The organism is Longivirga aurantiaca, assembly GCF_042660085.1.
GTDB classification, from domain to species: domain Bacteria; phylum Actinomycetota; class Actinomycetes; order S36-B12; family CAIYMF01; genus Longivirga; species Longivirga aurantiaca.
Window position 1 is genome coordinate 561,256 of the sequence record NZ_JBHSTI010000002.1, and the last position, 55,445, is coordinate 616,700.

Genomic DNA, 55,445 nt, shown 5'->3' on the forward strand with positions numbered 1-55,445 from the left:
GTTGGCGCTCGTCCCTGGGGGACCCCCAGGCGCATGCCATCCCGGCGCACATCACCCTGCTGCCCCCGGCCTCGGTCGACACCGCCGACCTCGCCGAGGTCGAACGGCATCTGACGGCGGCGGCCGGAGCGGTCGAGCCCTTCGAGGTCCACCTGCGCGGCACGGGCACCTTCCGGCCCGTCTCGCCGGTGGTGTTCGTGGCCCTCGCGACGGGGATCGCCGGGTGCGAACGGCTCGAGAGCGGCGTCCGGTCCGGGGTGCTCGCGCGTCCGGCCGACTTCCCGTACCACCCGCACGTGACCGTGGCGCACGACCTGCCGGACGACGTGCTCGACCGGGCCTACGACGCGCTCGGTGCGTTCTCCGCGCGGTTCCTGGTGGAGGAGTTCTGCCTCTACGTGCACGGGGACGACGGCGTCTGGCACGTGCGGAGGAGCTTCCCGCTGGCCTGACGCGGCGCGCCGCTACTCCGGCGGGGGAGTCGGGCGCGCGGGCGGTCGCACGACGCGCACGTGGCCGCCGGAGGCCGGGGCGGCGGGTGCCGGCGTCGAGCGTGCCGGGGCGGGCTCGGGCTCGGGCTCGGGCTCGGGGAGGTCCACCGCGGGCTCGACGGCTGCAGGCTCGCGGACCTCGGGTGCGACGCGTCGGGGTGGGACGGGGCTGCTGAGATCGGGCACGGCGCCGCCGCCCGCGTCGCGACGTCGTCGCCGCGTCAGCCACCAGGCGATGGCCGCGCCCAGGGCGACGGCCGCGACGAGGGCCACCAGCCACGGCGATGCGCTGCTCCCGGCCGCCACCGGGGCGCCTGCGGCACCGCCCGCGACCGTGGTCTCCCCGGGGGCGGGCACGGCTCCGGACGGGGTCGGGGTGGCTTCCTCGCCACCCTCGGGGCGCGGGCCGACGAGCGTGCCCACGGGCGTGACCTGGGTGCGGTTGGCGAAGCCCCAGCTGAGCAGGCTCTTGGCGGCGGTCTCGGTGCGGTCGCGCACCTGCAGCAGCGTGACGGCGAGGACGTGGCCGTCGCGCTCCGCCGCGCCCCAGAACGTGCGACCGGCGAGCGAGGTGTAGCCGGTCTTCCCGCCGACCGCGCCGTCGAAGCCGTGCAGCAGCAGACGGTTCTGCGTGTAGATCTTGTACGTCGGGCGCTTCTTGCCCTTCCCGGCCGGCCGGCCGGGGAAGTCGTAGCTCACCGCGGCGGTGACGGTGCGGAAGTCCTCGAGCTGCATCGCGGCGCGGGCGATGAGGGCGAGGTCGTACGCGCTGGTCAGCTGGCCGTCGGCGTCGAGGCCGCTGGGGTTGCGCACCACGGTGTCGTCGGCCTGCAGCGAGTAGGCGACGGCCTGCATGTCGGCGACCGTCTTCTTCATCCCCCCGTGCGACCCGGCGAGGGCGGCGGCCGCGTCGTTCCCGCTGGGGAGCAGCAGCCCGTGGAAGAGGTCCCAGTTGGTGTACGTGGCGTCGGGCACGATGCCCACGCGGCCGCCGTCGGCGGACGCCTCCTTCCACGTCACGGTGTGCTCGGCGTCCTTGTCGAGCACCGGCATGAGCGTGAGGGCGGTCAAGGTCTTGAGCGTGCTCGCGGGCCGGCCCTGCCGGTGAGCGCCCTTGGCGGCGAGGATCTCGCCCGTGGTCAGGTCGGCCAGCACCCAGGACTTCGCCGAGATCGGGGGCAGCGGGCTTGCCTCAGGCCCGAGGTTGACGCGGATGCCGTACCCGGCCAGCTGGTCCCCACCGAGGATCTCCGCCGGTGCCGGTGCCGGTGCCGGGGCCGCCGCCGACGCCGCGCCCGGGAGCGCCACGAGCAGGGCACCGGTCAGCGCGAGCCCGAGGGCGTGGGGGCGGACCTGACGCAGCACCGCACGAGGGTAACCCGGCGCCGGTGGTGCCCTGCCCGATTCGTCCAGGTGCAGCGCCGCCACGAGCGGGCGGCTGTGCGAGCACTCACACCGGGCTCCCCGGGCCTCCCCGCGGGGGAGGACGGCACTAGCGTGGTCCGCGGTCGAGCGAAAGGGCCTGCCATGGCACGTCACACCGAGTCCGGACTCCCGTTCGAGCCCGTCTACGGGCCGGACGCCCTCGACGGCTGGGACCCCGCCGAGCGCCTCGGCGTCCCAGGGCAGTACCCGTTCACGCGCGGCGTCTACCCCTCGATGTACACCGGCAAGCCGTGGACGATGCGCCAGTACGCCGGCTTCGGCACGGCGGCCGAGTCCAACGAGCGCTACCAGCAGCTCATCGCAGCCGGCACCAACGGGCTCTCGGTGGCGTTCGACCTGCCCACGCAGATGGGGTACGACTCCGACCACCCGCTCGCCCACGGCGAGGTCGGCAAGGTGGGCGTGGCCATCGACTCGATCGACGACATGCGGATCCTGTTCGGCGGCATCCCGCTCGGCGAGGTCTCGACGTCGATGACCATCAACGCGCCCGCCGCCGTCCTGCTGCTGCTCTACCAGCTCGTCGCGGAGGAGCAGGGCGTGCCGTCGTCCGCGCTCACCGGCACGATCCAGAACGACGTGCTCAAGGAGTACATCGCCCGCGGCACCTACATCTACCCGCCGGCGGCGTCGCTGCGCCTGATCACCGACATCTTCGGCTACTGCCGTGCCGAGATCCCGAAGTGGAACACCATCTCGATCTCCGGCTACCACATGGCCGAGGCGGGGGCGACGCCCGCGCAGGAGATCGCCTTCACGCTCGCCGACGGGATCGAGTACGTGCGCGCGGCCGTGGCGTCGGGCATGGACGTGGACGAGTTCGCGCCGCGCCTCGCCTTCTTCTTCGTCGCCCGCACCACCCTGCTCGAGGAGGTCGCGAAGTTCCGCGCGGCGCGTCGGATCTGGGCGCGCGTCATGCGGGAGGAGTTCGGCGCGAAGAACCCCAAGAGCCAGATGCTGCGCTTCCACACCCAGACGGCGGGCGTGCAGCTCACGGCGCAGCAGCCGGAGGTCAACCTCGTCCGGGTGGCCATCCAGGGCCTGGGCGCGGTGCTCGGCGGCACGCAGTCGCTGCACACCAACTCCTTCGACGAGGCGATCGCGCTGCCGACCGCCAAGGCGGCCCGCCTCGCGCTGCGCACCCAGCAGGTGCTCGCCTACGAGACGGACGTGACCGCCACCGTCGACCCGTTCGCCGGGTCGTACGTCGTCGAGTCGCTGACCGACGAGGTCGAGGCCGCGGCCCTGGATCTCATGCGCCAGGTCGAGGACATGGGCGGCGCGGTCGCGGCGATCGAGCGCGGCTTCCAGAAGGGCGAGATCGAGCGGTCGGCGTACGCCGTGTCGCAGCAGATCGACTCCGGGGAGCGCGTGGTGGTCGGCGTCAACCGGTACACGGTCGACGAGGAGGAGCACTACGAGCCTCTCCGGGTCAACCCGGCGATCGAGGGCGAGCAGGTGGCGAGGCTCGAGAAGCTGCGGGCCGAGCGCGACCAGGCCGCCGTGGACGAGGCCCTTGCCCGGGTGCGCGACGCCGCCCGGGGCGACGCCAACGTGCTGTACCCCCTGCGGGACGCGCTCCGGGCCCGAGCCACCGTGGGCGAGGCCTCGGACGCCCTCCGCGAGGTGTGGGGGCTCTACACCCCGGCCGACGTCTTCTAGCCCCGCTCTGGTCTAGACCGTTTCCGGTCGTCCCGCTCCGCGGGAGAGCCGGAGACGGTCGTCATCGGGCCCGGGGCGGCCCGTCCTGGTGTCGCCCGCGTGACGGTCCGTTCACCTGGGTCACGGATCGGTTTCGGAAGCCCGGGGAAGCAGGGTGAGCAGTCTCTTCCTGGCGCCTCCCCCCACTAGGGTCGTGTCTGAATCGCTCGGGCAAGGCCGCCCGGCGTCAGGAAGAAGGAGACCCCCTTGTACAAGGGCCTGAAGATTGCCGCTCTGCTCGCGGCCAGCACGCTCGCTCTTGCGGCGTGCGGCAGCAGCAGCAGCGGCGGTACGACCACCTCCGCGGCACCGGCTGAGTCGTCCTCGTCGGCTGCGCCGACGTCCGACGTGAAGGTCGGTCTCGCCTACGACATCGGCGGCCGTGGCGACCAGTCGTTCAACGACTCCGCCGCCGCCGGCCTGGACAAGGCCGCCGCCGAGTTCGGTGTTGAGATCAAGGAGCTCGACGCGACGGCCGGCGAGACGGACGCGCAGAAGGAGGAGCGCCTCACGACGCTCGCCGAGGCGGGCTACAACCCGATCATCGCCGTGGGCTTCGCGTACGCCGTCGCCGTCGGCAAGGTCGCGCCGGAGTTCCCGGAGATCCAGTTCGCGATCGTCGACGACTCCTCGCTGTCCGAGGCCAACAAGAACGTCACCAGCCTGGTGTTCGCCGAGAACGAGGGCTCCTTCCTCGTCGGCGCGATCGCTGCTCAGGCGTCCAAGACCGGCAACATCGGCTTCGTCGGCGGCGTCAACGTGCCGCTGATCGTGAAGTTCGAGAAGGGCTTCGAGGCCGGCGCCAAGGCGGTCAACCCGAGCATCAAGATCCAGACGAAGTACCTCACCGAGCCGCCGGACTTCTCCGGCTTCGGTGACCCGGCCAAGGGCAAGGTCGCGGCCGAGGGCATGTTCGACGGTGGCGCGGATGTCGTCTACCACGCAGCCGGCGGTTCCGGTGGCGGCGTGTTCGAGGCTGCCAAGGCCGCGGGCGGGCTCGCGATCGGTGTCGACTCCGACCAGTACCTCACCGCCGACGCCAGCGTGAAGGACGTCATCCTCACCTCGATGCTCAAGCGCGTCGACGTCGCCGTCTACGAGATGATCAAGTCTGCTGTGGGCGGCACCCCGCTCACCGGCGTCCAGACCTTCGACCTGAAGGCTGACGGCGTGGGCTTCTCCGAGTCCAACGCAGCGGTGGCCGAGTACGTGGCCAAGGCCAACGAGCTGAAGGACCAGATCATCGCCGGGACCATCACGGTTCCGTCCTCGTAGTAGCACGTCACGGCCGATCGTGGGGCGCGTCCTAGGACGCGCCCCACGATCGCCGGACCGGGCCCGATCCATGCGTGTAGCGTGCGGATCGGGCCCGGCGTCGTTCCCACGGTCGGCCGGCAGTGCCCGCTGACCCTTGCAAGGAGTGAGCAGCCATCAGCACCCAGCCTGACACCGCCTCGACGACCGAAGCGCTCGCGGTCGAGCTCCGGGACATCACCAAGACCTTCCCCGGTGTCGTGGCCAACAAGGACATCAACCTCCGCGTCCGGCGCGGCACGGTCCACGCGATCGTGGGGGAGAACGGGGCCGGCAAGTCCACGCTCATGAAGACGCTGTACGGCATGCACCACGCCGACAGCGGCACGATCGCGCTCGACGGCGAGACCGTGGTGCTCACGAGCCCCAGCGAGGCGATCGCCCGCGGGGTGGGCATGGTGCACCAGCACTTCCAGCTGGCGGACAACCTCTCGGTGCTCGAGAACGTCGTCCTCGGCAGCGAGCCCAAGCGCGGGATGCGCCTCGACTACGACCTCGCCCGCGCCCGGATCCTCGAGATCTCCGACCGCTACGGCCTCGACGTGCGGCCCGACGAGCTGGTCGAGGACCTCGGGGTCGGCGAGCGTCAGCGCGTCGAGATCCTCAAGGTTCTCTACCGCGGCGCCCGCACCCTCATCCTCGACGAGCCCACGGCGGTCCTCGTGCCCCAGGAGGTCGACGAGCTCTTCGACGCGCTGCGCGAGCTGAAGTCCGAGGGGCTCGCCATCCTGTTCATCTCGCACAAGCTCGACGAGGTGCTCAAGGTCGCGGACGAGATCACCGTGATCCGGCGCGGCACCACGGTGGCCTCGGTGCTGCCGGCCGACGTGACCGCGCGCAAGCTCGCGGAGCTCATGGTGGGCAGCGAGCTGCCGACGCCGGAGACGCGCGAGTCGACGGTGACCGACGTCGAGGAGATCGTGGTCCAGGGGCTCACGCTCGTGGACCGCTCCGGACGCGCGCTGCTGTCGGACGTCTCGTTCACGATCCACCGCGGCGAGGTGCTCGGCATCGCGGGCGTCGAGGGCAACGGCCAGGCCGAGCTCGTCGAGACGATCATGGGGATGCGCAAGGCATCGTCAGGATCGGTGTCCCTCGCAGGCGAGGACATCTCCGCCTGGTCCACCCGGCGACGTCGGGAGAACGGGATCGCCTACATCGCCGAGGACCGCATCCGGCACGGGCTGCTGCTCGAGTCGCCGCTCTGGGAGAACCGGATGCTCGGCCACCAGACGCAGCCACCCAACAGCAAGGGGCCGCTCCTCGACGTCCGGGGCGCCAAGAAGGACACCCAGCGCATCGTGGACGAGTACGACGTCCGCACGCCGTCCATCGAGGTGCTCGCGTCGGCCCTGTCCGGGGGCAACCAGCAGAAGCTCATCGTGGGTCGTGAGATGAGCAGCAACCCCTCGGTGCTCATCGCCTCGCACCCGACCCGCGGCGTGGACGTGGGTGCTCAGGCGGCCATCTGGGACCTGCTGCGCGAGGCCCGCGCGAAGGGACTGGCGGTGCTCCTCATCTCGGCCGACCTCGACGAGCTCATCGGCCTGTCCGACTCGATCAAGGTGATGCTGCGCGGCAAGCTCGTCGCCGACGCCGACCCGGCCACCGTCACGCCCGAGCAGCTCGGCTCGGCGATGACCGGCGCGGAGGGTGCAGCCTGATGCCCGGTCGCCTCAGCCTCAACCGCATCGCCCTCGCCGTCGCGGCGCCGGTGCTTGCCATCGCGTTCTCGCTGCTGGTCACGTCCGTGGTCCTGGTGGTGTCGGGCAACAACCCGATCGTGGCGTTCACGACGATGCTCGAGCAGCTCACCAAGCCGCGCATCCAGGTCAACATCCTGAACTCCGCGACCACCTACTACCTGTCGGCGGTCGCGGTCGCGATCGGCTTCAAGATGAACCTGTTCAACATCGGCGTCGACGGCCAGTACCGGCTCGCGGCGATGCTCGCCGCCGCCGTGGGCGGCGCCGTCGTCCTTCCGGCGCCCCTGCACATCGGGCTGATCATCGCCGTGGCGATGTTCGTCGGCGCCATGTGGGCCGGCATCGCCGGACTGCTCAAGGTGACCCGCGGTGTCAGCGAGGTCATCTCGACCATCATGCTGAACTTCATCGCCACCGGCATCGTGGCCTACCTGCTCGCGCCGGGTCGCCTGGCGGTGGAGACCCAGGGGTCGAACAACATCGGCACCAAGCCCATCCCCGAGTCGGGCCAGGTGCCCGGCCTGCCGATCATCCCCGGCACCAAGAACGAGGTCTACGGCCTCATCGTCGTGGCGATCCTCGTCGGGATCGGCTACTGGTTCCTGCTCACCCGAACGCGGTTCGGCTTCGACCTGCGCGCCACCGGCTCGTCCGAGCCGGCGGCGGTCGCGAGCGGCGTCAACGTCAAGAAGATGGTCGTCTACGCGATGCTCCTCTCGGGTGCCGTCGCCGGCCTCGTGGGCATGCCGCAGCTGCTCGGCTCGTCTTACTCCTACGGGCTCGACTTCCCGACGGGGCTCGGCTTCACGGGCATCGCCATCGCGCTGCTCGGCCGCAACTCGCCGATCGGCATCGCCTTCGCCGCCCTGCTGTGGGCGTTCCTCGACAACAGCTCGAACAGCCTCGAGTTCGAGGGTGTCCCGAAGCAGGCCGTCCTGATCATGCAGGGAGTGATCGTGCTGTCCGTGGTCATCGCCTACGAGCTCGTCCGTAGGTACCGGATCAGGTCGGTCGCGCGAGACGTCGGGCGTCAGCTGGCGGCCACGGCGCCCGAGAAGGAGGCCGTCGCATGAGCACCGACACGCTGACCCCCGAGACCGCACCGAGCAGGCCGGTGCGCCGGCTCGGCTCGTCGAAGACGTGGCGGCTGCTCTACATCGCCTCGCTGATCCTGCTCCTGCTGTCGGTGGTGCGGGTCCTCACCGGCGTCACCAACCTGACCTCCGCGGGCACGGTCGCGGCCGCGCTCGGGCTCTCGGTGCCGATCGCGATGGCCGGTCTGGGCGGCCTCTGGGCCGAGCGCGCGGGCGTGGTCAACATCGGGCTCGAGGGCATGATGATCCTCGGAACCTTCGGGGCGGGCTGGGCCGGCTACCAGTGGGGCCCGTGGGTCGGTCTGCTCGTGGCCGTGGCTGCCGGCGCCCTCGGAGGCCTGCTGCACGCGCTCGCCACGGTGACGTTCGCCGTCGACCAGATCGTGAGCGGCGTCGCGATCAACATCCTCGCGGTCGGGCTCACCCAGTTCCTCGCAGCCGAGCTGTTCACCGGCGTCCCCGGCGGTGGCGGCACGCAGTCGCCGCGCATCGACACCATGGGCAGCATCACCCTCCCGGGCATCTCGACCGCTGCCGAGTCGATCGCCGAGCAGGGCTGGTTCCTCGTCTCCGACCTGGCCGGTGTCATCGCCGGCCTCACGACCAACGTGTCCTACGTGACGATCATGGCGATCCTCGCGCTCGTCGGTTCCTTCTTCATCCTCTGGCGCACGGCGTTCGGCCTGCGGCTGCGCTCCTGCGGCGAGGCGCCGTACGCCGCGGCGACGCTCGGCGTGAACGTCATGAAGTACAAGTACATCGCGGTGGTCATGTCGGGCGCCCTGGCCGGTCTCGGCGGCGCCTACCTGACCATCGTGGCCGCGCAGATCTACCGCGAGGGCCAGACGGCTGGACGCGGCTACATCGGTCTCGCCGCGATGATCTTCGGCAACTGGCGTCCGGGCGGGCTCGCCGCCGGTGCGGGTCTCTTCGGCTACACCGACGCCCTGCAGCTGCGCGGCGGCGGTGCGGTCCACGCGCTCCTGCTGCTGACCGCCATCCTCCTCGTGGGCTACGCGATCTGGCTGTTCTACAAGCGCAAGCTGGTCAGCGGCATCATCGCGGTCGTGATCGGCCTCGGCGTGTACGCCTGGTACGCCACCACGGACGACGTGCCCCCGCAGGTCGCGTTCGTGACGCCGTACGTCGCCACGCTGCTCGTGCTGTCGATGGCCTCGCAACGGCTGCGCATGCCGGCCGCGGACGGGAAGCCGTACCTCAAGGGCGAGGAGCACTAGCCGGTGGCCGAGGTCGACTGGGACGGCCTCCGAGCGGCCGCCGTCGAAGTGATGCAGAGGGCGTACGCCCCCTACAGCAGGTTCCGCGTGGGCGTCGCCGGGCTCGTGGACGACGGCAGGGTCGTCGTGGGGTGCAACGTCGAGAACGCGGCGTACGGCGTCGCCCTGTGCGCGGAGTGCGGCATGGTGTCGCAGCTGCACGCCACCGGCGGAGGTCGGCTCGTGGCGGTCGCGTGCGTCGACGCCAACGGCGACCCCCTGATGCCGTGCGGCCGGTGCCGTCAGCTCCTGTGGGAGAACGGCGGGCCCGAGTGCCTCGTCGCGACCCCGCTCGGCGTCCTCCCGATGTCCGACGTCCTGCCGCAGGCGTTCGGCGTCTCCGACCTCTCGCACGTGACAGGTGAGTCCTATGGCTGAGAAGTTCGCCGCGGTCGATGTGATCGTCGCCAAGCGCGACAAGCGCGAGCTGACCGACGAGCAGATCGACTGGGTCGTCGACGCCTACACGCGCGGCGTGGTGGCCGACGAGCAGATGAGCGCGCTGGCGATGGCGATCCTGCTCAACGACATGACCCCGCGGGAGATCGCGCGCTGGACCGGAGCGATGATCGCGAGCGGCGAGCGGATGGACTTCAGCACCGTCGGGCGCCCGACCGTCGACAAGCACTCCACCGGCGGCGTCGGCGACAAGATCACGTTGCCGCTCGCGCCCGTCGTCGCGGCCTGCGGTGCCGCGGTGCCCCAGCTCTCCGGCCGCGGCCTCGGCTACACCGGCGGCACGCTCGACAAGCTCGAGTCGATCCCCGGGTGGCGGGCGTCACTGTCCAACGAGGAGATGCTCGCCGTCCTGCGCGACGTCGGCGCGGTCATCTGCGCGGCCGGCGACGGGCTCGCGCCGGCCGACAAGAAGCTGTACGCGCTGCGCGACGTCACCGGCACGGTCGAGGCGATCCCGCTCATCGCGAGCAGCATCATGAGCAAGAAGATCGCCGAGGGCACCGGCGCGCTCGTGCTCGACGTCAAGGTGGGCTCCGGGGCCTTCATGAAGGACGAGGCGCGGGCCCGTGCCCTGGCCGAGCGGATGGTGGCCCTCGGCGAGGACGCCGGGGTGCGCACCCGCGCCCTGCTCACCGCCATGGACACCCCGCTCGGGCTCACCGCCGGCAACGCGCTCGAGGTGCGCGAGTCGGTCGAGGTGCTCGCCGGCGGCGGCCCTGCGGACGTCGTCGAGCTGACGCTCGTCCTCGCGCGGAACATGCTCGAGCTCGCCGGCGTCCACGGGCCGGACCCCGAGGAGGTCCTGCGCGACGGCCGGGCCATGGACGCCTGGCGCCGGATGATCGCGGCCCAGGGCGGCGACCCCGATGCGCCGCTCCCGGTGGCCCCCGAGCAGCACGTCGTCACCGCCGAGCGTTCGGGAGTGCTCACCCGGCTCGACGCGCTGGCGGTCGGCGTGGCCGCATGGCGCCTCGGCGCCGGTCGGGCCCGCAAGGAGGACCCGGTCAGCGCGGGTGCCGGCATCGAGATGCACGCGAAGCCCGGCGACGCCGTCACCGCCCGTCAGCCGCTTCTCACCCTGCACGCCGACGACGCCGGGCGCTTCGCGGCGTCGTTGCGCGACCTCGAGGGCGGCGTGGCGATCGGCGACCCCGGCACTCCGATCGACCTCCTGCCGCTCGTCATCGACCAGATCGGATCCTGACATGCCGCGCGTCATCGAGGCGCCCACCCGCATCCCCGTCCCGGGCGGCAAGACGATCGACGAGTACGTCGGTCGCGTGACTACCGGCACAACGTCCGTGTCGGTGGCGCACATGGTGGCGCCCGCAGGGTGGGAGGAGCCGGCGCAGACCCCGGAGTTCGACGAGATCACCGTCGTGCTGCGCGGCACGGTGGTCGTGGAGCACGAGGGCGGGCAGCTCGAGGTGCACGCGGGTCAGGCCGTGATCACCCACGCCGGTGAGCGGATCCGCTACTCGACGTCGGGCGAGGGCGCGGAGTACGTCGCCGTCTGCCTTCCCGCGTTCGGCCCGGACCTCGTCAACCGCGAGGACTGAGCCGGAGCCGCGGGCTACTGGCCGGCGACGCGGGCCTTGAACGGGTCCGTGCGCGGCGTGTTGCTGACCTCTGCGCGCGGGCAACCGGCGAGCGTCAGACCGGCGACCTTGAGCGCGTCGTTGCAGAGCAGCTCGACGGTGAGGCCGAACTCCTGCCCGGCGGGCGTGATCGTGACGCGGTAGATGGTGACCTCATGGCGCACCGGGGTGTCGTACATGACGGCGACGGTGCCGAGGAGCACCGAGGTGCCCCGCGTGCCGCCCACGCCGTTCCAGGGCGAGTCGTACCGCTGCCAGACCGACGCCGAGGCGTTCCACACGCCGCCGAGTGAGACGTCCTGGTCGCGCAGGTGGTTCAGCACCTGGGTGGCGACACGGCTCTCGAGCACGGCGGCGGGCCGGATGATCTCGACCTGCTCCTGCAGCCGCGATGCGGACGTCTGCTCCATATGGGTGTCTTCGGCACCTGGGGGCGGAGGTTGAGCGACTTGACCGGGGTTTCCGCTCCGACACCCCGAGTTCGTGCTCTCGACGCCCGCGCGGACGCCTCCGAGGCGGTCGGGGCGCTAGCGTGCGGGAATGAGCGTCGAGACCGGTCCTGTCCATCCCGCATCCGCCCCGCGCGACCCTGCTGCGGGATCCCGCGCCGTGCTGCCCGCCGACGTCGTGCGCCGGGCCCCGAAGGCCCTGCTGCACGACCACCTCGACGGGGGCCTGCGTCCGCAGACCATCGTGGAGCTCGCGGCCGAGACGGGGTACGGCAAGCTGCCGACGACCGACGCCGAGGAGCTCGGCCGCTGGTTCGTCGAGGCGGCGGACTCGGGGTCGCTCGTGCGCTACCTCGAGACCTTCGCGCACACCGTCGGCGTGATGCAGACCCCCGAGGCCCTCGCCCGGGTCGCGTCCGAGTGCGCGCAGGACCTCGCCGCCGACGGCGTGGTGTACGCCGAGGTGCGTTTCGCGCCCGAGCTGCACGTCGAGCGCGGCCTCGCCCTCACCGAGGTGGTCGAGGCGGTGCTCGCGGGCTTCCGCGAGGGCGAGGCGGCGGCTGCCGCGGCAGGCAACAGCATCCGCGTCGGCACGCTGCTGACGGCGATGCGCACCGCCGCCCGGTCCCGCGAGATCGCCGAGCTCGTCGTCGTCTACCGCGACCGGGGCGTCGTCGGCTTCGACATCGCCGGCGCCGAGGCGGGCTTCCCGCCGTCGCGCCACCAGGACGCCTTCGACTACCTGCGCGGCGAGTCGTGCCACATCACCATCCACGCGGGCGAGGCGTTCGGCCTTCCGTCGATCCACGAGGCCGTGGCCTTCTGCGGCTGCGACCGGCTCGGGCACGGCGTGCGCATCGTCGACGACATCACGATCGAGCCCGACGGCTCGGCCACGCTCGGCCGCCTCGCGCGCTACGTCCGCGACCAGCGCATCCCGCTGGAGATGTGCCCGACGTCGAACATCCAGACCGGTGCGGCCCCGTCGTACGCCGAGCACCCGATCGGTCTGCTCACGCGGCTGCGCTTCCGGGTCACGGTGAACACCGACAACCGCCTGATGTCTGGCACCTCGATGTCGCGGGAGTTCCTCGCGCTGTCCGAGGCGTTCGGCTGGGGCCTCGACGACATGCGCTGGGTCACGATCAACGCCCTGAAGTCGGCGTTCATCCCCTTCGACGAGCGCCTCGCCCTGATCGAGCAGGTCGTGAAGCCCCGCTACGCCGCCCTGGCCGCCGAGACCCTCTGACCTCCTGTGTTTCGCGAGTTACTGCCCACATGGCTGCTGGACGGCCTCCTTCAGCGACCATTCGGGCAGTAACTCGGGCATCCCTGTGGATGGGCTCTGCGCTCTTGTGCCGAGGACTCGCACAGTCGGTGCATGCGCCAGAGCCAGCTCTCGATCGAGCAGGTCGATGCGCTTGTCCGGTCGGCCGGACCCGGACCGTGGACGCGCGGAGTGCTACAACGCCAGGGCTGGACCCATTCCGCCATTCGAGCTGCAGTGCGGGCAGGGCGGATCCATCGGCTCCAGCACGGGGTGTACGCCGTGGATCAGGCAGACCTGTCGACCACGATCCGGGCCGCGCTGGCGAAGGCCGGCGCAGGCGCTGCGGTCAGCCATGAGACCGCGGCCATCGTGCGCACCCTGTGGCTGCCTCGCCGGCCGTCGTCCCTCATCCATCTCACGCGCGGCGGCGCCATCGAACGCACGCACCAGGGTGTCCGTCTGCACGGGTCGCGGCTGCCGGAGGAGTTCGTCGAGGACCTCGACGGCATGCCGGTCACGACGGTGGCGCGGACGGCGGTGGACGTGGCCCGAGGTCTGACCCTGCCCGACGCGATGACCGTGATCGACTCTGCTGCTCGGCTGCTGATCCAGCAGGCGTCCGGGGAGGATCTACGGGTTCTCAGATCCGTGTCGCGTCGCGCCGAGCTCCTGCCCCTGGCGCTGGCGCCCTTGAACGAGGCGTTCGCCTCGGTCTGGACCTGGCCGGGCACCGTGGTCGTGCGAGGCGCGATCGAGCTGGTCGATCCGGCATCGGAGTCGCCGCACGAGAGCCGCAGCAGGGGCTGGATGTACGAGGCGAAGCTGCCGATGCCGCGCACGGCGTACGAGGTCCAGGGAGCATCGGGAGCCTGGTACGCGTCGGAGTTCGGCTGGGAGAAGGAACGAGTGCTCGGGGAGGTCGACGGCATCGAGAAGTACGGCCGAACCGGAGATGAGGTGACTGCCGCCGTGAGAGCCGAGCGCCTTCGTCAGGCCGACCTGCAGGACGCCGGCTGGGCCCTCGCGCGCTGGACGCCGTCCGAGCGCCGCGCCGTCGTCATCCGGCGCATCGCCCGCACCCTCGGGCTCTGACGCGAGTTACTGCCCACATGAACGCTGAGACATGCCCTTCAACGAACATGTGGGCAGTAACTCGGAGAACTAGCCGGCGAGCAGGGCGGGGGCGAACTGGACGACGAGGACGACGCCGGTGAGCAGCAGCAGGGCGCCGGCCGCCTGGTGGGCGATACGCAGGCCACGCTCGTCGAGGTGGCGGCGTCCACCGGCCACGACTGCGGCGAGCACCACCTTGCTGCCGATGAGCAGCAGGTAGAACGCGGCCAGGAAGCCCGCTGCCGCGGCCGGCGACGACGACCAGGCCGACACCAGCAGCGGCCCGCCGACCGCGAGCCAGAAGACCCACGGGTGCGGCGACAGCAGGTTCATCAGCGCACCGCGCAGGAGCGGGTCGCGCCCGGCACGCGGCGGTGCCTCGACCGCGGTGACCACCTGCTCGCGCAGCGCCTCGATGCCGAGCCACACGACGTACAGGCCGCCGGCGACACCGAGGGCGCCGGTCGCACGGTCGGGCAGAGCACCGACCACGAGGACGCTGATCGTGATGACGACGACGTCGGTCACCAGCGGGCTGAAGGCGACGCGGACGCCGGACCGGAATCCGGCAGCGAGGGTCGTCGTGATGACGAGCGCCATGAGCGGGCCCGGCGCGAGACCGGCGCCGAGTCCGAGGGCGAGGCCGGCGAGCACGAACTGCACGCGCCGACCCTAGGGGGTGTAGCGCTGGGCCTCGGTCACCAGCATCGCGTTGCGCACCTCGATGAGGTGGCGCAGGCGACGTCGGAGCACGGCCGACTCCGCGACGTCGCCGAGCGGTCCGAGCGGGGCGTCGAACGCGACGTGGTCGGTCATGCGCGTGCCTCCCTCGACCGGCTCGAAGAGGTGCTCGTGGCGGAACGACGCGAAGGGGCCGCGCACCTGCTCGTCGACGAACCGCCGTGGGCGCTCGAGCTCGGCGATGCGGCTGGTCATCGTGAACCGGAGGCCGAAGTGCCGGGCCTTCCACGTGACGACGTCGCCGAGCCCGAGCGGGGACGTCGGCATCCCCACGACGCGCTCGCGCCAGGCGGCCATCGAGCGCAGGTGGAGGTCGACGTCCAGGGACAGGTCGAACAGGGTCTCCGGAGCGCAGCGGACGAGGTTCGCGAGGGTGAACCGGACGGTCATGATGTGCCGCGTCGCGACGAGGTCTCGCTGGCCTTGAGCCCGTGCAGGAGGGCGGTGAGCTCCCCGGCGCTGACGCGGCGGCAGCCGTGCGAGCAGGCGTCGGCGATGATCCCGGGCTCTGCCGCCATGAGGAGCCGGCCGCGCTGCCACAGCGTGAGCGGCGGCTTGCGGCGCTCCTTCAGATCGCGCGCGAACCGGCGGACGAAGTTCTTCCAGGGTGTGCGGTGCAGCACGACCGCGTCCGCGAGCAGGTCGCGCCCGCGCAGCCGCTCGATGATCACCGCGGCGAACACTCCCTCGGCCACCACCGCCGGGGCCCCGCGCAGCTCGACCACCGCGGTGCCGGTGGCGCGGTTCTGGGGGATGTCGTACGTCGGCACCTCGACCCGGCCGGTGCGGCACAGCGCCTCGAGCGCGGCCACGGCGTCGTCGGCCTTCCAGGACCGCGGGTCGTCCCAGTCGACGATGCCGAGCTCCTCGGAGCGCGGCATCGCCGGGTCGTCGCCGTCCCGGTAGAAGTCGTCGAGCCGGAAGACGGGGAGCCCGCTGCGCGCGGCGATGTGGCTCTTGCCCGAGCCCGACGGCCCGCACAGCAGCACCACGCAGGCCGGCGTCCCTTCCATGCCACGGAACCCTATCCGCCGCGCAGCCCCGGCCCGAGATGGTTGACGACGTGACCAGTGTCTCCGGTGACGTGGGCCGGACGACCTGCGACGTGCGGGTGGCCGGGCGCAGACTGCGAGGCATGGGAGAGCCTCCGGTACGTGGATCCGACACCGTCGACCTGACCGCGCCGCCCGGGCCGCGTGTGCGCTGCCTCGACGGCAACGAGGCTGCGGCGATCGTCGCCCACCGCCTCTCCGACGTCTGCGCCATCTACCCGATCACCCCCGCCTCGACCATGGGCGAGCTCGCCGATGCGTGGAGCGCCGGCGGGCGCACCAACCTCTGGGGCGCGGTGCCCGAGGTGGTCGAGATGCAGTCCGAGGGCGGCGCCGCGGCCGCCCTGCACGGCGCCGTGCAGAAGGGGGCGCTCGCGACGTCGTTCACCGCGAGCCAGGGCCTCCTGCTCATGATCCCGACGATGTTCAAGGTTGCCGGCGAGCTGACGCCCACCGTGCTGCACGTGGCTGCCCGCGCGGTGGCGACGCACGCGCTGTCGATCTTCGGCGACCACTCCGACGTCATGGCAGTCCGGTCCACGGGCTGGGCGATGCTCAGCGCGTCCGACGTCCAGGAGGCCCACGACTTCGCGCTGGTCGCGCACGCCGCCACCCTGCGCTCCCGCGTGCCGTTCCTGCACTTCTTCGACGGCTTCCGCACGTCGCACGAGGTCGCGACGATCCGCATGCTCCACGACGACGACCTCCGCGCCCTCATCCGCGAGCAGGACGTCCTCGCGCACCGCGCGTACGGGCTCACCCCCGAGGCGCCGGTCATGCGCGGCTCCGCGCAGAACCCCGACGTCTTCTTCCAGTCGCGCGAGGCGTCCAACACGCACTACGACGCCGTGCCCGGTGTCGTGGCCGAGGTCATGGCCGAGCTCGGCGAGCGCGTGGGCCGCCGCTACAACCTCGTCGACTACCACGGCCACCCGGAGGCCGAGCGCGTCGTCGTCGCGATGGGGTCGGTCACCGGCACCCTGCGCGAGGCCGTCGACGACCTCGTCCGGCACGGCGAGAAGGTCGGCGTCGCCGTAGTACGCCTCTACCGACCGTTCCCGTCCGACGCGCTCCGGGCCGCGCTGCCCGCCTCCGTCACGCGGATTGCAGTGCTCGACCGCACCAAGGAGCCGGGTGCGCCGGCAGAGCCGCTGCACCTCGACGTGATGGCCTCGTTCTCCGAGGAGGCCGGCACCATCATCTGCGGCGGCCGGTACGGCCTGGGCTCCAAGGAGTTCACGCCCGCCGACGCCCTCGCGGTGTACGCCGAGCTCGCGAAGCCCACGCCGCGGCACCGGTTCACGGTCGGCATCGTCGACGACGTCACCCACCTCTCGCTCGACGTCGACCCGTCGTTCCGGCTTCCCACGCGGGCGGTGCAGGCGATGTTCTTCGGCCTCGGCAGCGATGGCACCGTCGGCGCGAACAAGAACAGCATCAAGCTCATCGGCGAGCACACCGACATGCACGCGCAGGGCTACTTCGTGTACGACTCGAAGAAGTCCGGCTCGATGACGGTGTCGCACCTGCGCTTCGGCCCCGACCCGATCCGCTCGGCGTACCTCATCGACGATGCCGACTTCGTGGCGTGCCACCAGTTCGGCCTGCTCGCCCGGGTCGACGTGCTCGCGCACGCCCGAGCCGGGGCCACGGTCCTGCTCAACAGCCCCTACGACGCAGCCTCCCTCTGGGGGCACCTGCCCGCCGACGCACGCGCCCACATCGTCCACAAGCACCTCGCCGTGCACGTGGTCGACGCCACGACCATCGCGCGCGACGCCGGCCTCGGCCCGCGCATCAACACGGTCATGCAGCCGTGCTTCTTCGCGCTCGCCGACGTGCTGCCGGTCGAGGAAGCCATCGAGCTCGTGAAGGCCGGCGTCGTCAAGGCGTACGGCCACCGCGGGCCGGAGGTGGTCGAGCGCAACATGATCGCGATCGACGCCGCGCTCGCGGGTCTCCAGCGGGTCGAGGTGCCGGCAGACGCGCTCGACGACATGGCGGCCGTGCCGGACAGCGACCTCTCGGTGGTGCAGACCCTCATCGCCGGCCTCGGCGACTCCCTGCCGGTGAGCGCGATGAGCGTGGACGGCACCTACGAGACGGGCACCTCGGTGCTCGAGAAGCGGCAGCTCGCCGAGGAGATCCCGATCTGGGACCCGTCCCTCTGCATCGACTGCGGCAAGTGCACGATCGTGTGCCCGCACGCCGCGATCCGGATGAAGGCCTACTCGCCGGACGCCCTCGACGGCGCGCCGGAGGGCTTCCTGTCCAAGCCGTACAGCGGCAAGGAGCTCGGCGAGGGCCGGCTGCTCACGATCCAGGTCGCTCCGGACGACTGCACCGGCTGCGGCATCTGCGTGGCCGTGTGCCCCGTGCGCGACAAGCAGAACCCCGACCACAAGGCCATCGACATGGCGCCCGCGGACGAGCACCGCGACGTCGAGCGCCCGCGCTACGAGCACTTCCTCGAGATCCCGGACGTCGACCGCACCCTCGTGCGCCGCGAGACCGTGAAGGGGTCGCAGCTGCTGCGCCCGCTGTTCGAGTTCTCCGGCGCCTGCGCAGGATGCGGCGAGACGCCGTACCTCAAGCTGGTCACCCAGCTCCTCGGCGACCGCATGGTCGTCGCCAACGCCACCGGCTGCTCGTCGATCTACGGCGGCAACCTCCCGACGACGCCGTGGACCAAGGACCGCGACGGACGCGGACCCGCCTGGGTCAACTCGCTGTTCGAGGACAACGCCGAGTTCGGCCTCGGCATCCGGCTCGGCGTCGAGCGCCAGACCAGCGAGGCGCACCGTCTGCTGCGGGCGCTCGCCGAGGACCTGCCGTCCGACGTCGTCGCCCCGCTCGTCGAGGAGGAGCCGAGCGTCGAGGACGAGGCCGGCATCATCGCCCGGCGCCAGCAGGTCGAGCGGCTCCGCGACTCGCTGGCCGACGTCGACGACCCGCGCGCCCGCTCGCTCGCCTCGATCGCCGACGCGCTCGTCCCGACGTCGGTCTGGATCGTCGGTGGTGACGGCTGGGCCTACGACATCGACTTCGGCGGGCTCGACCACGTGCTCGCCAGCGGTCGCAACGTCAACATCCTGGTGCTCGACACCGAGGTGTACTCCAACACCGGCGGGCAGGCGTCCAAGTCGACGCCGCGCGGCGCCGCGGCGAAGTTCGCCAGCACCGGCAAGGCCACGAAGAAGAAGGACCTCGGGCTGCTGGCCCAGGCGTACGGCGACGTCTACGTCGCCCAGATCGCGCTGGGTGCCAACGAGACGCAGGCCGTGCGCGCGATCCTCGAGGCGGCTGCGTGGCCTGGGCCGTCGCTGATCCTGGCGTACTCCACCTGCATCGCCCACGGCATCGAGATGCGCGACTCCATGGCCCACCAGAAGGAGGCCGTGACGAGCGGCTACTGGCCGCTCTACCGCTTCCACCCGAGCCCCGAGGCGGGCACACGGCCCTTCGCTCTCGACAGCAAGGCGCCGACGACGACGCTCGAGCAGTTCGTGCACTCCGAGACGCGCTACACCGCGCTCGACCGCACGGACCACGAGCGGTCGCAGCACCTGATGCACCTCGCCCAGGCCGACATCGACGAGCGCTGGCACTACTACGAGCAGCTCGCGGGCGTCGAGCGGTCGCTGTCGGGCGAGACCGAGGAAGAGCTCGGGCACGAGCCCGACGCCGAGTAGCGCCCGCTACGTCAGGTCTTCGTCCGAGGCATCGGAGTCCGGATGGTCGCCGACGCCGTGGGGATAGTTCGTCCCCTCGGCGCCGCGCTCGCTCGCGATGGGGTCGTCCACGTCCGACGTGCGGGTGGTCTCGGGGTGCTCCCCGACGCCGTGCGGGTAGTTGGTGCCCTGCTTGCCGCGCTCGTCGGCAACCGGGTCGTTCGCGTCGCTCGGGGGTGAGGCCATGACGCGCTCTACCCGTGCCCTGGCCGGCCGAAACCCGGCCGGGGGCCGGCGGGTGGGGAAGCCGGGATGCCGCTCAGGCGGCCTGGGGCGCCCTCATCCGTGAGCGGCGGGGGAGCGGACGGCGGTCCAGGCAGGGCCGAGGTCGGCCCAGCCCCGCCGGGCGTACCAGTGGCGCGGCCAGTCGTCGGTCATGGCGGTGAGGTAGACGTCCGTGCATCCGTGCTCGGTCGCGGCCTCGATGCATGCCGTCAGCACGGCGTCGCCGTAGCCGCGGCCGCGGTGGGACGCCGCAGTGGTGACGCCGTCGACCTCGGCGCACGTCCCGTGCACAGCGAGGTCGGCGCAGGCGCCGATCTCCCCGGTCTCCGGGTCGCGCACCACGAAGGAGATGAACGGGCCGGACAGCGTGTACGTCGCGCGTCGGCCGACGAGGTCGGCGACCTCGGCGTCGGAGATGCCCGGCTTCCACTCCTCGCGCCACATGCGGTCCTGGAACGGCGCGGTGACGTCCTCGCTCACCCGCTCGGCGACGGCCGTGGCGGGCGCCGCCAGCGGGCCGAGCGACTGCGGCCGCCCCATGAGCCGCTCCGGCTCGGTCGTGAAGCCGGCGGCCGCCAGCCCTGCGCGGGTCTCCTTGGAGAGGTCGCACAGGGCGAACACGTAGCGGTGCTCCAGGCCCGCCTCACCCAGCACCTCGTCGCCCCACCGGATCAGCGCGTCGGCGCCGGGGTCTCGCCGCAGCAGGATCCCGTTGTGCGCGTACGACGCCGGCCACTCGGCCGTCGTAGCGGCCCAGGCCCCCTCGCCCAGCGGGACGACCGCGCCGACGCGCGCCAGGCTGAGCTCGGCGTACCAGTCCGCCGCCCGATCGTAGGAGTCCTGCTCAGACACCGATCGGGTGCCAGACGGTCTTGGTCTCGAGGAACGAGCGGATCCGCGAGAGGCCCGGGTCGGCGGTCCAGTCGTCGGTGTCCGGACGTCGCACGCGCTTGAGGTTGTCGGCCGCGGCCACCTCGAGCGACGCACGCAGGTCGAGGTCGTCGACGCCCGCGATGTCGATCGCGTTGACGTCCATGTGCGAGGCGAGCCACGGCGCCACCTCGGCCACCGAGCCCGTGAGCAGGTTGATCACGCCACCGGGGACGTCGGAGGTCGCCAGCACCTCCGACAGGGTGATCGCCGGGAGCGGCCGGTCCTCGGATGCCAGCACCACGCACGCATTGCCGCTCACCACGACGGGGGCGATGACCGACACCAGGCCGAGGAGTGACGACTCCTGCGGTGCGACGACGGCGACGACGCCGGTCGGCTCCGGCACCGAGAAGTTGTAGTACGGGCCGGCGACCGGGTTGGTCGAGCCGAGCACCTGGGCGAGCTTGTCGGCCCAGCCGGCGTACCAGACCCAGCGGTCGATGGCGGCCTCGACGACCGCCTCGGCGCGACGGGCGGTGAGGCCCTCCGACGCCACGACCTCGTCGACGAACTGCGCGCGGCGCCCTTCCATCACCTCGGCGACGCGGTAGAGCACCTGCCCGCGGTTGTACGCCGTGGCCTTGACCCAGCCGGCCTGCGCCTTGCGCGCGGCGACGACGGAGTCGCGCGCGTCCTTGCGCGAGGCGAGCGCGGCGTTGGCGAGGAACCGGCCCTTGGTGTCGGTGACCTCGTACGAGCGGGCGCTCTCCGAGCGCGGGAACGCGCCGCCGATGTAGAGCTTGTAGGTCTTGCGGACCTCGAGTCGGGCCATGTCCAGATCCTCCGTCACACCACGTCGAGGTAGGCCGCGAGACCGTGGCGACCGCCCTCGCGGCCGTACCCGGACTCCTTGTACCCGCCGAACGGGCTGGTCGGGTCGAAGCGGTTGAACGTGTTCGCCCACACGACGCCCGCGCGCATCTGGCTCGCGACCTTGAGGATCCGCGAGCCCTTCTCGGTCCAGATGCCGGCCGAGAGGCCGTAGGCGCTGTTGTTCGCCTTCTCGACAGCCTCGCCCGGCGTACGGAAGGTGAGCACCGACAGCACCGGGCCGAAGATCTCCTCCCGCGCGATGCGGTGCGCCTGCGACACGCCCGTGAAGACGGTCGGGGCGAACCAGTAGCCCTTGGCGGGGAGGTCGCAGTCGGCAGTCCACCGCTCGGCGCCCTCGTCGTCGCCCACACCCGCGAGGTGGCGGATGCGCTCGAGCTGCTCGAGGGAGTTGATCGCGCCGATGTCGGTGTTCTTGTCGAGCGGGTCGCCGAGGCGCAGCGTGGAGAGGCGGCGCTTGAGGCGCGCCACCAGCTCGTCGGCGATGTTCTCCTGCACGAGCAGGCGCGAGCCGGCGCAGCAGACGTGGCCCTGGTTGAAGAAGATGCCGGCCACGATGCCCTCGACTGCCTGGTCGATCGGTGCGTCGTCGAAGACGATGTTGGCCGCCTTGCCGCCGAGCTCGAGCGTGACCTTCTTGTCGGTGCCGGCCACCGCCCGGGCGATCGCCTTGCCCACCTCGGTCGAGCCGGTGAACGCGACCTTGTCCACACCGGGGTGCTCGACGAGCGCACGGCCCGTGTCGCCAGCGCCCGTGATGATGTTGACGACGCCCGGGGGCAGGTCGGCCTGGCGGCAGATGTCGGCGAAGAACAGCGCCGTGAGCGGGGTGGTCTCGGCCGGCTTCAGCACGACGGTGTTGCCCGCGGCCAGGGCCGGCGCGATCTTCCACGCCAGCATGAGCATCGGGAAGTTCCACGGGATCACCTGGGCGGCGACGCCGAGGGGCCTCGGGTCGGGGCCGAAGCCCGCGTGCTCGAGCTTGTCGGCCCAGCCGGCGTAGTAGAAGAAGTGCGCGGCGACCAGCGGGATGTCGACGTCGCGCGACTCCTTGATCGGCTTGCCGTTGTCGAGCGACTCCAGCACGGCGAGCTCGCGCGAGCGCTCCTGGATCAGGCGCGCGATGCGGAAGAGGTACTTCGCGCGGTCCTTGCCCGAGGTCTTGGACCACACGCGGGTGTAGGCGCGCCGCGCGGCCTTCACCGCGCGGTCGACGTCGGCAGCGCTCGCCTCGGCGACCTCGGCGAGCACCTCCTCGGTGGCGGGGTTGATGCTCTTCAGGCTGCCGCCGGTGCCGTCGACGAACTCGCCGTCGATGAACAGGCCGTACGACGACGCGAGGTCGACGACGGAGCGCGACTCGGGGGCCGGTGCGTACTCGAACGGGGTGGGCACGGGATCCTCCGCGTCAGTCGACGGTGACGTAGTCGGGGCCGGAGTAGCGTCCGGTGGCCATCTTCTGGCGCTGCAGCAGCAGGTCGTTGAGCAGGCTGGATGCGCCGAAGCGGAACAGGTCGGGCGTGAGCCAGTCGGTGCCCACGGTCTCGTTGACGAGAACGAGGTACTTCATGGCGTCCTTGGTGGTGCTGATGCCGCCGGCGGGCTTCATGCCGATGATGCGGCCGGTGGCATCGCGCCAGTCGCGGCACGCCTCGAGCATCACGAGGGTGACGGGAAGGGTCGCGGCCGGCGCGATCTTGCCGGTGCTCGTCTTGATGAAGTCCGCGCCGGCCATCATCGCGAGCCAGGAGGCGCGGCGGACGTTGTCGTACGTCGCGAGCTCGCCGGTCTCGAGGATCACCTTGAGGTGCGCGTCCGCGCCGTCCTCGTGGCAGACCTCGCGTACCGCGGCGATCTCCTCGAACACCTCGAGGTAGCGGCCCGACAGGAACGCGCCGCGGTCGATGACCATGTCGATCTCGTCGGCACCGGCCTGCACGGCGTCCCGGGTGTCGGCGAGCTTCACCGGCATCGAGGCGCGGCCCGAGGGGAACGCGGTGGTGACGGCGGCGACCTTGACGCCGCTGTCGCCGAGCTCGGCCTTGGCCAGGCCCACGAGATCGTTGTAGACGCAGACCGCAGCGGTCGACGGCACCGACGGATCGTGCGCGTCGGGGCGCCGCGCCTTCGCGCAGAGCGTGCGCACCTTGCCGGGGGTGTCGTTGCCCTGGAGGGTCGTGAGGTCGATCATCGAGATCGCGAGGTCGATGGCGAACGCCTTGGACGTCGTCTTGATCGACCGGGTCGACAGGGCGGCGGCGCGTGCCTCGGCGCCCACCTGGTCGACACCGGGGAGGCCGCCGAGGAAGCGCCGCAGGGCCGAATCGGACCTGGTCGCGTCGTCCAGGACGCCGGGGTCGGCGAGCAGGCTGCTGGGGGAGCGGGTCACCTGACGATCCTAGTCTCGGGCGTCGCGCCCGCGAGGAGTTCGTGGGAGCGGCCTCCGGCACGTTAGAGTGCCGCCTCGGCGCCTGCTGCGTGGATGGGCCATCGGCGCGCCGTGCTCCTGGAAGGCCCCGGAATGACGCCGGACAGCCCTGTCCCCCCGCAGCAGCGGATGCACGTCAACGACGAGCGACTCGTCTCCCTCATCCTCGACTACGTGCGCGAACGGCTCTCGCTCGCCGAGACGCCGCTCGACCACCCCGGCGAGAAGGCCGCGATCGACGGGCTCCTCGACGGCCTGATCACGGCCGGAGGCACCGACCCCGCCGTGGTCATGGACCTCTACGAGCACCACCTGTCGCAGACGGTCCTGTCGGCCGACTCGCCGCGCTTCTTCGCCTTCATCCCCGCCGCGCCCACCAAGGCCGCGCTGCTGTTCGACATGGTCGTATCGGCCGCGTCCCTGCAGGGCATCTCGTGGCTCGAGGCGGCAGGCGCGGTCGCCGCCGAGAACCAGGCGCTGCGCTGGATCTCCGACGCCGCCGGCCTGCCGGAGTCCGCCGGAGGCGCGTTCGTGTCGGGCGGCTCGGCCGGGAACCTGTCGGCGCTGGTCGTCGCACGCGACACCGCGCGCCGCCGCCTCGTCGAGCGCGACGGCGACCAGGCGCGCTACCGCCGCCTGCGCATCGCGGTGAGCGACCAGGCCCACTCCTCGATCAAGAACACGCTCTCGATCCTCGACGTCGACCCGTTCGTGATCCGGATGGCCGACCACCGCTTCACCGGCGACGCCCTGCGCGCCGCGCTGGACGCCGACACCGACCCCGAGTCGATCGTCGGTGTCGTGGCCACCTCCGGCACGACAAACGCCGGCATCGTCGACGACCTGCGCGGCATCGGAACGGTGGCGCGCGAGCGCGGCCTGTGGTTCCACGTCGACGGCGCGTACGGCGGCGCCGGGCTGTTCGCGCCGTCCGTCCGGGACCGCTACGACGGGATCGAGCTCGCCGACTCGTTCATCGTCGACCCGCACAAGTGGCTCTTCGCGCCGTTCGACTGCGCCGCGCTGATCTACCGCGAGCCCTGGCTCGCCAAGCGCGTGCACACGCAGGACGCGTCGTACCTCGACGCGATCCACCACGACGACGGCTCCTACGAGTGGAACCCCACCGACTACGCGTACCACCTGACGCGTCGCGCGCGCGGCCTGCCGCTGTGGTTCTCGCTCGTCGTCAACGGCACGCAGGCGTACACCGACGCCATCGAGCACTCGATCACGCTCGCGCGCGAGACCGCCGCCGAGATCGATGCGGCAGAGCACCTCGAGCTGCTGCGCGAGCCGGGGCTGTCGGTCGTGCTCTTCCGGCGTACCGGCTGGACCGCCGCCGACTACGACGCGTGGGGCGACCGGCTGCTGGGGGCCCAGGTCGCGTTCATCACGAGCACCACGTGGGAGGGCGAGACGGTGGGGCGCTTCGCGTTCCTGCACCCCGGCACCACGATGGACATGGTGCGCGAGGTGCTGGCGACCACCGCGTGACACGCGATGCCGTGCGTCGAGGGATGATGGCGCGATGAGCGGCTACGACCCGACCACCCTGCGCTCCTACCGCCTGGGCAACGGGCGTCTGCTGGCGTGGTCCGTGCTCGTGATCGTCGCCGTGCTCGCCGGGCAGGCGCTCATCGCGGGCGAGGGCACGGGCCGCTGGCTCGCCCTCACCGCGGCCGCGGGCATCGCCTGCGCGGCGTGGGTGCTCGGGATCCGCCCGGTCGTGCGCGAGCTGCCGACGGTGCTCGAGGTGCACAACCCGATCCGCACCTGGACCGTCACCTGGAGCTCGATCACGAGGATCGACGCCGACGACGTCGTGCGGATCCATGCGGGCGACCAGATCGTGCGCTGCTTCGCGCTGCCCCGCAGGGACAAGCGCCCCATCGTCAGCGGTTTCGTCTCGGCGTTCGGGGGCCGGCCGCTGCCGGTCTCGGACACCGAGCCTGTGCGCTCGTCGGTGACGACCTACGACGTGATCGAGGCGCTCGAGGACCGCGCGCACAGCCTGCGCGGCGGCAACGCCTCCGACGCTCCGCCGTCGTGGGACGTGGACCGCGCCGCTCTCGTGGTGTCGGCCGTGGGCGTCCTCAACGGAGTCGCGTGGCTGATGCTGATTCTGCTGGGATGACGGCATGAGCCCTGCTGCCGACGTGCCCGGCGACGTCGTCCACCTCGACCTCGAGGCCGAGATCAAGGCCACCGGATGGACGCGCACGGGTCTGCGGGTCGACCTGGTGCCCTGGGACGACACCCGCGTGGTGCGCGTCGAGTCGGAGTACGACGCGTGGCCCGAGGACGAGCCGAAGGACCCGCCGCCGCCGCGCCTCGGACGGCTCATCATCGACCTCACCGATGCTGAGGGCACGCGCGCCTTCGCCGGCTACGTGTCGTGGCACCTCGTGACCTACGGCCCCAACCCCGGGTCGCACGCGTGGAACATGGGCATCGAGATCATCGAGTCAGCGCGAGGCCACGGGGTCGGCACCGTGGCGCAGCGGCTGCTCGCGCGATGGCTCCTCGCCACCACGCACGTCGAGCGCATCGAGGCCTCGACGGACGTCACCAACGTCGCCGAGCAGAAGTCGCTCGAGCGCGCGGGCTTCACCCGCGAGGGCGTCCTGCGCTCGGCCCAGAAGCGGGCCGACGGCCGGCACGACCTCTACGCCTACTCGCTGCTGGCCGGCGACCTCGAGCAGTGACCGTCCGCGCATTCCTGCGCGGAAGGTGACGATGCCGACGGCTGCCCGGTCACCGGGGAGCCAGTTCCGGGGTTAGCGTCGAGGCATGAGAGCCATGGCCTACGACGCGTACGGATCCGACGACGTCCTCACCCTGCGCGACCTGCCCGAGCCGAAGGTGGGCCCGGGGGAGGTACGCATCCGCGTGAAGCGCGCAGGCGTGAACCCCGTGGACTGGAAGGTCATGTCCGGCGGGCTCGACGGCCTGATGGACGCGGTCTTCCCCGTCGTCCCCGGTTGGGACGTCGCCGGCGTGGTCGAGACGGTCGGTATCGACACCCCGGAGTTCGAGGTGGGCGACGAGGTGGTCTCCTACGCGCGCAAGGACGTCGTGCACGGCGGGACCTTCGCCGAGCTCGTCACGATGAGCGTGCGCGGCGTCGCCCTCAAGCCCGCGGCGCTCACCTGGGACGAGGCCGGTGGCCTCCCGCTCACGGGACTCACGGCGCTGCAGGCGCTCGACCGGCTCGTGGTCTCCGCCTCGGACACCGTGCTCGTGCACGGCGGTGCCGGCGGCGTCGGCTCGATGGCCGTTCAGATCGCGAAAGCCCGTGGGGCACGGGTGATCGCGACGGCGTCTGACGCCAACCACGACTTCCTGTCGGAGCTCGGCGCCACTCCGGTGACGTACGGGCCGGGCTCCGTCGAGCGCATCCGCGCCGTGGCGCCGGACGGCGTCGACGTCGTGGTCGACTTCGTCGGTGGCGTCCGCGACGTGACCATGGCCGTCCTCGCGGACGGCGGCCGGCACGCCTCCATCGCCGACCCGTCCGTCCTGGAGACCGGCGGCTCGTGGTTCTGGGTGCGCCCGTCGGCGGAGGGCCTGGCCGAGCTGGGCCGGATGGCCGACGCGGGCCAGCTGCACGTGCCGGTGGCCGACGTGCTGCCGCTCGAGGAGCTGGCGGCCGCGTTCGCGCGCAGCCGCGAGGGTCACGTGCGCGGCAAGCTCGTCATCGCGGTCTCCGACTGACGGCTCCTACAGGCCGAGGACCTCGGCCATGCCGTCCTTGAGGGCGGCGAGGCGGTGCTGGGCCACGAGCCGGGAAGCCTCGACGTCGCTCGTGACGGGCACGACCACCTCGAGGTAGCACTTGAGCTTGGGCTCGGTGCCGCTCGGGCGCACGATCACGCGCGTGCCCTGGGCGAGGTGCAGCCGCACGCCGTCGGTGGGAGGCAGCCCGCCTCCGCCGTCCTCGAGGTCGTCGAACCCCTCGACCTCGAGCCCGGCGACGTCGGTCGGACGGTTCGCGCGCAGCCGGGCCATCGCGTCGGCGATGAGCGACAGGTCGGACACGCGCACCGACAGCTGGTCGGTGGCGTGCAGGCCGTGCGCCACGGCGAGGTCGTCGAGCACGTCGTGCACCGTGCGGTCCTCGGCCTTCAGCGCGGCGACCATCTCGATGATGCGCAGCGCCGCGCTGACGCCGTCCTTGTCGGCGACGTGGGCGGAGTCGACGCAGTAGCCGAGCGCCTCCTCGTAGCCGAACGCGAGGCCGGGGATGCGGCCGATCCACTTGAAGCCCGTGAGCGTCTCGTGGTGCTCGATGCCGTACGCCGCGGCCATCTTCGACAGCAGCGACGACGACACGATCGAGTTGGCGTACGGGCCGCCGGCGCCGCGCTCGTGCAGCCACCAGCCGAGCAGCCAGCCCACCTCGTCGCCGCGCAGCATGCGGTACGCCGGACCGCCGCCCGCGCCGCGGTCCTGCGTCGGGACGGCGACGGCGCAGCGGTCGGCGTCCGGGTCGTTCGCGATGACGACGTCGGCGTCGGCGTCGAGACCCTCCTCGATCGCGAGGTCCATCGCCCCCGGCTCCTCCGGGTTGGGGAAGGAGACGGTCGGGAAGTCGGGGTCGGGCGCGAACTGCGCGCGGACGACGCTCGGCGCCCGGAACCCGGCAGCGGCAAGGGCTTGCAGCATCACGTCGCCACCGACGCCGTGCATCGGCGTGTAGGCGATCGCGACGTCGCGCGGCGACGCCGGGCCGACCAGCGCTGCGACGTCGCGCAGGTAGGCGTCGAGCACCGAGTCGTCGAGGTGCTCCCAGCCGTCGCCGCGCGGGAGGTCGCGCACGTCGCCGACGGCGTCGATGCACGCGCTGATCTCGTGGTCGGCTGGCGGCACGATCTGGGTGCCGTCGCCGAGGTAGACCTTGTAGCCGTTGTCCTGCGGCGGGTTGTGGCTCGCGGTCACCATCACGCCGGCCGCGGCGCCCAGGTGCCGGATGGCGTACGCGAGGACGGGCGTCGGCAGCGGGCGCGGCAGCACGTACGCGTGCAGGCCCGCTCCCTCCATCACCTCCGCGGTGTCGCGCGCGAACGCGTCGGACTTGTGCCGTGCGTCGTACCCGACGACGACTGTGCCCCCGCCTCGCTCGACGAGGTACGCCGCGAGCCCGGCGGCCGCGCGCGAGACGACGGCGCGGTTCATGCGGTTGGGGCCGGGGCCGAGCGCGCCGCGCAGGCCGGCGGTGCCGAACTCGAGCCGCCCGTCGAACGCGTCGAGCAGCTCGGCGGCGGCGGCCTCGTCGCCGCTGCCCGCGGCGTCGAGCAGCACGTCGAGCGCGTGCCGGGTGTCGGGGTCGGGGTCCTCCGCGAGCCAGGCCCGGGCGCGGTCGACGAGTGTGGGCCCGGAGCTCACAGCGAGGCCACCACCTGGGCGAGGAGCCGGCCCATGCGCTCCGCGGCGGCCTTGCCCGCCTCGAGCACCTCCTCGTGGTTGAGGGGCTCGCCCGTCATGCCCGCCGCGAGGTTGGTGACCAGGGAGATGCCGAGGATCTCCATGCCCGCCTCGCGGGCTGCGATGGCCTCGAGCGTGGTCGACATGCCCACGAGGTCGGCGCCGATGATCCCGGCCATGCGCACCTCGGCCGGGGTCTCGTACTGCGGCCCGCGGAACTGCGCGTAGACGCCCTCGGCGAGACCCGGCTCGATCTCCTTGCAGACGGCGCGCAGGCGGGAGGAGTAGAGGTCGGTGAGGTCGATGAACGTCGCCCCCCGCAACGGCGATGCGCCGGTGAGGTTGATGTGGTCGCTGATGAGCACGGGCGTGCCCGGCGTCCACGCGGGGTTGAGGCCGCCGCAGCCGTTGGTGAGCACGATGACGCGGCATCCCGCGGCGGCCGCGGTGCGCACGCCGTGCGCGACGGCCTCGACGCCGAGGCCCTCGTAGAAGTGGTTGCGGCCGAGGAACACCAGCGCACGCGTGCCGCCGGCCTGCACGCTGCGGACCCGGCCGGCGTGGCCCTGCACGCCCGGGGCGGGGAAGTGCGGGAGATCTGTGATCGCGAAGTCGGCCACCGTCTCGCCGATGAGGTCGACCGCGGGCACCCAGCCGGAGCCGAGCACGAGCGCGACGTCGTGCGTCGGCGCACCGGTCAGGCGGGCGAGCTCGGCGGCGGCCTCCACGGCGGCGGCCTTGGGGTCGAGGTGCAGCAGATCCTGGGTCTCGGTCACGATGCGACGCTACCCATTCCCCGCCGCCCGCCGCGCCCGAGAGCCGCGATTCGTCCGTCACCTTCGTCAGCAGGCCGGGTCGGGGACGGGGTCAGGGTCGGGTGGGTGACGCGGACGGGTGCGCCCTGATTCCCCGCGGGGCGCAGCGCCAGGACACTCGGCGCATGAGTCAGGACCTGGGGGAGGCGCCGGCTGTGCCGCGGCCACGGCCGCGGCTGCGGCGCGGACGCTCGACGCTGTTCGTGCTGGCCCTCGGTGCGGTGTCGTGGGCGTGGTCCGAGGTCGGCTTCTGGGTCACCTTCCGCGCCGACGACTCGGGGCCCGGCTGGATCTTCACGTGGCTGGCGTACTCGCTGGTCGTCGGCGTGGTGCTGCGCGTCGCGCGGCGCTTCCCGGTGCGGGGGCTGCCGGGCCTGGTGCTCCTCGGGGCGCTCTACGGCTGGCTGGTCGAGGGCGTCGTCGCGTTCACGGTCTACCAGCAGCTCCCGTTCTCGCTGATCTGGACCGGAGTCGCGTGGCACGGGATGCTCACCGTCGTCGTCGGCTGGTGGCTGCTGCCGCGGATCCTGCGATCAGGCGGGTGGCGGGCGTGGGTGTCGAGCGCATTCATCGGGCTCGCCTGGGGCGCCTGGTCTGTCGGATGGTGGGGCGCGGCGCCCGACCAGGGCCAGGCGCCCGTCGTGCCGGACCTCCTCGGCTACGCCCAGTTCGTCGGCGTCGTGTCGGTGGCGGCTATCCTCGGCTACTACCTGGTGCAGCGGGTGCCCCTGCAGGGCGGCGACCTGCGCTCCCGCTGGGGCGCCATCGCCTCGCTGGCGGTGCTGGGTCTCTGGGGCGCCGTCATGGTGCTGCCCTCGCTGCCCTGGGCGCCGCTCGTCCTCGCACCGCTCCTCGCGCTCGTGTGGTTCTCCCTGCGCCGCCTTGCGCGGCAGGACCCGCCCGAGGGCCGTACGGCGATCCCCGCGCAGTGGCCGTCCGGGGTCCCGGCCAAGAGCCTCGCGCCGCTCGTGCTCGTGCCTGTGTCGGCAATCGCGCTCTACGCGGCGCTCCTCCCGCTCGACGCCGGCGTACGGGGCGAGGGGCCGTTCTTCCTCGCCCTGCTGGCCTTCGTGATCGTCACGACCCTGGTCGGCGCAGTCGCCCTGACCTGGAGCCTCTGGCGCACCTGGCGCCCGCGCCGTCCCGCCTGACCCGCCGAAATGCCAGAAACCGCAAGGGTTCTCTGGCACTTCGGTGCGTGAGACGAGTCAGCCGGTGCTCGTGCAGGGGCGGGTGCGGAGGTCGTGGACGTAGTCGTCGGGGGCGCCCGCGGCCTCGGCGGCGTCGGCGATGATCCCCAGGTAGCGCGCCGACGGCAGCCCGCCCTCGTAGTCGTCGAGCACGTAGAGCCAGGCGGTGACGTCGCCCTCGAGGGTCGCGATGCGCACGCGGATCTTGTCGTAGAGCCCGAGGTCGCTGCCCTCCCACTCGTCGAGCGCCGCCTCGTCGGCGGGGGAGAGGTCGTAGAGCGCGACGAAGACCTGGGTGCCCGGCTCCTCGACGAGAGTCGCGAGCGCACCCTCCCAGCCGAGCGACTCGCCGCCGAACGTGAGGCGCCAGCCCTGGAGCCAGCCGGTGCCCCGCGCGGGCGAGTGCGGGGCCCGCAGCAGCATCTGCAGCGGGTCCATGTTGCTGCCGTACGCGGCGTACAGGGTCACACGGTGAGAGTAGCCAAGCGACGTACGGAATGATGTGCGCCATGACGCGCGTGGTGATCGTGGGCGGCGGACCTGGTGGCTACGAGTCGGCCCTCGTGGCTGCCCAGCTCGGGGCCGAGGTCACGGTCGTCGACCGCGACGGGCTCGGCGGCTCGTGCGTACTCACCGACTGCGTGCCGAGCAAGACCCTCATCGCGACCGCGGAGTTCATGACCTCCGCCGCCGACTCCGGCCCTCTGGGCGTGCGCATTGCGGGCGGCGGCCCGGCTGCGGTGTCGGTCGACCTCGGCGAGGTCAACGCCCGCGTGAAGCGTCTTGCCGCCGCGCAGTCCGCCGACATCGAGGCGCGGCTCGCCCGCGAGGGCGTCCGCGTGGTCAAGGGCCGCGGACGGCTCGAGGGCCCGTCGGTCGTCGTCGCCACGGATGCGGCGGGCGCCGAGCAGGCCTTGCCCGCCGACGCGATCCTCATCTCCACCGGCGCCCGGCCGCGCGTCGTCGCAGGCGCCGAGCCGGACGGCGAGCGCATCCTCACCTGGGAGCAGGTGTACGACCTCGACGTGCTGCCCGAGAAGCTGATCGTGGTCGGCTCCGGTGTCACCGGTGCCGAGTTCGCCTCGGCGTACAACGCGCTCGGGTCCGAGGTCGTGCTCGTGTCCTCGCGCGAGCACGTGCTGCCCGGCGAGGACCCGGACGCCGCGCGCGTGCTCGAGGACGTCTTCGCCCGCCGCGGCATGCAGGTGCTCGGGCGCTCGCGCGCGCAGTCCGCCGTGCGCACGGCGGACGGTGTGGTGGTCACCCTCGCCGACGGCTCGACCGTCGAGGGCACGCACGTGCTCATGGCGGTCGGCTCGCTGCCCAACACCGAGGGCATCGGCCTGGTCGAGAGCGGCGTCACGCTGAACGACTCCGGCTACGTCCGCGTCGACCGCGTCTCGCGCACCGCCGCGCGAGGCGTGTACGCCGCCGGCGACGTGACCGGCGTGCTCATGCTCGCCTCGGTCGCGGCGATGCAGGGCCGCATCGCGATGTGGCATGCGCTCGGCGACGCCGTCGACCCGCTCGACCTGCGCACGGTGTCGAGCAACGTCTTCACCGATCCCGAGATCGCGACCATCGGCGTCACCCAGGCCGACCTCGACTCCGGTGCCGAGGACGTGCGCGTGGTGAAGCTGCCGCTCGCCACCAACGCCCGCGCGAAGATGCAGAACCTGTCCGACGGCTTCGTGAAGCTGTTCTGCCGCCCGGGCACGGGCATCGTCGTGGGTGGCGTGGTCGTCGCGCCGCAGGCGTCCGAGCTGATCCACCCGATCACGATCGCGGTGAAGCACCGCCTGACCGTCGACGACGTCGCTGCCACCTTCACGGTCTACCCGTCGCTCACCGGCTCGATCGCCGAGGCTGCGCGCCAGCTGCACACGCACGCCTAGCCGACGCGACGCCGCTGCGGAGCCGCGCGGTCACGCTGCGCCGCCGGATGGGGGCTGCGCCGAGCGTTCCCGCGCACCCCCTGGTCAGGCTGCCCTCACAGGGCTAGCGTCCGACCCGTCGAACCGCGCTGTGCCGTACCGGCAGGTCCGAGGGGGGATCGGCCTGGGGCTCACCGGAGGACCCAGGGCACTCCGATGCAAGGGGATACGCATGAGACGACGTCGTACTGCTGTCATCGCGCTCTCGGTCGCGGCGCTCGCTGCCGCCACGCTCTCCGCCACGCCGGCGGCCTCGGCGGATCCGGCACCCGCACTCACCCCCATCGGCGGCGACTTCGTCTCGCCGCTCCACCTGGCCTTCGGGCCGGGCAAGTCGCTGTACGTCGCCGACGCGTTCACCGCGTCGATCCAGAAGATCAAGCTGCGCACGGGCGTGCGCACCACGCTCTTCCAGGGCACCCAGCCCATCCCGGGCGTCGACGTCGCCTCCAACGGCGCCATCAAGGCCACGCTGTCGATCGGCGACCCGACCGTGCCGCTGCCGACGTCGCTCATCGGCGTCAACCAGGCCGGCAAGAGCTGGCAGCTGGCCGACCTGCTCTCGTACGAGGTCGCCAACAACCCGGACGGCCAGAACCCGGCGGCACCCGACTCGCAGTCGAACCCCTACTCGGTCCTGGCCCTGAAGCACCGCACGATCGTCGCGGACGCCGGTGCCAACGACCTCCTCGTCGTCCGCCACGGAAAGGTCAGCACGCTCACGGTCTTCCCGACCTTCACGGCGGAGGGGTGCCAGCCCAACAACAACGGCGACACCTCGTGCGACCCGGTGCCGACTGACGTCGAGCTCGGTCCTGACGGCTACCTCTACGTGTCCGGCCTCGGCGCGGAGGTCGAGGGCCACATCTACAAGGTGAACCAGTGGACCGGCGAGATCGTGCAGACGTGGGGCGGCCTCCCGCCGCTCACCGGCATCGCGGTCTCCTCGCACGGCACGATCTACGCGTCGTCGATCTTCGCGGGCGTCATCCTGAAGATCGGTCGCGACGGCAGCATGAGCGCCGCGTCCGTGCCGTTCCCGACCGACGTCGAGATCGGCAACGGGATGATCGTGGTCGGCTCGATGCCGCTCACGGGCGGCCCGGGCGCGGTCTACCGCGTGGCGCCGTCGGCGTTCGTCCCGGTCCCGTAGGCGGAACCCGCACCAGCGCACGACGACAGCGGCGCGGTCAGGCGGTCACAGCTGCTTGGCCGCGCCGCTGTCGGTGTTGACGCGCATGGGCAGCACGTCCACGGCCTCGAACGCCCGTGCCGGCACCCGGCCCAGCGCGCTCACGAGGTCGCTCGTCCAGCGGGTGTCGGACGTGCCCTGGAAGTACCAGGGGCTGCCGTTGTCGGCCAGCACGAGGCCGTACTTCTTCATGGCGGTGAGCACGACCCGGGCCTGTGCCGGATACCCGCTGATGTCGTACGACGCCTTGAGCCGGAACCGCGCACCCATCGGCGGGTAGTAGATGCTGTTGACCGACCCGGCCTGATGCCGTGCGGGCCAGAGCCAGCGCTTGTCGGTGATGTTCGTCGTGAAGCGGATCGCGTGGTCGACCTTGCCGCGCGCGACCTCGTCGTACCGCAGCAGGCCCGGCAGGATCGGAAGACCGGCGGCGTCGGCGGAGGTCCACCCGACGGGTCGCAGCAGGTTCGAGCGCAGGCTCCAGACCGCGCCGGATCCGGCGTACCAGCCGCTCGCGCGCCTGTGGGTGTCCCACGTCTCGAACAGCGTGCAGGTGGCGGCGTCTACCACGATCGCGTGCCGGTCGCCGGTGGCGGTCAAGCCACCCTCGATCTTCGTCGAGCTCGACAACGGGTAGAGCACCTTGTCGCTCTCATCGGCGTACCCGAACGTCACCTTCACGCGCGGGGCGCCGTTCACGACCGTGATCGGGATGCCGTAGGGCACCGGCTGCTCGCCGAACGACGGCCCGAAGTCGGCGTGCAGGTTGCGCGTCGGCGACATGTGCGACATCCACTGCGCCGACCGCGGGTGCACCTTCAGCCGGGAGATGTCGGTGTGCCAGTAGCTGGTGGCGGGGAACGCCGGGCAGCTCGTGCCCGGGATGTACGCCGAGGTGCGTACGGCCACAGCGGTCGGGGCCGCCGCCGAGGCGGGCGCCGCCAGGGCTGCGACGCAGGACGCCGCGGCCACTGCCGCCGGCATCCGGAGCCGGTGCGCGCGCGTGGTGCTCATGCCTCGAGCATCGACGCCCGGGCGCACCCGTCCGATGGGCCGCGCGGGTGGATCAGAAGTCGCCGCCTCCGCCGAAGTCGCCCCCGCCGCCGAAGCCGCCGTCGCCACCGCCGCCACCCCAGCCACCCCAGCTGTCGCCGCCGCCGAGGCCGGAGGCGTCGGTCGGGGCGATGACGGTGGGGGTGGAGAAGGCGCCGCCGAGCATCGAGCCCATGAAGAGCATCGACATCACGTTCATGCCGGCGCCGCCGAAGTACCCGCCGGCGTACGGCGCGTAGGCCTGGCCGCCCTGCCAGTAGGGGACGCGGCCGCCGCCGGCCATCTCGACCTCGCGGGCCTGCGGCAGGCCGCCGCTCCTCAGCGTGGTCGCGCAGGCGAGGCAGACCGGGATCGGGCGCTCTGCGCCGCCGTCCGGGGCCCACTGCACGTCCTCCGCGCTCGGGCCGTGCCGCGGGTCGACGAAGCACGGCGGGCGCCGCTCGGGCAGCGGGCGGCCGTCCATCCGCGCCTCGACCGAGGCGAGCGCGAAGCGGCCGTCCTCGAGCGCGGCGGTGACCGGGCCGGCGTCCTCCGGGCGCGCCATGCGGGCGCTCAGCATCTTGGCCTGCTCGTACGAGTCGAGGGCGTGCTGCGCGTCGGCACGCCCGCTGTCGTCCAGGCGCGGGTCGTCGACGTCGAGCCGCGCGACCGCCTCGCCGTACGACGTGACGTCCTCGTCGACCACGCGCTGGATCGCCGCGGTCTTCTCGGCGTTGGCCCGCTTGGCCTTGCGGCTCAGCCAGAACGCGCCGCCGCCGATCGCGGCAGCGATGACCGCGAGGAAGGCGAGGATGCCGAACCCGCTGCCGCCGCCCGACGAGCTGCCGGACGAGCCCGACGTGTCGCCGTTGAGCACGGGCGTGGCGTTGGTGACGAATGCGCTGGTGACGGCGAAAGCCCCCGCGTCCTTGTTGTCGCGGTAGGCGAGGGTTGCGACCTGGCGCACGTCGGTGAGCGTGCTGTTGCCCTTGAAGGCGGTGCCGGTCGAGTCGCCGAGGTAGACGGCGTACGTGCCGGAGATGCCGACGCCCTCGTAGAGGGCCTGCAGGGTCGCGTCGGACGAGTCGCCGACGGCGGCGGAGCGCGGGAGCACGGCGATGAAGTAGACCTGGCCGCTGTCGCGGATCTGCGCGCGCAGCTGGTCGGCCTCGCCCGTGCTCATGAGCCCGTCGGCCGCGGGGTCGACGTATACGGAATCGCCGGCGCGCAGGTCGCGGGCGGCGTTGTCGAGCGCGCTGGACGTGGTGGTGGCTCCGGCGGGTGCGAGCCCCGCGAGGGAGGCTCCGACGGCCAGGACGGCAGCGGCGACGAGGCGGGCGGCGGTGGTCGAGCGACGCGTGCTCATGGGGACATCCTCACACCCTTCAGGACGCAGGAACGCCCCCCGACCGTTCCCGGGCCGGGGGGCGTTCCCTACGAGCAGAATCGTGCGGCGGTCAGTCCTTGATCTCCAGCAGGACGGTGCCGCTCGGGACGGTGGCTCCGACCTCGGCCGCGAGGCCGGTGACGGTGCCCGCCTTGTGGGCGGTGAGGGGCTGCTCCATCTTCATCGCCTCGAGGACGACGACGAGGTCGCCCGCGGCCACGGCCTGGCCCTCCTCGACCGCGACCTTGACGATCGTGCCCTGCATGGGGGCCGCGACCGCGTCGCCGGAGGCCGCGCTGCCCGACTTCTTCGCGCTGCGCTTGGGCGCCTTCTTCGGGCCGGCGTGGCCGCCCCCGCCGAAGGAGATCCCGCCCGGCAGGCTGACCTCGACGCGCTTGCCGCCGACCTCGACCGTGAGCGTCTGGCGCTCCTCGGGCTCCTCGACGTCCGCCGGGGCGCCGGAGTAGGCCGGGATCTGGTTGTCGAACTCGGTCTCGATCCAGCGGGTGTGCACCGAGAACGGCGTCGCGTCATCGGTGGCGAAGGCCGGGTCGCGCACGACCACGCGGTGGAAGGTGAGCGCGGTGGCGATGCCGTCGATCTCGAACTCGTCCAGCGCACGGCGCGAGCGCTCGAGCGCCTGCTCACGGGTGGCGCCGGTGACGATCAGCTTGGCGAGCAGCGAGTCGAAGTTGCCGCCGATCACGTCGCCCGCGGTGAAGCCGGCGTCGAGGCGGACGCCGGGGCCGGACGGCGGGTTCCACACGGTGAGCACGCCGGGGCCGGGGAGGAACGAGCGGCCGGGGTCCTCGCCGTTGATGCGGAACTCGAACGAGTGGCCGCGCAGCGGGGGGTCGGTGAAGCCGAGCTCCTCGCCGTTCGCGATGCGGAACTGCTCACGGACGAGGTCGATGCCCGTGACCTCCTCCGAGACCGGGTGCTCGACCTGCAGACGCGTGTTGACCTCGAGGAACGAGATCGTGCCGTCGAGGCCGACGAGGAACTCGCAGGTGCCGGCGCCGTAGTAGCCGGCCTCCTTCACGATCGCCTTGGACGCGTTGTAGAGCTGCTCGGTCTGCGCCTCGCTGAGGTACGGCGCCGGCGCCTCCTCGACGAGCTTCTGGTGGCGGCGCTGCAGCGAGCAGTCGCGGGTCGAGACGACGACGACGTTGCCGTGCTGGTCGGCGAGCACCTGGGTCTCGACGTGGCGCGGGTTGTCGAGGTAGCGCTCGACGAAGCACTCGCCCCGGCCGAAGGCCGCGACGGCCTCGCGGACGGCGGAGTCGAACAGCTCGGGGATCTCCTCGAGGGTGCGTGCGACCTTGAGACCGCGACCGCCGCCGCCGAACGCCGCCTTGATGGCGATCGGGAGACCATGGGCCTTGGCGAACTCGACGATCTCGTCGGCGTTCTGGACGGGGTCGGGCGTGCCCTCGACCTGCGGGGCGCCGGCGCGCTGCGCGATGTGGCGCGCGGACACCTTGTCGCCGAGGTCGCGGATGGCCTGCGGGGGCGGACCGATCCACGTGAGCCCGGCATCGATGACGGCCTGGGCGAAGTCGGCGTTCTCGGAGAGGAACCCGTAGCCGGGGTGGACGGCGTCGGCGCCGGACTTCCGGGCGGCGTCCAGCAGCTTCTCGACGACCAGGTAGGTCTCTGCCGCCGTCGACCCGCCGAGGGCGAAGGCCTCGTCGGCCGCCTTCACGTGCAGGGCGTCACGGTCCGGGTCCGCGTAGACGGCCACGGACGCGATACCGGAGTCACGGCAGGCCCGGGCGACTCGGATGGCGATCTCGCCACGGTTGGCGATGAGGACCTTCGAGATGGTCATCGCGGTGATGCTCCTGTCGCGGATGTGTGGTGCGGTTGTCGCGCACCGGGACCGATCTTGCCGGACGCACGTACCTCCGCGTGGGCTGGGTGAAGGACCCGTCGTGGGAGATCTGTCACCCCGTCGGGGCGGGCCCGATCTCCTCGAGCCGCGCGAGGCAGCGACGGGTGACGTCGTCCACCTCGGCGAGCGTGCGGTCGAGCTCCTCGCGCCGTGCCGCCAGGTCCGCGCGGACCCGCTCGAGCGAGTCGAGCAGGCGCCGGATCTGGCCGGACTCGCCCGGCTCGGCGTCGTACATGTCGACGATCTCGCGGATCTCGGCGAGCGACATGCCGAAGCGCTTGCCGCGCAGCGCGAGCACGAGGCGGGCGCGGTCGCGCGCGCCGTAGGCCCGGGCGCTGCCCGAGCCGGTGCGGGCCGGGGTGACGATCCCGGCCTCCTCGTAGAAGCGCAGGGTGCGGGTGGTGACGCCCAGATCGGCCGCGAGCTCGCCCACGGTGTACGTGGTGGCGGTGCGCGTCGTGCTCACGGGCCCTCCCGGGGTCTGGCGTCGGGGACAGTGAACCGCTACCTTCACCTTTACGTCAACGTCAACCCACCCGGAGGGCCACGATGAGCAAGGATGCGATCCGCGCGGCCCGCGCCGCCACCCACGAGGTCGCGCCGGCGGCCGCCGCCAAGCTGGCGGCCCAGGGCAAGCTGCACGCCCGCGAGCGCATCGCCCTGCTCGTGGACGCCGGGTCGTTCGTCGAGGACGGCCAGCTCGCGCACGCGGGCACGCCCGGCTACCCGGCCGACGGCGTGGTGACCGGCCGCGGCACGGTGGACGGACGGCCGGTGCTCGTGGTGGCCAACGACCCCTCGGTGAAGGCGGGGTCCTGGGGCGCGCGCACGGTCGAGAAGATCATCCGCACGACCGAGGCCGCCCTGGTCGAGGAGATCCCGCTCTTCTGGTTCATCGACTCCGCCGGTGCGCGGATCACCGACCAGGTCGACCTCTTCCCCGGGCGCCGCGGTGCCGGGCGCATCTTCCGCAACCAGGTGGCGCTCTCGGGGAAGGTGCCGCAGATCTGCTGCCTTTTCGGGCCGTCGGCCGCGGGCGGCGCGTACATCCCCGCCTTCTGCGACGTCGTGATCATGGTCGAGGGCAACGCCTCGATGTACCTCGGCAGCCCGCGCATGGCCGAGATGGTGGTGGGCGAGACGGTGACGCTCGAGGAGATGGGCGGCGCGCGGATGCACGCCACCGTCTCGGGCTGCGGCGACAACCTCGCCGAGGACGACGCCGACGCGATCGAGCAGGCGAGGCTCGTGCTGTCGTACCTGCCGCAGTGCTGGCGCGAGGACCCTCCGGCGTACGCGCCCGAGCCGGCCGGGCGGGTGCTCGACGCCGACTGCGTGCCGATGCCCGAGAGCGTCCCGTTCGACATCCGCGAGATCGTCGAGGGCATCGTGGACGACGGCTCGTTCTTCGAGATCAAGCCGCTGTTCGCTGGCGAGCTCGTCGTGGGGTTCGGGCGCATCGAGGGCCGCAGCGTCGGCGTCGTCGCCAACAACTCCGCCGTGCGCGGGGGTGTGCTGTTCGGCGACAGCGCCGACAAGGCCGCCCGCTTCATCTGGTGGTGCGACGCGTTCAACGTGCCGCTCGTCTACCTCGCCGACGTGCCCGGCTTCATGATCGGCTCGCAGGTCGAGCGCGAGGGGATCATCCGGCATGGCGCGAAGATGATCACCGCCGTCAGCGAGGCCACCGTGCCGCAGGTGTCTGTCGTGGTGCGCAAGGCGTACGGCGCCGGCCTGTACGCGATGGCCGGCCCGGGCTTCGGCCCCGATGCGTGCATCGCGCTCCCGACCGCGAGCATCGCGGTGATGGGTCCCGAGGCGGCCGTCAACGCGGTCTACGCGAACAAGATCGCCGCGATCGAGGACGCCGGCGAGCGCGAGGCGTTCGTGGCCGCGCGGCGGTCCGAGTACCTCGCCGACATCGACCTGCTGCGCCTGGCCGACGACCTGGTGATCGATGCGGTGGTCGAGCCGGGCGAGCTGCGCCGCGAGATCGACGTACGTCTCCGGTCGGCCGCGCGGCGCGAGCGGCACTTCAGCCACCGCCGTCACGGCGTTCCGCCCGTCTGACGGCAGCGCGTCACCTAGTGTTGTCGCACAAGCACGCAGTGTCGCGCGTGACCGGCGAGAAGCGCTGCGACACATCGGGAAACGTCCCTTCGGTTGACCAGGTGGCGACGATGAGGACCGCTAGGGTCGCGAGCGAGGCCCCTCAATCTCCCCGTGCGAGGGGCCTCACTCATGCCCTGCGGGAGACCCCGTGACGCGCGTCGTGCGCATCGTCCACGGCGTGCCGATGCCCGAGGACGCCGTCCGGGTGCGGCGGGAGGCGACCCGCGCGGTGGTGCGCCGCGGCGACGACGTCCTCCTGCTCGTGTCCCGCAGCGGCGACTACCGGTTCCCCGGCGGCGGGCTCGATGCGGGCGAGACCGTGGAGCAGGCGCTGGCCCGCGAGCTGCTCGAGGAGTGCGGCGCCCGGCTCGACCGCGTCGGCGAGCATGTCCTGACGGTGGTCGACGAGCGGCCGGCCCGCGAGCCGGGCGCGGTGTTCGCGCACGAGTCGCGCTTCTACGCCTGCGACGTCCACGACGGTCTCGGACAGGTCGCGCACGACCTCCGGGAGCGCACCCTCGCCCTCGTGCCCGTCTGGGTCGACGTCCGGCACGCCCTCGCGGTGAACCGCGGCCTGCGCGACGCCCGCCTCGAGGCAGGGCCGTCGTCGTCGCCGGACACCGCGGCGGAGCCGGACGACCTCGCATGGATCGAGCGGGAGACGGTGGCGCTCGAGGTCGTCGCGAGCCGCTAGTCGGTCGGGCAGTAGAGCCGCATCTTCGCGTCGGTCGTGCGCTCGAGCGCGTGGCTCGACAAGGGCTTCCCGCAGCTCGCGCACGGGGTGGCCGGCAGCTCCGAGTCCACGACGGTCGCGTGGTCGATGTCGCCGAGCTGCGCGGGGCCGACGACCTTGGCCGCGAGTCGCGTGAGCCGGTCGGAGAACGCCCACGCCGACGCGCGGCGCCTCTCGCCCCTGGTGGGGCTCATGTCCGGTTCCAGAGGTCGGTCCAGCGGATGTCGAGGCTCTCGACCGCGCTGCGCACGAACGGCAGCGACAGGCCCACCACGTTCGTGTGGTCGCCCTCGAGCTCCTCGACGAAGGGGCCGCCGATGCCGTCGATCGTGAAGGCTCCCGCCACGCGCAGCGGCTCGCCGGTGCCGACGTACGCCTCGATCGTGGCGTCGTCGAGGTCCGCGAAGCGGACGGTGGTCGACACGACGTGGGACGTCGCGACCGGGCCGGTCGCTGGGCGCTCCCCGAGCCGGTCGAGGCGTACGACGTAGTGCCCGGTGCGCAGCACGCCCGTGCGTCCGCGCATCGCGCGCCACCGGGCTGCAGCCTCCGCGGCGTCGGCGGGCTTGCCGAGCGCGACGCCGTCGAGGTCGAGCACCGAGTCGCACGCGACGAGCACCGCGGCGGGCAGCTCGGCGCGGACGTCGGCGAGCACTGCCTTGCCCTTGGCGATCGCGAGGGCCTCGCACACATCTGCGGGCGAGCTGCGGCCCTCGGCTGCCAGCGCCGCCTCGATCGCGGGCTCGTCGACGCCGCTCACGCGGACGGTCGGCTCGATGCCGGCACCGCGCAGCAGCGCGAGCCGGGCCGGGGATGCCGAGGCGAGGACGAGCGGACGGTGCGGGGTCACAGGTCCAGTGTCACCGAGGGGCTGCCGAGGCGCGCCAGCCGCCCGCCGGGAGCGGGCCGCGGACGGTGCGCTGGTGCGCCGCCCAGCCCGCGGACGCGGGTGCGCTGCGCGGGTGCTCGGCGCCCGCCGAGCCGGCGGCGGCCACGACGGCGACCAGAGCCGCCACCTCGTCGGCGGTCGGGCCACCGCGCACGATGCGCAGCACCGGCCGCTCGGTGCTCTCCTCGGCGCTCACAGCGGGATGTTCCCGTGCTTCTTCGGGGGCAGCGAGGCGCGCTTGCTGCGCAGCGCCCGCAGCGCGCGGGTCACCTGGGCGCGCGTCTCGCTCGGCTTGATGACCGCGTCGATGTAGCCGCGCTCCGCCGCGATGTACGGGTTGGCGAGGGTGTCGTCGTACTCGGCGATGTACTCGGCGCGCATCGAGTCCGGGTCCTCGGCCTTGGCGAGCTCACGGCGGTAGAGGATGTTGACCGCGCCCTGCGCGCCCATGACGGCGATCTGCGCCGTGGGCCAGGCGAGGTTGACGTCGGCGCCGAGGTGCTTGGACCCCATGACGTCGTAGGCACCGCCGTACGCCTTGCGCGTGATGACCGTGACGAGGGGCACCGTGGCCTCGGCGTACGCGTAGATGAGCTTGGCGCCGCGGCGGATGATGCCGTTCCACTCCTGGTCGGTGCCCGGCAGGAAGCCGGGGACGTCGACGAAGGTCAGCACCGGGATGTTGAACGCGTCGCACGTGCGCACGAAGCGCGCGGCCTTCTCCGACGCGTCGATGTCGAGCGTGCCGGCGAACTGCATCGGCTGGTTGGCGACGACGCCGACCGAGCGGCCCTCGACGCGGCCGAAGCCGACGATGATGTTGGGCGCCCAGAGGGGCTGGATCTCGAGGAAGTCGGCGTCGTCGAGGACGGCCTCGATCACCTTGTGCATGTCGTACGGCTGGTTGGGCGAGTCCGGCACGACGGTGTCGAGCGTGAGGTCGTCGTCGGTGACGGCGAGGTCGGCCTCGATGTCGAACGCCGGCACCTCGTCGAGGTTGTTGCTCGGCAGGAACCCGAGCAGCGCCTTGACGAAGTCCATCCCCTCGACCTCGTCGGCGAGCATCGCGTGGGCCACACCGCTCTTGCTGTTGTGGGTGCGCGCACCGCCGAGCTCGTCGAAGCCGACGTCCTCGCCCGTGACCGTCTTGATGACGTCCGGACCGGTGATGAACATGTGCGAGGTCTTGTCGATCATCACGGTGAAGTCGGTGATCGCGGGCGAGTACACGGCGCCGCCCGCGCACGGGCCCATGATGAGCGAGATCTGCGGGATGACGCCCGAGGCCTGCACGTTGCGGCGGAAGATCTCGCCGTAGAGGCCGAGCGAGACCACGCCCTCCTGGATGCGCGCACCGCCGGAGTCGTTGATGCCGATCATCGGCACACCGGTCTTCATCGCGAGGTCCATGACCTTGACGATCTTCTCGCCGAAGACCTCGCCGAGGCTTCCGCCGAAGATGGTGAAGTCCTGGGCGAACACGCACACCGGGCGCCCGTCGACCGTGCCGTAGCCGGTGACGACGCCGTCGCCGTACGGACGGTTGTCGGGAAGGTCGAAGGCGTTGGACCGGTGCCGCGCCAGGGCGTCGAGCTCCACGAACGACCCCTCGTCGAGGAGCATCTCGATGCGCTCGCGGGCCGTGGCCTTGCCGCGGTCGTGCTGCTTCTGCACCGACTTCTCGGGCGCGGCATGGGCCGCGGCCTCACGGCGGTTCTCGAAGTCGGCGATCTTGCCCGCCGTGGTGGTCGGTGCAGGGGTCTGGCCCGAGATCTCCGGCGCTGCGGTCACCGCACGTCACCCATTCACTAGAAGAGCTGCCCGTCCCTCGTACCTTAGCCACGTGGCCCCCCCTGACTCCCGCCCCTTCGACGAGGTGCGACGCACCTCGCACGACCCCCGCTCCTTCGACGACGACGCGCTGCAGGACGCGCTCGACCGGGCGGGCGACTCGGCCTGGGGCACGGTGGCCGTGATCCCCTCCACCGGCTCGACCAACGCCGACGCCGTGGGGCAGGTGCAGGAGGGCGCGCCGGAGGGCTTCACCGTGGTCGCGGACGAGCAGACCGACGGCCGCGGTCGCCTCGGTCGCAGCTGGGCCTCGCCCTACGGCGCGGGCGTGGCGATGTCGGTCGTGCTCAGGCCGGTGGTGCCCGAGGCGGCCTGGGGCTGGATCCCCCTGCTCACCGGGGTCGCGGTGGTCGAGGCGCTGGCCGCCCAGGGGGTCGCCGCCCGGCTCAAGTGGCCCAACGACGTCGTCGTCGACGGCGACGCGCGCGACGGCACCCCCGGCCCGCGCAAGCTCGGCGGCCTGCTCGCCGAGCGGTCCGGGCCGGCCGTGGTGACCGGGATCGGGCTCAACGTCGACCTCACGGCCGAGGAGGCGCCCGTGCCTCGGGCCACCTCGACCCGGCTCGAGGGGGCCGACGTGGGCCGCGAGCAGCTCGTGGTCGACGTGCTCGTGGCCCTGCGCCGGCACTACGTGCGGTGGCAGCTCACCGGGGGGGACCCGGACCGCTCGGGGCTCCTCGACGCCTATCGGGAGGCCTGCCTCACCCTGGGCCGGCCCGTGCGGGTCCTCCTGCCCGGCGGGGGTGAGCTCGAGGGGACGGCGACCGACGTCGACGGCTCGGGGCGCCTGCTCGTCCGGGCCGCCGACGGCACCGCGCACACGCTCTCTGCGGGGGACGTCGAACATCTGCGCTGAGGATCTGACACGATCGAGCCATGGGTTACCCGACCAAGCTCCTGGCCGACGACGAGTCCATCGTCTACGAGCTCAAGCCGCACTGGCGCGCCCTCGTGATGCCGGTGATCGTGCTGCTCGTGACGCTGGCCGTCGGCATCTTCGCCATCGCGTCGTGGGACAACCCAGGCCTCCGCTGGACCGTCCTCGTGGTCATGCTGCTCGTGCTCGTGATCTGGGTCCTGCGCCCGTTCCTCTACTGGTTCACGACGCAGTACGTCATCACCGACCACCGCATCATCGTGCGCACCGGACTCATCTCGCGCTCGGGCCGCGACATGCCGCTCTCGCGCGTCAACGACGTCTCGTTCAAGAAGGGTGCGATCGAGCGGTTCCTCAACTGCGGCACGCTCATGATCGAGTCGGCCGGCACCCAGGGCCAGCTCATCATCAGCAGCGTCCCGGACGTCGAGGACATCCAGCGCGAGATCTACCGCCTGCACGACGAGGACGACGAGCGCCGCCGCAACAGGCCCTCCTCGCGCGACGTCTGACCGCGTCCCGGTGAGCGAGCAGGCCCCCCGCCCCGAGGACGTCGTCGACGCACTCGTGGAGAAGGTGCTGGGCACCCCTCGGTCGCTGCGGCACGACGAGGTGGCCGAGCTCTCCGGCGTCCCTCTGGTGGAGGCCCGGCGGCTGTGGCGCGCGATGGGGTTCGCCGACGTCGGCGACACCGTGGCCTTCACCGAGGGCGACCTCGGGGCGCTGCGCGAGCTCGAGAGCCTCGTCGCCCGCGACCTGCTCGACCGGGACGACGCGGTCGAGGTCACCCGCGCCCTCGGCCTCACGACGAGCCGGCTCGCCGACTGGCAGGCCGACACCTTCGGCCGGCTCCTCGCCGAGAACGGCGTCCTCGACCTCGACGACCCCCTCGGCCCCACGTCCGCAGCAGCGCTCGGGCGCGAGCTCGACCTGCTGCTGCCGGTGCTCGAGCGCCTCCTCGTGCACGTCTGGCGACGTCAGCTCGCCGCCGCCCTCGAGCGCGGTCTCGCCGACGCCGAGGCCTCCGGGGAGGTCGAGACGGGGCATCTCACCGTCGGCTTCGCCGACCAGGTGGGCTTCACCCGGCTCTCGCGCCGGCTCGAGGAGGACGAGCTGGCCCGGCTGGTCGAGCGGTTCGAGTCGCGCTCGGCCGACATCGTGGTGGGCAGCGGGGGCCGCGTGATCAAGACCCTGGGCGACGAGATCCTCTTCGTCGCCGCCGATCCGGCCGCCGCCGCCGAGGCGAGCCTGCGGCTCATCGCCGAGCACGAGGCCGACGAGGAGATGCCGCGCCTGCGGATCGGCCTGGCGACCGGCGTGGTCGTGACCCGGCGCGGCGACGTGTTCGGCACGACCGTGAACCTCGCCAACCGGCTCACCGCTGTGGCCCGCCCGGACACCGTCCTGGTCGACGCGGCGACGGCCGAGGTGCTGCACGACGAGCCGGCGTTCACGCTGCGCCCGGTGCCGCCGCGGGCCGTCCGGGGGATCGGTCTGGTCCGCCCCGTGCTGCTGGGCCGGGCGCCCGGCGCCTGAACCGCGAGGCGACCTCCAGCCCCCGGCCGCCGTGGTCGATACTTGGAGGGTGAACGTGGGGGCGGAGCAGGGCGCCATCGTCCCGTCGGGCCGCGTGCCCGACGAGGACTCCGCCCGCATGCGCTCGCTCATGGAGCTCGTGACGCTCGTGACGGCGTCCCGTGACTACGCCGACCTGCTCGACGTCATGGCCGAGGAGTCGCGGCAGGCGCTCGGCGCCTCGTCGGTGTCGCTGTCGGTCTGGGAGCGCGACCGCGGCCTGGTGCGCACGCTCGTCAACGTCGGCACGCTCGCGGCCAACCAGGACCGGCACCCCACCGACGAGGTGTACGGCCTCGCCGACCACCCGCTCGTGGTGCGGATGTTCACCGAGGGCGCCGCGTTCGTCCAGACCCGCGGAGACGTGCACGGAGACCTCGCGGTCGACCAGCTGCTCGAGCGCGACGGCCTGCACAGCGTGCTGTCGGTGCCGGTGCACCTCGACGGCAGGGTCTGGGGCGAGCTCTGGGCCGGCCGCACCGCCGAGCACCCGCCGTACTCCGAGGACGACATCGCCTTCGGACGCCTCGTCGCCACCCAGGTGGGCGCCGGCATCGCGCAGGCCGAGCACGTGGCGCGGGTCGAGCGGCTCGTCTACACCGACGACCTCACCGGCCTGGCCAACCGACGGGCCTTCGAGGACCAACTCGACATCGCGTTCGCCCAGCACCGCGAGAGCGGCGTGCCGGTGGGCGTGATCGTCGCGGACGTCAACGGGCTCAAGGCGGTCAACGACGCCCGCGGTCACGACGCCGGAGACCTCGTCCTCACCACGTTCGCCAGCGAGCTCGCCGCGGCCGCCGCCGTGCATGCAGGCGTCCTGACCGCGCGCCTCGGCGGCGACGAGTTCTGCGCCCTCACCGTCGGGATGCCGTCCGACCGCGTGGTCGCGCTCGCCGAGGACATCTGCCGCCGCGCCCACGAGGAGCTCGAGCACGGCGTGGCGTGCGGCATCGCGACCACCGAGGACCTCGGGTCGGCGGCCAGCACCCCCGCCCGCCTGCTGCGCGCGGCCGATGCTGCGCAGTACCGCGCGAAGCGGTCCGAGTCGCTGGTGCCGGTGGTCGCCGGGCGTCGTGCGTCCCCTGATGCGGCCTCGGGGGGGTCGGTCGAGGGCGACCGTCGCGCCTTCCGCGGTCGTGGCTCCCGCGAGCCCGGTGTGTTCCTCGACGTCGCGCTCGCCCGCCTCGACGAGGTGCCCGACCTCGAGGCGCTCGGCCGCCTGGTGGTGGTGGCGAAGGTGCTCGCGGAGACCGTCGACGCGGCGGGCTGGTTCGTCTCGCGCGTCATGCAGACGCTGGGCACGATCGAGACGGTGGAGTCCGGCGTCGCACGCACCGGGGAGATGAGCGACTCGGCGCGCTTCTTCGCCGTCGACGAGTTCCCGGTCGAGGAGTTCCCGGCGTCGTACGCCGCAGCCTCGGGCCAGGTGGTCGTGGTCGACGTCGACGACGCGCGCAGCGACCCCGCCGAGACCGCGCTGCTCATGGCCGGCGGCCTGAGCGAGATGCTCATGTGCGGGGGTTCCAGCGCCGGCGAGGCCGCGTGGCTCGTCGAGGTGGTCGGCGACGAGCTCTCCGCGCCCATGCGCCCCTACGCCAACGTCCTGCGCGCGGCCGTCGCCGTCGCGCTGCACCGATGAGCGCGGCCGCGGCCCGGGCGCCGCGCGTCATCCTCGCCGAGGACGACCCGCACATCTCGACCCCGCTGCTGCGCGCGCTGCGCCGCGAGGGCTACGACGTGCGCCACGTCGTGGACGGACCCGCCGCGCTCGCCGGCGGCCTGTCCGGCACGGCCGACCTGCTGCTGCTCGACCTCGGCCTGCCCGGGATGGACGGCCTCGACGTCTGCCGCACGTTGCGGGCGCGGGGCGCCGACCTGCCCGTGCTGGTGCTCACCGCCCGCACCGCGGAGCCCGACCTCGTCCTCGGGCTGGACGCGGGCGCTGACGACTACGTGGCCAAGCCGTTCCGGCTGGCCGAGCTGCTCGCGCGGATCCGCGTGCAGCTGCGGCGCACGGGCGCCGACGGCGACATCGTGACGGTCGGCCGCATCACGGTCGACAACAGCTCGCGGCGGGTGCTCGTCGACGGGGTGCCGGGCGACGTCGGCCTCACGCCCAAGGAGTACGAGCTCCTGCTCCTGCTCGTGCGCCGCGCAGGCACGGTCGTCAGCCGCGAGGTGATCATGCGCGAGGTGTGGCGCACCGAGTGGCTCGGTGCGACCAAGACCCTCGACATGCACGTGTCGACCCTGCGCCGCAAGCTCGGCCCAGCCGGCGCCCAGGTCACGACCGTCCGCGGGGTGGGCCTCCGGCTGGACTCGGAGGCCTGAGGTGCGGCGCCGGATCCTGCTGCTCGTGTTCAGCACCACGCTGTTCGCGCTGACCCTGCTCGGCGTCGTGCTGATGACCGTGATCTGGCAGATGACGACCGGCGCCGCGCAGTCGCGGGCCGACGGTGCGGCGTCGAAGCTGGCGACCGACGTGCAGGCGAAGGTGGCACTCGGCGTCAGGCCCACGGTCGAGGACCTCGAGCCGTTCGCGGTGAGCAACGGCGCCTACATCGAGGTCGTGGTGCCGAAGGACCAGCGGTGGGGCCCGGCGTTCGTCCTCAGCGCGGGGGAGCCGTTCGACGGCGCCGGCTTCGTCGGCACGGCCAAGGACGACTCGGTCACCGCCACGGTCGCGATCTCGACCGCGTCCAAGGTGCAGCAGGTGGTCGGCCAGGGCCTCATCGTGCTGGCGATCTCGCTCGGCGCGCTCGCCGCCGCCATGGCGGTGGCGTGGTTCTACACCCGTCGGCTCACCCAGCCGTTCGAGGACTTCAAGGAGTTCATCGCCTCGGTCGCGACGGGCGACCGGCGTGGGCTGAAGAAGCGCTACGGCCTCGCCGAGATCGACATGGTCGCCGAGGTGCTCGACACCGGCGTGAGCCGCTTCGACCAGATGCTCGAGCGCGAGCGCCAGGCGACGCAGGACGCCTCGCACCAGCTGAAGTCACCGCTCACCGCGATCTCGATGCGGCTCGAGGAGATCGCGATGACCGACGATCTCGACGTCGCGCACGAGGAGGCCACGGTCGCGCTCGCGCAGGTCGAGCGGCTCGCGGGCGTGGTCGACGAGGTGGTGGGCGTGATGCGCGGCCAGCGCTCGTCGATGCCGGTGGAGTTCGCGGTCGACTCGATGGTGCGCGACCAGGTGCAGGAGTGGCTGCCGGCGTACCGGGCGGCGGGTCGCGACCTGCGGGTCAGCGGACGGGACGGCATCCGGGTGGTGGCCGAGCCGGGCGCCCAGGCCCAGGCGCTCGCGACCCTGCTGGAGAACTCGCTCGCCCACGGGGCGGGCATCACGACCGTCAGGATCCGGCTGACCTCGGGCTGGGCCGTGGTCGAGGTGGCCGACGAGGGCGACGGCGTCGCCCCGGAGCTCGAGGGCCAGGTGTTCGACCGCACGGTGAGCGGGGGCGGCTCGTCCGGGCTCGGCCTCGCCGTGGCGCGCACCCTCGTGAGCGGCGACGGCGGCCGGCTCGAGCTGATCTCGCCGCGGCCGGCGGTGTTCGCGATCTTCCTGCCCGCGCTGCCCGAGACCGAGCCCCGGGCGGGGGTGGGGCAGGAGCCTCAGGCCGACGTGGCGATCGCAGCCTCGTCGGCGGCCTCGACGTCCTCCGGGAACACCCAGCGGCGGTAGGACCAGAAGCGGAACAGCGTGCCGAGCCCGAGGCCGATCACGTTGGCGCTGATGTTGTCGGCGAGCGCGCTGGTGAAGCCGAGCAGGTAGTGCGAGATCCAGAGGCAGGCGACCGAGATGGCCATGCCCACGCCGTTGAGCACGAAGAAGAGCAGGTACTCGCGGTGGAAGCTCGTGCGCCCGCGGTGCCGGAAGGTCCAGTAGCGGTTGCCGAAGTAGGCGAACGTCGTCGCGACCGCAACGCTCACGACCTTGGCCGTGAGGGGCTTGTCGTACATCGGGCCCTCGCCCCCGGCGAACCGCAGGAGGTTGAACAGGCCGACGTCGATCACGAAGGCGAAGGCGCCGACGACGCCGAACTTCGCGACCTCGTGCCAGAGCTTGTCGACCTGGTCGATCAGCCCTCGGACGAGACCGCGACGGCTGGGGGTCGTCTCGCTCACCGGCTGATGGTACCTGTCGCGCAGGAGGTGCCCGCACTGTGTGAGCGCTCCCGCTAGCCTCTCCCTGCTCCGCGCACGCGGGGGTTCGGACGCGGCGGAGGACGGCGTGAGCGCAGGTCGGAGCGGGTACGACGTCCGGCACGGCACCGATCGGGACGTTCCCGGCCTCGCCAGCGTGACGCTCGTCTCGCCCGACGGCGTCGAGGCCGTCTTCGTGCCCGCGGCCGGCATGGTCGGCACCTCGCTCACGCTCGACGGCGTGGACGTGCTCGCCCGTCGGGGCGGGATGACGGCGTACCTCGGAAAGGGGTCGACCTTCGGGATCCCGCTGCTCGCCCCCTGGGCCAACCGCCTGTCGGCGCCTACGCAGACCGTGGGCGACGCGACCTGGACCGTGGCCGTGGGCGACCCGCGCGTGCACGGCGACGACAACGGGCACCCCATCCACGGCCTGCTGGCCGGGGCGGCCGAGTGGGAGGTGGAGCACGCGGGCGCGTCCGACGACGCCGCGGTGCTGCGCGCCCGGCTGCGGTTCGACGAGTCGCTCGACTGCTTCGCGCAGTTCCCGTTCCGCCACGACCTCGTGGTGACGGTCGAGCTCGCCGGCACGGTGCTGCGGGTGACCACCGAGCTCGACGCAGTGGGGGAGCGGGCCGTGCCGGTGTCCTTCGGCTGGCACCCGTGGTTCGACTTCCCGGACGTGCCCCGCGCCCAGTGGGAGGTACACGGTCCGCTGCACCGCCGCGCCACCCTCGACGCCGAGAACATCCCGACCGGCGAGGTCGCCGAGACCCCGCTGCCGGAGGGGGCGCTCGGCGACGCCTTCCTCGACGACGTGTTCCTCGAGGTGCCCGACGGCACCGAGGTCACCGTCGCGGCCGGCCCGCGGGAGGTGGTCGTGCGCTACGTCCAGGGGTACGACGTGGCCGTCGTGTTCGCGCCGCTCATCATCGACACCGTGTGCGTGGAGCCGATGACCGCGCCGACCGACCCGTTCCGCGGCTGGTGGCCGCTGCGCACCTGCGAGCCGGGCGAGGCCGTGACGGCGGTCTACGAGATCGAGCTCCGACGGCGTCCCACTAGGCTCGGGGAGTGACTTCGTCCGTCGACGCCCACGTCGCGCCCGGGTTCCCCGTCGTGGGTGTGATCGGGGGCGGCCAGCTCGCCCGCATGCTGCAGCAGCCTGCCATCGCGCTCGGCGTCGGCCTGCGCGTGCTCGCCACCTCGATGCAGGAGAGCGCGGCCCAGGCCGTGCGCGACGTGCGGCTCGGCAACCACGACGACCTCGACGACCTGCGCCGGTTCGCGGCCGGGTGCGACGTCATCACGTTCGACCACGAGCACGTGCCGCCGCTGCTCCTGAAGACGCTCGAGGACGAGGGCGTCGCCGTACGCCCCGGGGGCCGGGCGCTCGTGCACGCGCAGGACAAGATCATCATGCGCGAGGCGCTCACCGCCGCCGGTGTGCCGTGCCCGCGCTGGGCCGCGATCGACGAGGTCGAGCAGCTCGAGGCGTTCGGCGCCGAGGCCGGGTGGCCCCTGGTTCTCAAGACCTCGCGCGGCGGGTACGACGGCCGCGGCGTCTGGGTGGTCGGCTCGTACGCCGAGGCGTCCGCGCTCATCGCGTCGACCGCGCTCAACCCGGGCGCCCGCTGGCTCGCGGAGGAGAAGGTCGACTTCGTGCAGGAGCTGTCGGCGCAGGTCGCCCGCAGCCCGCACGGCCAGGCCGTGGCCTACCCCGTCGTCCGCACCGTGCAGACCAACGGCATCTGCACCGAGGTCGTCGCGCCGGCTCCCGGCCTCACCGACGACGAGGCTGTCGCCGCGCAGCAGGCCGCGCTCACCGTGGCCAAGGCGCTCGAGGTGGTCGGCATGCTCGCGGTCGAGATGTTCGAGACCCGCGACGGCCGCGTGCTCGTCAACGAGCTCGCCATGCGCCCGCACAACTCCGGCCACTGGTCGATCGACGGCGCGGTGACCTCGCAATTCGAGAACCACCTGCGCGCGGTGCTCGACCTGCCGCTCGGCGACCCGTCCGCGATCGCGCCGTACGCCGTGATGGTCAACGTGCTCGGCGGCGACAAGGAGGACGGCCTCTACCGCGCCTACCTGCACTGCATGGCGCGCGACCCGGGGCTCAAGATCCACATGTACGGCAAGGACGTGCGGCCGGGGCGCAAGCTCGGCCACGTGACCGTCGTCGGGGACGACCTCGACGACCTCCTCGGGCGCGCGCACCACGCCGCCGGCTACCTCACGGGAGTCATCGATGAGTGACGGCCTCACCACCGCGGTCGGCGGAGTGCCGCTCGTCGGCATCGTGATGGGCTCGGACTCCGACTGGCCGGTCATGAAGGCCGCGGCCGAGGCGCTCGCGGAGTTCGGGGTCGCGCACGAGATCGGCGTGGTCTCCGCGCACCGCATGCCCGAGGAGATGGTCGAGTACGGCCGCACCGCGATCGACCGCGGCCTGCGCGTGATCATCGCGGGCGCCGGCGGCGCCGCGCACCTGCCCGGCATGCTCGCCTCGCTCACGCCCCTGCCGGTGATCGGCGTGCCGGTGCCGCTCGCGAACCTCGACGGCATGGACTCGCTGCTCTCGATCGTGCAGATGCCCGCCGGCGTGCCCGTTGCGACCGTGGCGATCGGCAACGCGCGCAACGCGGGGCTCCTCGCCGTACGCATGCTCGCGGCTGGCGACGACGAGCGCGGCGCCGTGCTGCGTCAGCGCATGGCAGCCTTCCAGGCCCAGCTCAACCAGAGCGCGAAGGACAAGGGCGCCACCCTCCGCCAATCCCTGTAGGGCTCCGAGTTACTGCCCAAATGGACGCTGAAGCGCTGCCTTCAACGAACATTTGGGCAGTAACTCGCGGACTTCAGAGGGTGAGGCGGCGGTACTCGATGACGGGGCAGCGGTTCATGACGACGTCGAGGCCGGCATCGCGGGCGCGGCGGGCTGCGGCCTCGTCGATCACGTCGAGCTGCAGCCACACCGCCTTGGCGCCCACGGCGATCGCGGCGTCGACCACCTCGCCGACGCGGCGGGAGTTCACGAAGCAGTCGACGACGTCGATCGGTCCCAGCGAGAACGACGCGTCCTCGACCGTCGCGTAGCCCTGCTCGCCGTGCACGGTCTGCGCGCGCGGGTGCACCGGCACGATCCGCTTGCCGTGCGACTGCAGCACGCGGGCCACGCCGTACGCCGCCCGCTCAGCGTTCTGCGACAGCCCGGCCACGACCCAGATGTCGGTGTCGCGCAGCAGCCGCTCGGCCGTCGCATCGTCGCCGTACAGGTCGGGGTCGGGGCTCACCTCATCCGCCGACGCGCGGGCGTCCGAGCGCCTTGACGTCCCAGCCGGCGGCGACCCAGCGGTCGACGTCGAGCGCGTTGCGGCCCTCGAGCAGCTTCTTGCCGGCGACGAGGGCGCCGATCTCGGCAGGGTCGAGCTCGCGGTACTCGCGCCACTCGGTGAGGTGCAGCACGACGTCGGCGCCGGCGAGGGCCTCGCGCACGTCGTCGCAGTACTGCGGGCCCGGGCGGGTGCGGCGCGCGTTGTCGAGCGCCTTCGGGTCGTGCACGCGGACGTCGGCGCCCATCTCGTGCAGCGTGCCGGCGACGTCGAGCGCGGGCGAGTCGCGGATGTCGTCGCTGTCGGGCTTGAACGCGGCGCCGAGCACGGCGATCCTCTTGCCGGTGACGTCGCCGTCGAGCAGCTCGGTGGCGACGTCGACCGCGCGCTTGCGGCGGCGCAGGTTGATCGAGTCGACCTCCGAGAGGAACGCCAGTGCCTGGTCGACTCCGAGCTCCTCGGCGCGGGCCATGAAGCCGCGCAGGTCCTTGGGCAGGCAGCCGCCGCCGAAGCCGACGCCGGCCTGCAGGAAGCGGCGTCCGATGCGTGCGTCGTGGCCGATCGCGTCGGCGAGCGCCACGACGTCGGCGCCGGTGGCCTCGCACAGCTCGGCCATCGCGTTGATGAAGGAGATCTTGGTGGCGAGGAACGCGTTGGCGGCGTTCTTCACGAGCTGCGCGGTCGCGAGGTCGACGACGACCCAGGGCATGCCCTGCTCGAGGATCGGGCCGTAGACCGTCGCGAGCTCCGCGGCGTCGGCGGGGTCGTCGACGCCGACCACCAGGCGGTCGGGGGAGAGGGTGTCCTTGACCGCGAAGCCCTCGCGCAGGAACTCGGGGTTCCACGCGAGGCGTACGGCGTCGCCCGCCGGGGCGAGCTCGCGAAGCGTGTCGCGCACCCACTCGGCGGTGCCGACCGGCACGGTCGACTTGCCGAGGACGAGCGCCGGCTCGGTGAGCAGCGGCGCGAGGTTCTCGACGGCCGAGCGCACGTAGACGAGGTCGGCGGCGTTGGAGTCCTTGCGCTGCGGCGTGCCGACGCACAGGAAGATGACGTCGCCGTTGTCGGCGGCCTCCTGGTACGACGTCGTGAAGCGCAGGCGACCGGTGGCCAGGGTGCGCTCGAGCAGGTCGTCGAGGCCGGGCTCGTAGAACGGGGTGTGCCCGGTGTTGAGCAGCGCCACCTTCGCCTCGTCGA

Annotated in this window: 53 protein-coding genes and 1 pseudogene (2 of these 54 only partly in view); 30 read left to right on the forward strand and 24 right to left on the reverse strand. The window is 72.4% G+C overall.

Annotated elements, in window-relative coordinates; all coding sequences use genetic code 11:
* Positions 1-452, forward strand: partial view of a 2'-5' RNA ligase family protein gene (locus tag ACFQGU_RS02940; protein ID WP_386763853.1) — the 3' portion only. The gene continues 70 nt to the left of window position 1, outside the view; the window shows 452 of its 522 coding nt (coding positions 71-522); the start codon falls outside the window, past its left edge; it ends in the stop codon at positions 450-452.
* Between the two features lie 12 nt (positions 453-464).
* On the opposite strand, the gene ACFQGU_RS02945 is transcribed toward ACFQGU_RS02940, so the two are convergent.
* The gene (locus tag ACFQGU_RS02945; RefSeq protein ID WP_386763854.1) at positions 465-1,856 is read right to left on the reverse strand and encodes a D-alanyl-D-alanine carboxypeptidase family protein; all 1,392 of its coding nucleotides are present in this window, start codon (positions 1,854-1,856) and stop codon (positions 465-467) included.
* A 162-nt stretch (positions 1,857-2,018) separates the two neighbouring features.
* On the opposite strand from ACFQGU_RS02945, the gene ACFQGU_RS02950 reads away from it, so the two are divergent.
* The 8 genes and pseudogenes from ACFQGU_RS02950 to ACFQGU_RS02985 all read left to right on the forward strand — a co-directional run bounded on the left by ACFQGU_RS02950 (position 2,019) and on the right by ACFQGU_RS02985 (position 11,047).
* Complete coding sequence (locus ACFQGU_RS02950; RefSeq protein ID WP_386763855.1) at positions 2,019-3,599, forward strand: acyl-CoA mutase large subunit family protein; 1,581 nt, start codon at positions 2,019-2,021, stop codon at positions 3,597-3,599.
* Positions 3,600-3,845: 246 nt separating this feature from the next.
* Positions 3,846-4,913 (forward strand): BMP family lipoprotein, encoded by a 1,068-nt coding sequence (locus tag ACFQGU_RS02955; RefSeq protein WP_386763856.1) that lies wholly within the window; start codon positions 3,846-3,848, stop codon positions 4,911-4,913.
* A 155-nt stretch (positions 4,914-5,068) separates the two neighbouring features.
* Positions 5,069-6,616 carry an ABC transporter ATP-binding protein gene (locus ACFQGU_RS02960; protein WP_386763953.1) on the forward strand — a complete coding sequence of 516 codons (1,548 nt, stop codon included), beginning with the start codon at positions 5,069-5,071 and terminating at the stop codon, positions 6,614-6,616.
* Complete coding sequence (locus ACFQGU_RS02965; protein WP_386763857.1) at positions 6,616-7,731, forward strand: ABC transporter permease; 1,116 nt, start codon at positions 6,616-6,618, stop codon at positions 7,729-7,731. Before ACFQGU_RS02960 ends, ACFQGU_RS02965 begins: the two co-directional genes overlap by 1 nt.
* Entirely contained in the window at positions 7,728-8,990 is a 1,263-nt protein-coding gene (locus ACFQGU_RS02970; protein ID WP_386763858.1) for an ABC transporter permease, read from the forward strand. Before ACFQGU_RS02965 ends, ACFQGU_RS02970 begins: the two co-directional genes overlap by 4 nt.
* Positions 8,991-8,993: 3 nt before the next feature.
* A pseudogene (locus tag ACFQGU_RS02975) lies at positions 8,994-9,395 on the forward strand (cytidine deaminase); the annotation flags it as partial.
* 4 nt (positions 9,396-9,399) lie between these two features.
* Positions 9,400-10,692, forward strand: a complete 1,293-nt coding sequence (locus tag ACFQGU_RS02980) for a thymidine phosphorylase (RefSeq protein WP_386763859.1) — start codon at positions 9,400-9,402, stop codon at positions 10,690-10,692.
* 1 nt (position 10,693) lies between these two features.
* Positions 10,694-11,047 carry a cupin domain-containing protein gene (locus ACFQGU_RS02985; RefSeq protein ID WP_386763860.1) on the forward strand — a complete coding sequence of 118 codons (354 nt, stop codon included), beginning with the start codon at positions 10,694-10,696 and terminating at the stop codon, positions 11,045-11,047.
* A 14-nt stretch (positions 11,048-11,061) separates the two neighbouring features.
* Here ACFQGU_RS02985 and ACFQGU_RS02990 read toward each other — a convergent pair whose 3' ends face one another.
* Positions 11,062-11,496 (reverse strand): hypothetical protein, encoded by a 435-nt coding sequence (locus ACFQGU_RS02990; RefSeq protein WP_386763861.1) that lies wholly within the window; start codon positions 11,494-11,496, stop codon positions 11,062-11,064.
* A gap of 130 nt (positions 11,497-11,626) precedes the next feature.
* Between ACFQGU_RS02990 and ACFQGU_RS02995 the strand changes: the two genes are divergently transcribed.
* Entirely contained in the window at positions 11,627-12,784 is a 1,158-nt protein-coding gene (locus ACFQGU_RS02995; RefSeq protein WP_386763862.1) for an adenosine deaminase, read from the forward strand.
* 300 nt (positions 12,785-13,084) lie between these two features.
* Positions 13,085-13,897, forward strand: coding sequence for a hypothetical protein (locus ACFQGU_RS03000; protein ID WP_386763863.1), 813 nt, complete (start codon positions 13,085-13,087; stop codon positions 13,895-13,897).
* 69 nt (positions 13,898-13,966) lie between these two features.
* Here ACFQGU_RS03000 and ACFQGU_RS03005 read toward each other — a convergent pair whose 3' ends face one another.
* The 3 genes from ACFQGU_RS03005 to ACFQGU_RS03015 are packed head-to-tail and all read right to left on the reverse strand — an operon-like array spanning position 13,967 to position 15,672.
* Entirely contained in the window at positions 13,967-14,581 is a 615-nt protein-coding gene (locus ACFQGU_RS03005; protein WP_386763864.1) for a LysE family translocator, read from the reverse strand.
* A 9-nt stretch (positions 14,582-14,590) separates the two neighbouring features.
* Positions 14,591-15,049, reverse strand: coding sequence for an SRPBCC family protein (locus tag ACFQGU_RS03010; RefSeq protein WP_386763865.1), 459 nt, complete (start codon positions 15,047-15,049; stop codon positions 14,591-14,593).
* Positions 15,046-15,672: a uridine kinase family protein gene (locus ACFQGU_RS03015; RefSeq protein ID WP_386763866.1), complete on the reverse strand. Its 627-nt coding sequence runs from the start codon at positions 15,670-15,672 to the stop codon at positions 15,046-15,048. The genes ACFQGU_RS03010 and ACFQGU_RS03015 overlap by 4 nt, the downstream gene beginning before the upstream one ends.
* Positions 15,673-15,794: 122 nt before the next feature.
* Here ACFQGU_RS03015 and nifJ point away from each other — a divergent pair, with 122 nt between their 5' ends.
* Positions 15,795-19,403 carry a pyruvate:ferredoxin (flavodoxin) oxidoreductase gene (nifJ, locus tag ACFQGU_RS03020; RefSeq protein WP_386763867.1) on the forward strand — a complete coding sequence of 1,203 codons (3,609 nt, stop codon included), beginning with the start codon at positions 15,795-15,797 and terminating at the stop codon, positions 19,401-19,403.
* 6 nt (positions 19,404-19,409) lie between these two features.
* Here nifJ and ACFQGU_RS03025 read toward each other — a convergent pair whose 3' ends face one another.
* From ACFQGU_RS03025 to deoC, 5 genes are all read right to left on the reverse strand, one after another.
* Positions 19,410-19,628 (reverse strand): hypothetical protein, encoded by a 219-nt coding sequence (locus tag ACFQGU_RS03025; protein WP_386763868.1) that lies wholly within the window; start codon positions 19,626-19,628, stop codon positions 19,410-19,412.
* A 93-nt stretch (positions 19,629-19,721) separates the two neighbouring features.
* The gene (locus ACFQGU_RS03030) at positions 19,722-20,519 is read right to left on the reverse strand and encodes a GNAT family N-acetyltransferase (protein ID WP_386763869.1); all 798 of its coding nucleotides are present in this window, start codon (positions 20,517-20,519) and stop codon (positions 19,722-19,724) included.
* A complete protein-coding gene (locus ACFQGU_RS03035; protein WP_386763870.1) occupies positions 20,512-21,372 on the reverse strand; it encodes an aldehyde dehydrogenase family protein in 861 nt (286 codons plus the stop codon). Before ACFQGU_RS03035 ends, ACFQGU_RS03030 begins: the two co-directional genes overlap by 8 nt.
* Positions 21,373-21,386: 14 nt before the next feature.
* Positions 21,387-22,826 carry an aldehyde dehydrogenase family protein gene (locus ACFQGU_RS03040; protein ID WP_386763871.1) on the reverse strand — a complete coding sequence of 480 codons (1,440 nt, stop codon included), beginning with the start codon at positions 22,824-22,826 and terminating at the stop codon, positions 21,387-21,389.
* A 13-nt stretch (positions 22,827-22,839) separates the two neighbouring features.
* The gene (gene deoC, locus ACFQGU_RS03045) at positions 22,840-23,820 is read right to left on the reverse strand and encodes a deoxyribose-phosphate aldolase (RefSeq protein ID WP_386763872.1); all 981 of its coding nucleotides are present in this window, start codon (positions 23,818-23,820) and stop codon (positions 22,840-22,842) included.
* Between the two features lie 132 nt (positions 23,821-23,952).
* On the opposite strand from deoC, the gene ACFQGU_RS03050 reads away from it, so the two are divergent.
* From ACFQGU_RS03050 to ACFQGU_RS03065, 4 genes are all read left to right on the forward strand, one after another.
* Entirely contained in the window at positions 23,953-25,356 is a 1,404-nt protein-coding gene (locus ACFQGU_RS03050) for a pyridoxal phosphate-dependent decarboxylase family protein (RefSeq protein WP_386763873.1), read from the forward strand.
* Positions 25,357-25,390: 34 nt separating this feature from the next.
* Positions 25,391-25,996, forward strand: coding sequence for a hypothetical protein (locus ACFQGU_RS03055; protein WP_386763874.1), 606 nt, complete (start codon positions 25,391-25,393; stop codon positions 25,994-25,996).
* A 4-nt stretch (positions 25,997-26,000) separates the two neighbouring features.
* Positions 26,001-26,567, forward strand: a complete 567-nt coding sequence (locus ACFQGU_RS03060; RefSeq protein ID WP_386763875.1) for a GNAT family N-acetyltransferase — start codon at positions 26,001-26,003, stop codon at positions 26,565-26,567.
* 85 nt (positions 26,568-26,652) lie between these two features.
* Positions 26,653-27,576 carry an NADP-dependent oxidoreductase gene (locus ACFQGU_RS03065; RefSeq protein ID WP_386763876.1) on the forward strand — a complete coding sequence of 308 codons (924 nt, stop codon included), beginning with the start codon at positions 26,653-26,655 and terminating at the stop codon, positions 27,574-27,576.
* Positions 27,577-27,582: 6 nt separating this feature from the next.
* On the opposite strand, the gene ACFQGU_RS03070 is transcribed toward ACFQGU_RS03065, so the two are convergent.
* The gene (locus ACFQGU_RS03070; RefSeq protein ID WP_386763877.1) at positions 27,583-29,247 is read right to left on the reverse strand and encodes a phospho-sugar mutase; all 1,665 of its coding nucleotides are present in this window, start codon (positions 29,245-29,247) and stop codon (positions 27,583-27,585) included.
* The gene (locus ACFQGU_RS03075) at positions 29,244-30,062 is read right to left on the reverse strand and encodes a purine-nucleoside phosphorylase (protein WP_386763878.1); all 819 of its coding nucleotides are present in this window, start codon (positions 30,060-30,062) and stop codon (positions 29,244-29,246) included. Before ACFQGU_RS03075 ends, ACFQGU_RS03070 begins: the two co-directional genes overlap by 4 nt.
* A gap of 164 nt (positions 30,063-30,226) precedes the next feature.
* Between ACFQGU_RS03075 and ACFQGU_RS03080 the strand changes: the two genes are divergently transcribed.
* Positions 30,227-31,252, forward strand: a complete 1,026-nt coding sequence (locus ACFQGU_RS03080; RefSeq protein ID WP_386763879.1) for a hypothetical protein — start codon at positions 30,227-30,229, stop codon at positions 31,250-31,252.
* 57 nt (positions 31,253-31,309) lie between these two features.
* On the opposite strand, the gene ACFQGU_RS03085 is transcribed toward ACFQGU_RS03080, so the two are convergent.
* Positions 31,310-31,759 carry a gamma-glutamylcyclotransferase family protein gene (locus tag ACFQGU_RS03085; protein ID WP_386763880.1) on the reverse strand — a complete coding sequence of 150 codons (450 nt, stop codon included), beginning with the start codon at positions 31,757-31,759 and terminating at the stop codon, positions 31,310-31,312.
* 32 nt (positions 31,760-31,791) lie between these two features.
* Here ACFQGU_RS03085 and ACFQGU_RS03090 point away from each other — a divergent pair, with 32 nt between their 5' ends.
* Together ACFQGU_RS03090 and ACFQGU_RS03095 are read left to right on the forward strand one after the other, a co-directional pair.
* A complete protein-coding gene (locus ACFQGU_RS03090; protein WP_386763881.1) occupies positions 31,792-33,186 on the forward strand; it encodes an NAD(P)H-quinone dehydrogenase in 1,395 nt (464 codons plus the stop codon).
* A gap of 211 nt (positions 33,187-33,397) precedes the next feature.
* Complete coding sequence (locus ACFQGU_RS03095; RefSeq protein ID WP_386763882.1) at positions 33,398-34,378, forward strand: ScyD/ScyE family protein; 981 nt, start codon at positions 33,398-33,400, stop codon at positions 34,376-34,378.
* 45 nt (positions 34,379-34,423) lie between these two features.
* Here the strand turns inward: ACFQGU_RS03095 and ACFQGU_RS03100 are convergent, their stop codons facing one another.
* The 4 genes from ACFQGU_RS03100 to ACFQGU_RS03115 form a co-directional block, all read right to left on the reverse strand.
* Positions 34,424-35,431 (reverse strand): hypothetical protein, encoded by a 1,008-nt coding sequence (locus ACFQGU_RS03100; protein WP_386763883.1) that lies wholly within the window; start codon positions 35,429-35,431, stop codon positions 34,424-34,426.
* Between the two features lie 52 nt (positions 35,432-35,483).
* Positions 35,484-36,815 (reverse strand): hypothetical protein, encoded by a 1,332-nt coding sequence (locus tag ACFQGU_RS03105; RefSeq protein WP_386763884.1) that lies wholly within the window; start codon positions 36,813-36,815, stop codon positions 35,484-35,486.
* Between the two features lie 91 nt (positions 36,816-36,906).
* Complete coding sequence (locus ACFQGU_RS03110; protein ID WP_386763885.1) at positions 36,907-38,667, reverse strand: acetyl/propionyl/methylcrotonyl-CoA carboxylase subunit alpha; 1,761 nt, start codon at positions 38,665-38,667, stop codon at positions 36,907-36,909.
* Between the two features lie 115 nt (positions 38,668-38,782).
* Positions 38,783-39,196 carry a MerR family transcriptional regulator gene (locus tag ACFQGU_RS03115; RefSeq protein WP_386763886.1) on the reverse strand — a complete coding sequence of 138 codons (414 nt, stop codon included), beginning with the start codon at positions 39,194-39,196 and terminating at the stop codon, positions 38,783-38,785.
* 83 nt (positions 39,197-39,279) lie between these two features.
* Between ACFQGU_RS03115 and ACFQGU_RS03120 the strand changes: the two genes are divergently transcribed.
* Together ACFQGU_RS03120 and ACFQGU_RS03125 are read left to right on the forward strand one after the other, a co-directional pair.
* A complete protein-coding gene (locus ACFQGU_RS03120; RefSeq protein WP_386763887.1) occupies positions 39,280-40,800 on the forward strand; it encodes an acyl-CoA carboxylase subunit beta in 1,521 nt (506 codons plus the stop codon).
* A 190-nt stretch (positions 40,801-40,990) separates the two neighbouring features.
* Entirely contained in the window at positions 40,991-41,536 is a 546-nt protein-coding gene (locus ACFQGU_RS03125) for an NUDIX hydrolase (RefSeq protein ID WP_386763888.1), read from the forward strand.
* Here the strand turns inward: ACFQGU_RS03125 and ACFQGU_RS03130 are convergent.
* From ACFQGU_RS03130 to ACFQGU_RS03145, 4 genes are read right to left on the reverse strand one after another with little or no spacing between them, the layout of a single operon-like run.
* A complete protein-coding gene (locus tag ACFQGU_RS03130) occupies positions 41,533-41,769 on the reverse strand; it encodes a hypothetical protein (RefSeq protein ID WP_386763889.1) in 237 nt (78 codons plus the stop codon). The genes ACFQGU_RS03125 and ACFQGU_RS03130 overlap by 4 nt on opposite strands.
* Complete coding sequence (locus ACFQGU_RS03135) at positions 41,766-42,425, reverse strand: Maf family protein (protein ID WP_386763890.1); 660 nt, start codon at positions 42,423-42,425, stop codon at positions 41,766-41,768. Before ACFQGU_RS03135 ends, ACFQGU_RS03130 begins: the two co-directional genes overlap by 4 nt.
* Positions 42,426-42,435: 10 nt before the next feature.
* Positions 42,436-42,660: an acyl-CoA carboxylase epsilon subunit gene (locus ACFQGU_RS03140; RefSeq protein ID WP_386763891.1), complete on the reverse strand. Its 225-nt coding sequence runs from the start codon at positions 42,658-42,660 to the stop codon at positions 42,436-42,438.
* Entirely contained in the window at positions 42,657-44,237 is a 1,581-nt protein-coding gene (locus tag ACFQGU_RS03145) for an acyl-CoA carboxylase subunit beta (protein ID WP_386763954.1), read from the reverse strand. The genes ACFQGU_RS03140 and ACFQGU_RS03145 overlap by 4 nt, the downstream gene beginning before the upstream one ends.
* A 70-nt stretch (positions 44,238-44,307) precedes the next feature.
* On the opposite strand from ACFQGU_RS03145, the gene ACFQGU_RS03150 reads away from it, so the two are divergent.
* Genes ACFQGU_RS03150 through ACFQGU_RS03175 form a run of 6 tightly spaced genes read left to right on the forward strand, consistent with a single transcriptional unit; the run spans position 44,308 to position 50,455 of the window.
* Positions 44,308-45,171, forward strand: coding sequence for a biotin--[acetyl-CoA-carboxylase] ligase (locus ACFQGU_RS03150; protein WP_386763892.1), 864 nt, complete (start codon positions 44,308-44,310; stop codon positions 45,169-45,171).
* Positions 45,172-45,191: 20 nt separating this feature from the next.
* The gene (locus ACFQGU_RS03155; RefSeq protein WP_386763893.1) at positions 45,192-45,704 is read left to right on the forward strand and encodes a PH domain-containing protein; all 513 of its coding nucleotides are present in this window, start codon (positions 45,192-45,194) and stop codon (positions 45,702-45,704) included.
* 10 nt (positions 45,705-45,714) lie between these two features.
* Entirely contained in the window at positions 45,715-46,728 is a 1,014-nt protein-coding gene (locus ACFQGU_RS03160) for an adenylate/guanylate cyclase domain-containing protein (RefSeq protein WP_386763894.1), read from the forward strand.
* A 49-nt stretch (positions 46,729-46,777) separates the two neighbouring features.
* Positions 46,778-48,409, forward strand: coding sequence for a GGDEF domain-containing protein (locus ACFQGU_RS03165; RefSeq protein ID WP_386763895.1), 1,632 nt, complete (start codon positions 46,778-46,780; stop codon positions 48,407-48,409).
* Entirely contained in the window at positions 48,406-49,101 is a 696-nt protein-coding gene (locus tag ACFQGU_RS03170; RefSeq protein ID WP_386763896.1) for a response regulator transcription factor, read from the forward strand. Before ACFQGU_RS03165 ends, ACFQGU_RS03170 begins: the two co-directional genes overlap by 4 nt.
* Position 49,102: 1 nt before the next feature.
* Complete coding sequence (locus ACFQGU_RS03175; protein ID WP_386763897.1) at positions 49,103-50,455, forward strand: sensor histidine kinase; 1,353 nt, start codon at positions 49,103-49,105, stop codon at positions 50,453-50,455.
* Here the strand turns inward: ACFQGU_RS03175 and ACFQGU_RS03180 are convergent.
* The gene (locus ACFQGU_RS03180) at positions 50,386-50,922 is read right to left on the reverse strand and encodes a GtrA family protein (RefSeq protein ID WP_386763955.1); all 537 of its coding nucleotides are present in this window, start codon (positions 50,920-50,922) and stop codon (positions 50,386-50,388) included. The two genes, ACFQGU_RS03175 and ACFQGU_RS03180, sit on opposite strands and share 70 nt — an antisense overlap.
* A gap of 82 nt (positions 50,923-51,004) precedes the next feature.
* Here ACFQGU_RS03180 and ACFQGU_RS03185 point away from each other — a divergent pair, with 82 nt between their 5' ends.
* Genes ACFQGU_RS03185 through purE form a run of 3 tightly spaced genes read left to right on the forward strand, consistent with a single transcriptional unit; the run spans position 51,005 to position 53,701 of the window.
* Positions 51,005-51,994, forward strand: a complete 990-nt coding sequence (locus tag ACFQGU_RS03185; protein WP_386763898.1) for an aldose 1-epimerase — start codon at positions 51,005-51,007, stop codon at positions 51,992-51,994.
* Entirely contained in the window at positions 51,991-53,175 is a 1,185-nt protein-coding gene (locus ACFQGU_RS03190) for a 5-(carboxyamino)imidazole ribonucleotide synthase (protein ID WP_386763899.1), read from the forward strand. Before ACFQGU_RS03185 ends, ACFQGU_RS03190 begins: the two co-directional genes overlap by 4 nt.
* Positions 53,168-53,701 (forward strand): 5-(carboxyamino)imidazole ribonucleotide mutase, encoded by a 534-nt coding sequence (gene purE, locus ACFQGU_RS03195; RefSeq protein ID WP_386763900.1) that lies wholly within the window; start codon positions 53,168-53,170, stop codon positions 53,699-53,701. Before ACFQGU_RS03190 ends, purE begins: the two co-directional genes overlap by 8 nt.
* 73 nt (positions 53,702-53,774) lie before the next feature.
* Here purE and ACFQGU_RS03200 read toward each other — a convergent pair whose 3' ends face one another.
* Together ACFQGU_RS03200 and ACFQGU_RS03205 are read right to left on the reverse strand one after the other, a co-directional pair.
* Positions 53,775-54,191, reverse strand: a complete 417-nt coding sequence (locus ACFQGU_RS03200) for a CoA-binding protein (protein ID WP_386763956.1) — start codon at positions 54,189-54,191, stop codon at positions 53,775-53,777.
* Between the two features lie 19 nt (positions 54,192-54,210).
* Positions 54,211-55,445 carry the 3' portion of a UDP-glucose dehydrogenase family protein gene (locus ACFQGU_RS03205; RefSeq protein WP_386763901.1) on the reverse strand. It continues 115 nt past the right edge of the window, so only the last 1,235 of its 1,350 coding nucleotides appear in the window; the start codon falls outside the window, past its right edge — the gene reads right to left on this strand; its stop codon occupies positions 54,211-54,213.

Excerpts from the sequence above, each read along its gene's own strand:
- ACFQGU_RS03170 (WP_386763896.1), top strand. The coding sequence starts at position 48,406 with ATGAGCGCGGCCGCGGCCCGGGCGCCGCGCGTCATCCTCGCCGAGGAC.
- ACFQGU_RS03055 (WP_386763874.1), top strand. The coding sequence starts at position 25,391 with ATGAGCGGCTACGACCCGACCACCCTGCGCTCCTACCGCCTGGGCAAC.
- ACFQGU_RS03015 (WP_386763866.1), bottom strand. The coding sequence starts at position 15,672 with ATGGAAGGGACGCCGGCCTGCGTGGTGCTGCTGTGCGGGCCGTCGGGC.
- ACFQGU_RS02985 (WP_386763860.1), top strand. The coding sequence starts at position 10,694 with ATGCCGCGCGTCATCGAGGCGCCCACCCGCATCCCCGTCCCGGGCGGC.
- ACFQGU_RS03110 (WP_386763885.1), bottom strand. The coding sequence starts at position 38,667 with ATGACCATCTCGAAGGTCCTCATCGCCAACCGTGGCGAGATCGCCATC.
- ACFQGU_RS03010 (WP_386763865.1), bottom strand. The coding sequence starts at position 15,049 with ATGACCGTCCGGTTCACCCTCGCGAACCTCGTCCGCTGCGCTCCGGAG.
- ACFQGU_RS03080 (WP_386763879.1), top strand. The coding sequence starts at position 30,227 with ATGAGTCAGGACCTGGGGGAGGCGCCGGCTGTGCCGCGGCCACGGCCG.
- ACFQGU_RS03100 (WP_386763883.1), bottom strand. The coding sequence starts at position 35,431 with ATGAGCACCACGCGCGCGCACCGGCTCCGGATGCCGGCGGCAGTGGCC.
- ACFQGU_RS03025 (WP_386763868.1), bottom strand. The coding sequence starts at position 19,628 with ATGGCCTCACCCCCGAGCGACGCGAACGACCCGGTTGCCGACGAGCGC.
- ACFQGU_RS03050 (WP_386763873.1), top strand. The coding sequence starts at position 23,953 with ATGACGCCGGACAGCCCTGTCCCCCCGCAGCAGCGGATGCACGTCAAC.
- ACFQGU_RS03155 (WP_386763893.1), top strand. The coding sequence starts at position 45,192 with ATGGGTTACCCGACCAAGCTCCTGGCCGACGACGAGTCCATCGTCTAC.
- ACFQGU_RS03035 (WP_386763870.1), bottom strand. The coding sequence starts at position 21,372 with ATGGCCCGACTCGAGGTCCGCAAGACCTACAAGCTCTACATCGGCGGC.
- ACFQGU_RS03060 (WP_386763875.1), top strand. The coding sequence starts at position 26,001 with ATGAGCCCTGCTGCCGACGTGCCCGGCGACGTCGTCCACCTCGACCTC.
- ACFQGU_RS02995 (WP_386763862.1), top strand. The coding sequence starts at position 11,627 with ATGAGCGTCGAGACCGGTCCTGTCCATCCCGCATCCGCCCCGCGCGAC.
- ACFQGU_RS03065 (WP_386763876.1), top strand. The coding sequence starts at position 26,653 with ATGAGAGCCATGGCCTACGACGCGTACGGATCCGACGACGTCCTCACC.
- ACFQGU_RS02965 (WP_386763857.1), top strand. The coding sequence starts at position 6,616 with ATGCCCGGTCGCCTCAGCCTCAACCGCATCGCCCTCGCCGTCGCGGCG.
- nifJ (WP_386763867.1), top strand. The coding sequence starts at position 15,795 with ATGGGAGAGCCTCCGGTACGTGGATCCGACACCGTCGACCTGACCGCG.
- ACFQGU_RS02950 (WP_386763855.1), top strand. The coding sequence starts at position 2,019 with ATGGCACGTCACACCGAGTCCGGACTCCCGTTCGAGCCCGTCTACGGG.
- ACFQGU_RS03090 (WP_386763881.1), top strand. The coding sequence starts at position 31,792 with ATGTGCGCCATGACGCGCGTGGTGATCGTGGGCGGCGGACCTGGTGGC.
- ACFQGU_RS02970 (WP_386763858.1), top strand. The coding sequence starts at position 7,728 with ATGAGCACCGACACGCTGACCCCCGAGACCGCACCGAGCAGGCCGGTG.
- ACFQGU_RS03130 (WP_386763889.1), bottom strand. The coding sequence starts at position 41,769 with ATGAGCCCCACCAGGGGCGAGAGGCGCCGCGCGTCGGCGTGGGCGTTC.
- ACFQGU_RS03095 (WP_386763882.1), top strand. The coding sequence starts at position 33,398 with ATGAGACGACGTCGTACTGCTGTCATCGCGCTCTCGGTCGCGGCGCTC.
- ACFQGU_RS03120 (WP_386763887.1), top strand. The coding sequence starts at position 39,280 with ATGAGCAAGGATGCGATCCGCGCGGCCCGCGCCGCCACCCACGAGGTC.
- ACFQGU_RS03105 (WP_386763884.1), bottom strand. The coding sequence starts at position 36,815 with ATGAGCACGCGTCGCTCGACCACCGCCGCCCGCCTCGTCGCCGCTGCC.
- ACFQGU_RS02990 (WP_386763861.1), bottom strand. The coding sequence starts at position 11,496 with ATGGAGCAGACGTCCGCATCGCGGCTGCAGGAGCAGGTCGAGATCATC.
- purE (WP_386763900.1), top strand. The coding sequence starts at position 53,168 with ATGAGTGACGGCCTCACCACCGCGGTCGGCGGAGTGCCGCTCGTCGGC.
- ACFQGU_RS02980 (WP_386763859.1), top strand. The coding sequence starts at position 9,400 with ATGGCTGAGAAGTTCGCCGCGGTCGATGTGATCGTCGCCAAGCGCGAC.